Annotated in this window: 61 protein-coding genes, 1 tRNA gene and 3 pseudogenes (2 of these 65 only partly in view); 17 read left to right on the top strand and 48 right to left on the bottom strand. The window is 50.4% G+C overall.

What is annotated here, in order from left to right:
• The 6 genes from tkt to DXA97_RS03855 form a co-directional block, all read right to left on the bottom strand.
• On the bottom strand, positions 1–742 hold the beginning of the coding sequence (tkt, locus tag DXA97_RS03875; RefSeq protein WP_118718635.1) for a transketolase. 1,247 nt of this gene lie to the left of the window's left edge; the window shows 742 of its 1,989 coding nt (coding positions 1–742); its start codon is at positions 740–742; its stop codon lies beyond the left edge, outside the window.
• A 110-nt stretch (positions 743–852) separates the two neighbouring features.
• Positions 853–2,121 carry a DUF5711 family protein gene (locus DXA97_RS03870; protein ID WP_118718634.1) on the bottom strand — a complete coding sequence of 423 codons (1,269 nt, stop codon included), beginning with the start codon at positions 2,119–2,121 and terminating at the stop codon, positions 853–855.
• A 44-nt stretch (positions 2,122–2,165) separates the two neighbouring features.
• Positions 2,166–2,366: a LysM domain-containing protein gene (locus DXA97_RS21875; RefSeq protein WP_347561444.1), complete on the bottom strand. Its 201-nt coding sequence runs from the start codon at positions 2,364–2,366 to the stop codon at positions 2,166–2,168.
• Positions 2,318–3,553, bottom strand: coding sequence for a peptidoglycan-binding protein (locus DXA97_RS03865; protein WP_347561443.1), 1,236 nt, complete (start codon positions 3,551–3,553; stop codon positions 2,318–2,320). Before DXA97_RS03865 ends, DXA97_RS21875 begins: the two co-directional genes overlap by 49 nt.
• Before the next feature lie 86 nt (positions 3,554–3,639).
• Entirely contained in the window at positions 3,640–4,239 is a 600-nt protein-coding gene (gene yyaC, locus DXA97_RS03860) for a spore protease YyaC (RefSeq protein WP_118718633.1), read from the bottom strand.
• 63 nt (positions 4,240–4,302) lie between these two features.
• On the bottom strand, positions 4,303–5,400 hold the full coding sequence (locus DXA97_RS03855) for a hypothetical protein (protein WP_118718632.1): 1,098 nt from the start codon (positions 5,398–5,400) through the stop codon (positions 4,303–4,305).
• 271 nt (positions 5,401–5,671) lie between these two features.
• Here DXA97_RS03855 and DXA97_RS03850 point away from each other — a divergent pair, with 271 nt between their 5' ends.
• Entirely contained in the window at positions 5,672–5,938 is a 267-nt protein-coding gene (locus tag DXA97_RS03850; RefSeq protein ID WP_118718631.1) for a hypothetical protein, read from the top strand.
• Positions 5,939–6,118: 180 nt separating this feature from the next.
• Here the strand turns inward: DXA97_RS03850 and DXA97_RS03845 are convergent, their stop codons facing one another.
• Together DXA97_RS03845 and DXA97_RS03840 are read right to left on the bottom strand one after the other, a co-directional pair.
• Complete coding sequence (locus tag DXA97_RS03845; protein ID WP_118718630.1) at positions 6,119–7,081, bottom strand: hypothetical protein; 963 nt, start codon at positions 7,079–7,081, stop codon at positions 6,119–6,121.
• Positions 7,082–7,296: 215 nt separating this feature from the next.
• A complete protein-coding gene (locus DXA97_RS03840) occupies positions 7,297–7,989 on the bottom strand; it encodes a 5'-methylthioadenosine/adenosylhomocysteine nucleosidase (RefSeq protein WP_118718629.1) in 693 nt (230 codons plus the stop codon).
• A gap of 301 nt (positions 7,990–8,290) precedes the next feature.
• On the opposite strand from DXA97_RS03840, the gene DXA97_RS03835 reads away from it, so the two are divergent.
• Positions 8,291–9,355: an undecaprenyldiphospho-muramoylpentapeptide beta-N-acetylglucosaminyltransferase gene (locus tag DXA97_RS03835; RefSeq protein ID WP_118718628.1), complete on the top strand. Its 1,065-nt coding sequence runs from the start codon at positions 8,291–8,293 to the stop codon at positions 9,353–9,355.
• An 82-nt stretch (positions 9,356–9,437) separates the two neighbouring features.
• Here DXA97_RS03835 and DXA97_RS03830 read toward each other — a convergent pair whose 3' ends face one another.
• Positions 9,438–9,854, bottom strand: a complete 417-nt coding sequence (locus tag DXA97_RS03830) for an HIT family protein (RefSeq protein ID WP_118718627.1) — start codon at positions 9,852–9,854, stop codon at positions 9,438–9,440.
• Positions 9,855–9,939: 85 nt separating this feature from the next.
• Positions 9,940–10,584, bottom strand: coding sequence for a rhomboid family intramembrane serine protease (locus tag DXA97_RS03825; protein WP_118718626.1), 645 nt, complete (start codon positions 10,582–10,584; stop codon positions 9,940–9,942).
• Positions 10,585–10,742: 158 nt separating this feature from the next.
• Between DXA97_RS03825 and DXA97_RS03820 the strand changes: the two genes are divergently transcribed.
• Positions 10,743–11,972 (top strand): mandelate racemase/muconate lactonizing enzyme family protein, encoded by a 1,230-nt coding sequence (locus DXA97_RS03820; RefSeq protein WP_118718625.1) that lies wholly within the window; start codon positions 10,743–10,745, stop codon positions 11,970–11,972.
• A gap of 17 nt (positions 11,973–11,989) precedes the next feature.
• On the opposite strand, the gene DXA97_RS03815 is transcribed toward DXA97_RS03820, so the two are convergent.
• The 14 genes from DXA97_RS03815 to DXA97_RS03750 form a co-directional block, all read right to left on the bottom strand.
• Positions 11,990–12,454 (bottom strand): FHA domain-containing protein, encoded by a 465-nt coding sequence (locus DXA97_RS03815; RefSeq protein ID WP_118718624.1) that lies wholly within the window; start codon positions 12,452–12,454, stop codon positions 11,990–11,992.
• On the bottom strand, positions 12,451–13,380 hold the full coding sequence (locus DXA97_RS03810; protein ID WP_118718623.1) for a DUF6382 domain-containing protein: 930 nt from the start codon (positions 13,378–13,380) through the stop codon (positions 12,451–12,453). Before DXA97_RS03810 ends, DXA97_RS03815 begins: the two co-directional genes overlap by 4 nt.
• Positions 13,377–13,646 (bottom strand): hypothetical protein, encoded by a 270-nt coding sequence (locus DXA97_RS03805; protein WP_118718622.1) that lies wholly within the window; start codon positions 13,644–13,646, stop codon positions 13,377–13,379. The genes DXA97_RS03810 and DXA97_RS03805 overlap by 4 nt, the downstream gene beginning before the upstream one ends.
• 189 nt (positions 13,647–13,835) lie before the next feature.
• Positions 13,836–14,441, bottom strand: a complete 606-nt coding sequence (locus DXA97_RS03800) for a hypothetical protein (RefSeq protein WP_118718621.1) — start codon at positions 14,439–14,441, stop codon at positions 13,836–13,838.
• 5 nt (positions 14,442–14,446) lie between these two features.
• Complete coding sequence (locus DXA97_RS03795; RefSeq protein ID WP_118718620.1) at positions 14,447–15,427, bottom strand: hypothetical protein; 981 nt, start codon at positions 15,425–15,427, stop codon at positions 14,447–14,449.
• Between the two features lie 17 nt (positions 15,428–15,444).
• Entirely contained in the window at positions 15,445–16,062 is a 618-nt protein-coding gene (locus DXA97_RS20705; RefSeq protein WP_279221129.1) for a DUF5702 domain-containing protein, read from the bottom strand.
• A gap of 8 nt (positions 16,063–16,070) precedes the next feature.
• On the bottom strand, positions 16,071–17,075 hold the full coding sequence (locus DXA97_RS21485) for a DUF5702 domain-containing protein (protein WP_147355535.1): 1,005 nt from the start codon (positions 17,073–17,075) through the stop codon (positions 16,071–16,073).
• Positions 17,033–17,503 (bottom strand): hypothetical protein, encoded by a 471-nt coding sequence (locus DXA97_RS03780; RefSeq protein ID WP_118718617.1) that lies wholly within the window; start codon positions 17,501–17,503, stop codon positions 17,033–17,035. The genes DXA97_RS21485 and DXA97_RS03780 overlap by 43 nt, the downstream gene beginning before the upstream one ends.
• A gap of 27 nt (positions 17,504–17,530) precedes the next feature.
• On the bottom strand, positions 17,531–17,734 hold the full coding sequence (locus tag DXA97_RS03775; protein ID WP_118718616.1) for a Flp1 family type IVb pilin: 204 nt from the start codon (positions 17,732–17,734) through the stop codon (positions 17,531–17,533).
• A gap of 58 nt (positions 17,735–17,792) precedes the next feature.
• Entirely contained in the window at positions 17,793–18,998 is a 1,206-nt protein-coding gene (locus DXA97_RS03770; RefSeq protein ID WP_118718615.1) for a hypothetical protein, read from the bottom strand.
• A 181-nt stretch (positions 18,999–19,179) separates the two neighbouring features.
• Positions 19,180–19,875 (bottom strand): type II secretion system F family protein, encoded by a 696-nt coding sequence (locus DXA97_RS03765; protein WP_243031980.1) that lies wholly within the window; start codon positions 19,873–19,875, stop codon positions 19,180–19,182.
• 34 nt (positions 19,876–19,909) lie between these two features.
• On the bottom strand, positions 19,910–21,172 hold the full coding sequence (locus DXA97_RS03760) for a CpaF family protein (protein ID WP_118718720.1): 1,263 nt from the start codon (positions 21,170–21,172) through the stop codon (positions 19,910–19,912).
• Positions 21,173–21,332: 160 nt separating this feature from the next.
• Positions 21,333–22,322: a hypothetical protein gene (locus tag DXA97_RS03755; protein WP_243031982.1), complete on the bottom strand. Its 990-nt coding sequence runs from the start codon at positions 22,320–22,322 to the stop codon at positions 21,333–21,335.
• A gap of 255 nt (positions 22,323–22,577) precedes the next feature.
• Positions 22,578–23,108 carry an A24 family peptidase gene (locus DXA97_RS03750; RefSeq protein ID WP_118718614.1) on the bottom strand — a complete coding sequence of 177 codons (531 nt, stop codon included), beginning with the start codon at positions 23,106–23,108 and terminating at the stop codon, positions 22,578–22,580.
• Positions 23,109–23,585: 477 nt separating this feature from the next.
• Between DXA97_RS03750 and DXA97_RS03745 the strand changes: the two genes are divergently transcribed.
• From DXA97_RS03745 to DXA97_RS03705, 9 genes and pseudogenes are all read left to right on the top strand, one after another.
• Positions 23,586–23,843: a hypothetical protein gene (locus DXA97_RS03745; protein WP_118718613.1), complete on the top strand. Its 258-nt coding sequence runs from the start codon at positions 23,586–23,588 to the stop codon at positions 23,841–23,843.
• Between the two features lie 248 nt (positions 23,844–24,091).
• Positions 24,092–24,424: a metalloregulator ArsR/SmtB family transcription factor gene (locus tag DXA97_RS03740; RefSeq protein ID WP_118543139.1), complete on the top strand. Its 333-nt coding sequence runs from the start codon at positions 24,092–24,094 to the stop codon at positions 24,422–24,424.
• A gap of 69 nt (positions 24,425–24,493) precedes the next feature.
• A complete protein-coding gene (locus DXA97_RS03735; protein ID WP_243107548.1) occupies positions 24,494–24,736 on the top strand; it encodes a DUF2508 family protein in 243 nt (80 codons plus the stop codon).
• 67 nt (positions 24,737–24,803) lie between these two features.
• Entirely contained in the window at positions 24,804–26,138 is a 1,335-nt protein-coding gene (locus DXA97_RS03730) for an alpha-amylase family glycosyl hydrolase (RefSeq protein ID WP_118718612.1), read from the top strand.
• Between the two features lie 4 nt (positions 26,139–26,142).
• A pseudogene (gene glgB, locus DXA97_RS03725) lies at positions 26,143–28,060 on the top strand (1,4-alpha-glucan branching protein GlgB).
• Positions 28,061–28,301: 241 nt separating this feature from the next.
• Entirely contained in the window at positions 28,302–29,054 is a 753-nt protein-coding gene (locus DXA97_RS03720) for an aminoglycoside phosphotransferase family protein (protein ID WP_118718611.1), read from the top strand.
• 178 nt (positions 29,055–29,232) lie between these two features.
• Positions 29,233–29,927 (top strand): annotated as a pseudogene (locus DXA97_RS03715) (response regulator transcription factor).
• 9 nt (positions 29,928–29,936) lie between these two features.
• Complete coding sequence (locus tag DXA97_RS03710; RefSeq protein ID WP_118718610.1) at positions 29,937–31,007, top strand: hypothetical protein; 1,071 nt, start codon at positions 29,937–29,939, stop codon at positions 31,005–31,007.
• A gap of 56 nt (positions 31,008–31,063) precedes the next feature.
• Positions 31,064–32,245: a sensor histidine kinase gene (locus tag DXA97_RS03705; RefSeq protein WP_118718609.1), complete on the top strand. Its 1,182-nt coding sequence runs from the start codon at positions 31,064–31,066 to the stop codon at positions 32,243–32,245.
• A 74-nt stretch (positions 32,246–32,319) separates the two neighbouring features.
• On the opposite strand, the gene DXA97_RS03700 is transcribed toward DXA97_RS03705, so the two are convergent.
• The 14 genes and pseudogenes from DXA97_RS03700 to DXA97_RS03640 form a co-directional block, all read right to left on the bottom strand.
• Positions 32,320–34,029: a carbon starvation CstA family protein gene (locus DXA97_RS03700; RefSeq protein ID WP_118718608.1), complete on the bottom strand. Its 1,710-nt coding sequence runs from the start codon at positions 34,027–34,029 to the stop codon at positions 32,320–32,322.
• Positions 34,030–34,721: 692 nt separating this feature from the next.
• Positions 34,722–35,366, bottom strand: coding sequence for an NlpC/P60 family protein (locus tag DXA97_RS21870; protein ID WP_347561453.1), 645 nt, complete (start codon positions 35,364–35,366; stop codon positions 34,722–34,724).
• Complete coding sequence (locus DXA97_RS21865) at positions 35,360–36,364, bottom strand: peptidoglycan-binding protein (RefSeq protein WP_347561442.1); 1,005 nt, start codon at positions 36,362–36,364, stop codon at positions 35,360–35,362. The genes DXA97_RS21870 and DXA97_RS21865 overlap by 7 nt, the downstream gene beginning before the upstream one ends.
• Before the next feature lie 112 nt (positions 36,365–36,476).
• Positions 36,477–37,094, bottom strand: coding sequence for a V-type ATP synthase subunit D (locus DXA97_RS03690; protein WP_118718607.1), 618 nt, complete (start codon positions 37,092–37,094; stop codon positions 36,477–36,479).
• Positions 37,095–37,106: 12 nt separating this feature from the next.
• Complete coding sequence (locus tag DXA97_RS03685) at positions 37,107–38,582, bottom strand: V-type ATP synthase subunit B (RefSeq protein WP_118718606.1); 1,476 nt, start codon at positions 38,580–38,582, stop codon at positions 37,107–37,109.
• A 12-nt stretch (positions 38,583–38,594) separates the two neighbouring features.
• Positions 38,595–40,359, bottom strand: a pseudogene (locus DXA97_RS03680) (V-type ATP synthase subunit A).
• Positions 40,352–40,957, bottom strand: a complete 606-nt coding sequence (locus DXA97_RS03675) for a V-type ATP synthase subunit E (protein ID WP_118543129.1) — start codon at positions 40,955–40,957, stop codon at positions 40,352–40,354. Before DXA97_RS03675 ends, DXA97_RS03680 begins: the two are co-directional and overlap by 8 nt.
• Before the next feature lie 22 nt (positions 40,958–40,979).
• Positions 40,980–41,288, bottom strand: coding sequence for a V-type ATP synthase subunit F (locus DXA97_RS03670; protein ID WP_118543128.1), 309 nt, complete (start codon positions 41,286–41,288; stop codon positions 40,980–40,982).
• A 1-nt stretch (position 41,289) separates the two neighbouring features.
• Positions 41,290–41,721 carry an ATP synthase subunit C gene (locus DXA97_RS03665; protein WP_118718605.1) on the bottom strand — a complete coding sequence of 144 codons (432 nt, stop codon included), beginning with the start codon at positions 41,719–41,721 and terminating at the stop codon, positions 41,290–41,292.
• A 122-nt stretch (positions 41,722–41,843) separates the two neighbouring features.
• Positions 41,844–43,778 (bottom strand): V-type ATPase 116kDa subunit family protein, encoded by a 1,935-nt coding sequence (locus tag DXA97_RS03660; protein WP_118718717.1) that lies wholly within the window; start codon positions 43,776–43,778, stop codon positions 41,844–41,846.
• A gap of 99 nt (positions 43,779–43,877) precedes the next feature.
• A complete protein-coding gene (locus tag DXA97_RS03655; protein ID WP_118718604.1) occupies positions 43,878–44,921 on the bottom strand; it encodes a V-type ATPase subunit in 1,044 nt (347 codons plus the stop codon).
• 4 nt (positions 44,922–44,925) lie between these two features.
• A complete protein-coding gene (locus DXA97_RS03650; protein WP_118718603.1) occupies positions 44,926–45,237 on the bottom strand; it encodes an ATPase in 312 nt (103 codons plus the stop codon).
• 225 nt (positions 45,238–45,462) lie between these two features.
• Positions 45,463–45,786, bottom strand: a complete 324-nt coding sequence (locus DXA97_RS03645) for an SH3 domain-containing protein (RefSeq protein WP_118718602.1) — start codon at positions 45,784–45,786, stop codon at positions 45,463–45,465.
• Between the two features lie 14 nt (positions 45,787–45,800).
• Positions 45,801–46,424 carry a DUF4145 domain-containing protein gene (locus DXA97_RS03640; RefSeq protein WP_118718601.1) on the bottom strand — a complete coding sequence of 208 codons (624 nt, stop codon included), beginning with the start codon at positions 46,422–46,424 and terminating at the stop codon, positions 45,801–45,803.
• Positions 46,425–46,651: 227 nt separating this feature from the next.
• Here DXA97_RS03640 and DXA97_RS03635 point away from each other — a divergent pair, with 227 nt between their 5' ends.
• A complete protein-coding gene (locus DXA97_RS03635; protein WP_118718600.1) occupies positions 46,652–47,647 on the top strand; it encodes a 3'-5' exonuclease in 996 nt (331 codons plus the stop codon).
• 48 nt (positions 47,648–47,695) lie between these two features.
• On the opposite strand, the gene DXA97_RS03630 is transcribed toward DXA97_RS03635, so the two are convergent.
• The 8 genes from DXA97_RS03630 to DXA97_RS03605 all read right to left on the bottom strand — a co-directional run bounded on the left by DXA97_RS03630 (position 47,696) and on the right by DXA97_RS03605 (position 53,075).
• On the bottom strand, positions 47,696–49,108 hold the full coding sequence (locus DXA97_RS03630) for a D-alanyl-D-alanine carboxypeptidase (RefSeq protein WP_279221128.1): 1,413 nt from the start codon (positions 49,106–49,108) through the stop codon (positions 47,696–47,698).
• 32 nt (positions 49,109–49,140) lie between these two features.
• On the bottom strand, positions 49,141–49,353 hold the full coding sequence (locus DXA97_RS21480; RefSeq protein WP_279221127.1) for a hypothetical protein: 213 nt from the start codon (positions 49,351–49,353) through the stop codon (positions 49,141–49,143).
• Between the two features lie 108 nt (positions 49,354–49,461).
• Positions 49,462–50,166, bottom strand: coding sequence for a TIGR01906 family membrane protein (locus tag DXA97_RS03625; RefSeq protein WP_118718599.1), 705 nt, complete (start codon positions 50,164–50,166; stop codon positions 49,462–49,464).
• A gap of 108 nt (positions 50,167–50,274) precedes the next feature.
• Positions 50,275–50,347, bottom strand: a tRNA-Lys gene (locus DXA97_RS03620).
• Positions 50,348–50,491: 144 nt separating this feature from the next.
• Positions 50,492–50,917 (bottom strand): thioredoxin, encoded by a 426-nt coding sequence (gene trxA, locus DXA97_RS03615; protein ID WP_347561441.1) that lies wholly within the window; start codon positions 50,915–50,917, stop codon positions 50,492–50,494.
• Position 50,918: 1 nt separating this feature from the next.
• Positions 50,919–51,056 carry a hypothetical protein gene (locus tag DXA97_RS20015; protein WP_154106737.1) on the bottom strand — a complete coding sequence of 46 codons (138 nt, stop codon included), beginning with the start codon at positions 51,054–51,056 and terminating at the stop codon, positions 50,919–50,921.
• A 271-nt stretch (positions 51,057–51,327) separates the two neighbouring features.
• Entirely contained in the window at positions 51,328–51,963 is a 636-nt protein-coding gene (trmB, locus tag DXA97_RS03610; RefSeq protein ID WP_118718598.1) for a tRNA (guanosine(46)-N7)-methyltransferase TrmB, read from the bottom strand.
• A gap of 221 nt (positions 51,964–52,184) precedes the next feature.
• Positions 52,185–53,075: a 4Fe-4S binding protein gene (locus DXA97_RS03605; RefSeq protein WP_118718597.1), complete on the bottom strand. Its 891-nt coding sequence runs from the start codon at positions 53,073–53,075 to the stop codon at positions 52,185–52,187.
• Positions 53,076–53,211: 136 nt separating this feature from the next.
• Here DXA97_RS03605 and DXA97_RS03600 point away from each other — a divergent pair, with 136 nt between their 5' ends.
• From DXA97_RS03600 to DXA97_RS03590, 4 genes are all read left to right on the top strand, one after another.
• Entirely contained in the window at positions 53,212–53,901 is a 690-nt protein-coding gene (locus DXA97_RS03600; protein WP_118718596.1) for a Crp/Fnr family transcriptional regulator, read from the top strand.
• 31 nt (positions 53,902–53,932) lie between these two features.
• Complete coding sequence (locus DXA97_RS20700; RefSeq protein ID WP_243107547.1) at positions 53,933–54,346, top strand: alanine--tRNA ligase-related protein; 414 nt, start codon at positions 53,933–53,935, stop codon at positions 54,344–54,346.
• Positions 54,347–54,351: 5 nt separating this feature from the next.
• Positions 54,352–55,125: a DHHA1 domain-containing protein gene (locus DXA97_RS03595; protein ID WP_243107546.1), complete on the top strand. Its 774-nt coding sequence runs from the start codon at positions 54,352–54,354 to the stop codon at positions 55,123–55,125.
• Between the two features lie 77 nt (positions 55,126–55,202).
• Positions 55,203–56,093 (top strand): LysR family transcriptional regulator, encoded by an 891-nt coding sequence (locus tag DXA97_RS03590; RefSeq protein ID WP_118718595.1) that lies wholly within the window; start codon positions 55,203–55,205, stop codon positions 56,091–56,093.
• 21 nt (positions 56,094–56,114) lie between these two features.
• Here DXA97_RS03590 and DXA97_RS03585 read toward each other — a convergent pair whose 3' ends face one another.
• Positions 56,115–56,987, bottom strand: coding sequence for an amidohydrolase family protein (locus tag DXA97_RS03585; protein WP_118718594.1), 873 nt, complete (start codon positions 56,985–56,987; stop codon positions 56,115–56,117).
• Between the two features lie 13 nt (positions 56,988–57,000).
• A protein-coding gene (locus tag DXA97_RS03580) for an SLC13 family permease (protein ID WP_118718593.1) crosses the window boundary here: on the bottom strand, positions 57,001–57,187 show its 3' end. Its footprint extends 1,124 nt past the window's final position; 187 of the gene's 1,311 nt are visible here — the last part of the coding sequence; its start codon lies off the right edge, out of view; it ends in the stop codon at positions 57,001–57,003.

The raw sequence follows: 57,187 nt of genomic DNA, 5'->3' as shown, positions 1-57,187 counted from the left end.
GGGTGTGAATGGTGATGAAGGACGGGCGGGTAGTATCTGCCTTTGCTTCCTCGATCGCCTTGCCGATCTCCTCTAAGTTATTGCCGTCTGCAACGTCCAGGGTCTGGAAGCCGAATGCAGCCATGCGTTCCTGAACATTCTCGGTAAATGCGATATCGGTGCTTCCCTCGATGGAAATACGGTTGGAATCGTATAATACGATCAGCTTGGAAAGGCCAAGGGTTCCTGCCAGGGAGAATGCCTCAGAGGAAATACCTTCCATCATACAGCCGTCGCCGCCCAGTACATAGGTGTAATGGTCAACAACCGGGTAATTTTCTTTGTTGAAGATTGCTGCCAGATGTGCTTCTGCTGCTGCCATGCCGACTGCCATACCCATACCTGCACCCAACGGGCCGGTCGTTGCCTCAACACCAACGGTGTGGCCATACTCCGGATGACCTGCGGTCTTGGAGCCTAACTGACGGAAATTCATCAGATCTTCTTTGGACAGATCACCATATCCGAATAAATGGAGCAGGGAATATAACAGCATGGAGCCATGACCGCCGGATAAGATGAAACGGTCGCGGTTTGCCCACTGCGGATCTGCCGGATTGTGGTTCATGTGGTTCATCCAGAGCTCATAAGCAGCCGGGGCACTGCCCAGCGGAAGACCCGGATGACCGGATTTTGCTTTCTGGATCGCATCTGCGGATAATACGCGGATCGCGTTCACAGACATGGTATCGATAGTGTTCATTGGTGAGACCTCCTGGTATTATATGATTTTGTATTGCATACCTCTTTTGCTGCCGGAGCCTGTACATAACTGAAACGCAGTTACAGCGGCGTAATGATCCAGCGGTCCGGCTAGCGCAGCTTCAGCTCACGCATCTGCTGGGGACCAGTCACCACAAGCGTGCCCGGGAACCGTCCCTTTCTGATCTTTGATACAGGGAAATCGAAGGCCGCATCAAGCTTCTCCGTTCCGCTCATATTATAAATCCTGCATGAATCTTCATTATACAGGATGATCAGATCTCCATCTAAATCTGCATTCGTATATTCAAAATTGAATTCCTTGCTGAGCACATGGGTGCCGTCTTTTTTATAAACCTCGAGCCTGCTTCCATACTCCCCGTTGGTGTTGCGGACAATGGCTGCCGCATACTCATCGGAATAGAAAACACTGTCGATCCGCTCATCGATTGCCCTCTGCTCCACTAACTCCGGAGATGCCAGATTCCGGGATGAGAAGAAGGTCAGGGCCTTTCCGGAGAAGGCGCAGGAATACGGGTCACCCATATACGTTACCCGCGGGACCATATCTCCCTGGAATTCATCGTCGAAGCCGCCTACCAGACGGTTCGGGACATTCTTTCCGATCTCTGAAAAATCATAAAATACAACGCGGTTTTTCAGTTCACTGCCCTGCAGGTACACGAAGGAGCACATAAGCTGGGTGCCATCCTCCGATAGTGCGATATCGAGCGGGTAGCCGTCACCCGACATATTCGTTTTTACCGTAATATCGAGAGATGTTCCATCCTTCTTAAAAAAGGTTATGTAGCTGGATGTGGAATCCTCGAGTACTGCTGCCGTTACGCCGGTACCGGATACTGCAACCTTACTGATCGGAAGCACCGTGACAGCCTGTCCCAGTGTACCATCGGTATTGCAGATATAAATACTGTTTCCCTGCTGGTCTGCAATGGCTGCGTAATCTCCCTTTATGGAAACGATGGGAGATTTCATTTCATAGCTTTCCGTCCACACCGTGCGTCCCCGGTTATCCATATAAGAGGCACCGTCCTTTGTATACTTTAAAACATTTGTTCCAAAGCTTTCATAACCAACAAGGCTTCCCTCGTTTAAATCCACCTGCCACGCTGTTTCATAGCTGGAATAGTGGTAATTGCGCTGGTAAAAGATCCACGCGGTTGCCCCTCCCGCAACGAGAAGCACAAGCAGGAGCACCAGTCCCCATCTGCGGCGCAGCACCCGGTTATGGGCCTTGCGCACCACCGTCTCACTGTCTTCCTGCGGATCAGCGTTCCATGCGGCCTGCTGCGGCCTGACAACCTGTCTGCGCAGCTTATCTTTCTTGCTTTCTCTGCTCATGGAGCTGAAATCACTCATCTCATTTGTCTCCTAATGCGTAACATATCTCATTCCAGTATACCTCATTTTGCAGGAAGATACAACTCCTGCCCAACTGAAATATGATTCTCATCTGCCAGTCCATTCCATGCACAGATCTGCGGGATCTGCGCCATACTGTGGTACTGCTCCATACAGATTCCATACAAGGTTTCGCCCTCTTGCACCACATGCTTTACTGCATCTGCCGGGATCTGTACGGAAGCTGCTGCCTGGGCAGCCACACCGGTCTTAGCCCCCTGAACCGGTGTCTGGCAGCCGCGCCAGCCTCCGCTTCTTTCGCGGCTGGGTCATCCGCATGGTTTCCTGATTCCTTCACCACCGGACCACGCTCCGTTTCCCCGGACAGCGCATCCGCTGAAGCCCCGGCGTTACCGCCGTGAAGTGTCCCTGCTTTTTCCTGGCTTTCTGCCCCCGCTCCGCCTGCCGGCGCACCAGCTTCTGTCTGGGTGTTTCCAGCTTTACCGCCCTCTGTCCCAGCCGGTACGGAACTTTCTGTGCCGCTTCCTTGCTCCGGGCTGATCACAATATCTGCAAGTGTCGGGTATACCTCACCCGGCACAGCTTCCACCTCTACCTCATCACTGCCATCTGCTCCCGCAAAGGACCGGAATGCCCCAGACTTTCCATCCGAAGGCATCACCGAAGCAATGACCGCCTCCATGTCCTTCATCTTCCGGTAGTTTCCGAACATCACAAGACCTCCGGCAAGGACAAGGACTGCCATAACACTGCACGCACCTCCTAAAAGTCCGATCGCAGACCGGGCCCTCGCCGCCCCCTGCCGGTTGTCCTCCATCCGCTCGCGGAAATCCTGGATCACCGTATCCCGCGTCCCGCTTTCTACCCGTCTTGCATCCTTCCGGGAAACCATATAATCCTGCATCATCTGGTTGCGCTCATAATAAATACTATAGCCGCGCAGCTTGTAAAAGCCATCCTCCGATGCCGTGTAGATGGCCTCATCCCCTTCCAGGCCCGAATTTAAATACATGAGCTGGTTTTTTCCGGCAAAATACTGCCCATGCTGCTTCCAGTAATCAAGTGGGCTAAGCGCGCAGCCCGGTGCCCCGCACAAAAACCACCCCTGCACACTGCGGTGCGGGAACATCTGCTCCATAACCTGATACGCCTTCTTCCAGGCTTCCTCGGTAAATTCTACCTTTTCCCCTTCCTTTGTTACCTGCTCCATCTCTATGGCACCGTCAATAAAAAGAAACGGGACACCGTCCTCTGTGCGGATCTCTCCCAGCAAAAGGCCGACCCGCAGATCCTGTCCGCCAGCCGGATACAGCCGTTTTAAATATGTATTGACATAATCCTCGATATAAAGCTTTACCACCTGGTCCCGCTCCCCGACCTGCCGGATATTCTTCGGCAGCTTCGGATACGGATTATAAAGTTCTCCCATGACCTCACCCCGCTACATGATATTTTATACTTTGATGCATCATATCACGGAGTCTGCGTATAATTTGTCAGTTCCGGTCACCACGTTCAAAAAACTCTTCGACAAAAGCTGCGCACATCCGGGCGCAGTGCCTGCCGGACACTGGCACAGATGTAATCGGCCATCCGCATCACCACGGAAAGGCGCACACTCTGCAGCATGAGCGGGTCATAGCTTCCGTATCCGCCCACGATCCCGGTAATAAAAATATCCCCCACCGCCTGCAGCTCCTTGCTCACCCCGAGTCCCGGGCGGAGCGCTCCTCTTCCCAGGGTAATGCAGCCCACGTGCTCTGTCTGTCCCACCGATGCATCCACTGCCACGATCACATACTCCGGGTAGCACCGGTGTACCATGAAAACTGCCTGCTCCAGGTTCATGGCGTGGACCGGGCAATCCAGTGTCCCCACCACCTGGACAAAGCAGTCCTCCAGCCCGGCGGCCTTCAGCTTGTGGCCGGTCAACGGACCAAGACTGTCACCGGTCGAGCGGTCTGTTCCAATACAAAAGAGCAGGACACCCTTCCGGTTCTCCCGCTGCATGATCTCACTGATCATCTGCCGGAGCATGCCGGCACAACGTCCGGTGTCCTCCTGCTCCTTCGAATCGAAATAGTATATGTCCTGCTCTCTGGTTTTCTTTTTCATGTTTTATCCCGCCTGCGCCGTTTTATTACTCCTATTATAGGCACATGGGACAACTTTTATGCGTCAGCGGCTTTTTTCCTCTTCCTGGTAAACGCTGATCGCTTCGCTAATATTAGTGGCCCGTCCCTGCTGGAGGATATTGCTCAGATCCTGCAGCTTGAACGGATCTAAAAATTCTCTTCCAAGATGGCTTCCATACTGGTCTGTCAGGGTCAGGCGGCGTGCCTTCACCTCTGCCGTGGTAAGCTGAAGCTGCTTTTTCACATCCGCATACTGGTGCTCCAGCTCCCCGATCTTTTCCCGGTGGCTATGCTCGATCTCATCCTGGAGAATGTTTTTTGTCACAGTCTCAAACGTATTCAAAGCCTCTTTTTTCTTCGCAGCCACCTCATTCAGTTCCTGGGTCAGCCGTGCGATCTCATCATCATATTTCTCCAGATTATAAAGCGACTCGTTGCGGTCCTTGCGGATCGTCCCGGTGATGACCTTGATCTTTTTATCGTTGGCACGCATCTGGTCGAGAATCTGGCGTCCCTCCCTTAAACACTCCGCATACTGAAGCTTGGTATGATTGCCGATCCACATATAAATGCCGCCCACCACCAAAATATCGGCCACATAAATAAGCGCCAGGTACCAGGTCTTATGCTCCGGCAATACTGCATAAACGCCAAACGGCAGCGCCAGGAAAAATAATGCGATAAAGATCAGAAGACCGAAAAACTCCTTCGCCCATCTTGGCATGTAAAGGCTGTAGTAAAGGCGGCTCCGGCACCAGGACGGCGCATGGTATTCCCGGAATTTTGCCTTCATGCGGCTGACCAGCTCCTTGTTGTACTCATGAAGCTCTGATGTCTCCTCCGCGATCCGCTCCTTAATTCCCTGGTTCTTCGCCTTTTCCCGCTTTGTCCGGGCCTTTTTAAGAAGGTCCTGAGCTTTGTTGATCTCTACGTCATAGCTGGAGCTTAAATCCTCTCTCCGCTTTTTTACTGTACTTCCAACGGCATCTGCCATCTGCTTTTTTTCTGCATCCAGGGATTTTTTCAGACGGGCTTCATCCTGCTTTAACTGCTCCTCCCGATCTGCGGCAAGTGACAGCTCCTCAACAGATTCCCTGGCTGCTGCCAGATAGTCCAGGCATTCCTCAATTGTCTGCGCCATAACAGTTTCCTCCTTCGAAAGCTTGTCTTTTGCAAAAGCTTTTCCCAATATATTATATACAGTTTACTACAATCGGATGGATTGGTCCAACTATTTCTGACCGGAATGTGAGCAGTAACGTGAAAGTGCCTTTACAGAAGGAGAAAAATCTTCTATACTCTTAGGATAGTGAGCGGGAATCTCCCGGTTATTCCATTACCTGTACCGTTTACTAAAAATGAACATAACTGCGAGGAAACGAAGCAGCTACAAACAAAAAGGAGCAAAATTTATGTTTCGTATGTGGGGAAAAATCTGGAAAGACAGCCACCTCATAACCGACACCGTGATCTGCCTGACCGATTACAGCATCTCCCGCACCAGCATGGTATTTCAGGCGCTGGATGATATCTGTTATGAATTTGATCTCGGGAAACCAATCTGGCTCTCTTCCAATATCAATGACTTTAAGCGCCATGCAAAAACACGGTTCACCAAAGACAGCTTCATTGAGCAGATCGATTTCGATTATCTGGAAATTGAAGTGATAGAAGAATAAAATGTTACCATAGGTGCCACGTACCAGTGAAACTGCTGTAATGCACCACAGAAAAAGGACGCATTTTCCTTGTAATATGGAAAATGCGTCCTTCTTTGTTGCAATTCATGCATGTGTGCCTGGCAACAAGATTTTGTCAATGCCACACATTTCAATTATTATACTATTTCATTCCGGGTGCTATGCCAGATACTGCTTTAAAATATCTCCGATCAATTCAATCTCCTCCGGCTTCAGATCCCGGATCCAGTTTTCATCACCGTTTCTGTTTTTCTCCCGGCTTGCAGCCATCTGTTCCAATCCCCGCTTAATAAAATCTGCATCCCGGATACTCTTTTCTCGGTCAGGCACCTCCTGCGCAGGATCTGCCTGCCCCGGTCCTGCCGCTCCGGACGAGACGGCTGCCACTCCCGGTGTTTTTCCGGATACCGTCATGCGGCCACTGTTTCTGCGTTTTTCCCTGCGCCCGGAAGAAGCTGTGGCAGCCGTCTGCACGGACTGTACCGCCTGTTCCTGATCCTCTTCCGGCTCCACCCGGCCCATTCTGCCAGCCCGGTCCACCAGACGGCTTACCTTGCGCAGTGCGCCCCGGTCACCCATGCCTTCTGTGCGTCCATTTTCCATAGAAAGGTTCCGTGCCATCTTCGGACCAATCACATTATCGATCTGGTCCTGCAGGCTGATCAGAAGCTGCTCTTTCAAATCTCCGGCAATGCCGCCATCAAACAGCATTGTAAGCATTGCCATCAATACCGCCCCGCCTCCATACATCACAACATAGTAGGTATCGAGCCGGTACCAGTAAGAAAAGAATGCACAGGCACCGCCAAAAAGCAGGCAGAGCCAGGTCAGCCGGATTCCAAGACTGGTCCAGTTTAAAAGCCGGATCCCCATTGCTTTAAAATCATATAGCTGATGCTCCAGCCAGGCCCCGCTGTCTACCAGTCCCTGGTTCACCCGGTATGTATTCTCCGCTCTCTGCCGGAGTTCCTTTAAGCTTTTGTTTTTTGTCATTGAAAGGTCTTTGCTTTCCTTCAGCAATCTTTTGTAAGCACGTCTGGTGATCATCCGTGTCAGGATTCCCAGTACACAGGCTGCCGTCAGCACATACAGCGCACGGCCACTTTCCAGTAATTGCAGCATAAAAACAGCTCCCCTTTCTTTTCCTTTTGCAGCTGCGGAAATTTCCAGGTGTGGATCCTCTCCACCTAAAAGTGCAGCTGCCCTGGTGTCTCAGACAGCTATCATTATAACTGCCCATGCACCGTTTGAAAAGTTCAGGGAGCTCAGAATCGTTCGTCAAATTCTGCTAAAAAACGCGTCGTAACTGTTCAGTACCTTCACAGTCACAACGTGTCTTAATATGCAAGGATCAGGGCGCGGGTCAGGTTCGTGCTGTGGATGATAGCCTTGCGCTCAAATTCCGGATAGTCCATAGATGCACTGTCATCTGCCTTATCGGAGATGGCGCGCACGATCAGAAACGGGATCTTGTTTAAGTATGCTGCCTGAGCGATGGCTGCGCCCTCCATCTCGGTGCAGGCACCATGAAAGGTCTCGCCAAGCCATTCCTTCTTGCTCTTGTCACAGATAAACTGGTCACCGGTTAATACTCTTCCTTCATAAACACTGATATCCGGGTTTACCTCCTCGCAGCACTTCTTTGCCAGACTGCGCAGGCGCTCATCTGCAACAAAGTTCAGGGTTCCAAGCTGCGGGATCTCGCCCAGCGGATAACCAAAATTAGTGGCATCTACATCGTGCTGGATCGCATCGGTAGAAACCACCAGATCGCCAATGTTGATCTCAGCCTTCAAAGAACCGGCAATACCAGTATTGACTACGCCATCCACGCCAAACCGGTCTGCCAGGATCTGCACACATAAAGCTGCGCTGACTTTACCGATTCCGGACTGGACTACCACCACCTCTTTTTCGCCGATGGTTCCCTTATAAAATTCCATGCCGGCTACGGTCACAACCTCCGGCTGCTTCATTTCCTGCTTTAACTGTTCTACCTCCGCCTTCATGGCACCAATGATTCCTAACATTTATAAATTCCTCTGCTTTCATTTAACTTTTACGGCTGTTTTTTATCTCTGGCAACCGCTCTGCTGTTGCTGTCCATGAACCCGGCAAACCTTGTCATTACAGTTCCCGCATGTGTGGCAGCAATGTTTCTGCTATTAGTCTAGCAAACCTTCTCCCGAAAGGCAATCGTAAAACGATTCAGGGTTGACATTTTTGGCACGGCAGTTACTATAGTAGTACAGCTATGTACCCGCGCGTAACTGTGAGAGTGACAGACTGTTACGATTACACAGACTTTTATCCAACCGGAGGTATTTCTATATGAAGAAGATCGTTCTGACCGGCGGCGGTACTGCCGGACACGTTACACCAAACCTGGCCCTGCTTCCATCTTTACAAGAGCGCGGCTACGAGGTCCACTACATCGGTTCCTACAACGGCATCGAAAAAAAGCTTATTGAGGGAGCTGGTATTCCTTACGATGGCATTTCATCCGGCAAGCTGCGCCGTTACTTTGACTTAAAAAACTTTTCTGACCCGTTCCGCGTCATCAAAGGCTATGCGGAGGCCCGCGCACTCTTAAAGAAATACCGCCCGGATGTGGTCTTCTCCAAAGGCGGCTTTGTAGCTGTTCCAGTCGTTCTGGCTGCCAAGCACTATAAGATCCCGACCATCATCCACGAGTCCGATATGACTCCGGGACTGGCCAACAAGATCTGTATCCCGTCCGCGGCCAAGGTTTGCTGCAATTTCCCGGAAACCCTGCAGTACCTTCCGGCTGACAAAGCAGTCCTCACCGGTTCTCCGATCCGCCGGGAATTACTTCAGGGAGACCGCCTGACCGGCTTAAACTTCACAGGACTTTCAGCAGCCAAACCGATCATTATGGTCATCGGCGGAAGTCTTGGCGCTGTTGCCATCAACAACGCTGTGCGTGAACTGCTTCCAAAGCTTCTGCAGAAATACCAGGTAATACATATCTGCGGAAAAGGCCATCTGGATGAAAGCCTCATCGGCCGCCCGGGTTATGTCCAGTATGAATATGTAGATGCTCCGCTGCGCCATCTGTTTGCCGCCGCGGATATCGTCCTCTCCCGCGCAGGCGCCAACTCGATCTGCGAGATTCTGGCCCTCAGAAAACCGAACGTATTAATTCCGCTTTCTGCCGCAGCCAGCCGCGGAGACCAGATCTTAAATGCCCGCTCCTTTGAAAAACAGGGCTTCTCCACTGTTCTGGAAGAAGAAAATGTCACCGGCGATACCCTGTATGATGCCATTGAGTCCACCTATGAGAATCGCAGAAAATTTGTAGACGCGATGGAAAAGAGCGAGCTGTCCGATGCTGTAAACATTGTCATGGGACTGATTGCTTCTTATGCGGAATAGCAATTTAAGCATATAACAAGGGTCGTCTGAGTTGCCAAAAGGCAACTCAGGCGACCCTGTTGAAGTTTTACATTGCTATTTTTTACAGCCCTGCCTTTAAAGCTCCTGCAGTCTGCGCCAGTTCTTCCTGCTCCGGCTTACCCGGCTTCCAGTTTACCATATCCGGGCCACCCTCGTAGCGCGGAATGACATGAACATGCAGATGGAAGACCGTCTGACCTGCACTGGTTCCATTATTCTGGACAACATTGAATCCACTGGCACCAAGCTGGCTCTTCATTGCTTTTCCGAGCTTTGCAGCAAGCGGCAGGATTTTTGCCATAACTGCCTCATCTGCCTCGCAGATGTCTTTATAATGATTCTTCGGCAGGATCAGGGTATGTCCCTTGGATGCCGGACCTAAATCCAGGATCGCACGGAAGTCATCGTCCTCATATACAGTAGCAGACGGGATTTCGCCGTTTGCGATCTTGCAGAAAATACAATTATCATCTCTCATGTTCATTTCCTCCATATGTTATTAGTAGTGCAAGCACGGCCGTTGCGCTCTGCCTGTTTTCGGCACTGCTCATTGCTATCACACATTATACATCCCAGATGGCGGCTCGGCAAGGGCGTTTGGGTTTACGGTAGAAAAGTGCTGCCAGAATCATGCCGATGACCAGACCGCCTACATGAGCTGCGTTGTCAACTCCGGTACTGGTAAAGCCAAGGTAGAGGGAAAATGCTGCCATGACCAGCAGCTGGCGGCTGTTTAAATCCTCCAGGCGTCCTTTGTTTACGGCTACCACATAGATCAGTCCGCCCACTACCCCAAAGATGGCGCCGGAAGCCCCGGCGCTCACGGCCCAGTCTCCCACGGGAATCTCACAAAGCATGGAAATCACATTCGCCCCGACTCCGCAGATCAGATAAAACAGCAGATACTTCACCTTTCCAAGCGCACGCTCTAAATTATCCCCAAGCACAAATAAAACCAGCATGTTATTCACAATGTGGTCAATTCCAAAGTGCATAAACATGGAGGTCAGCAGGCGGTAGTATTCATGGCCCTCTAAAACAAACGGACCATACATGGCTCCATGCTGCAGCATGAAATACCCATCCTCGCTGGAACCTGCAAGCTCCAGATATAAAAAATAAAGAATATTAAGCACGATCAATGTGCCATTGACCCAGGCACGCGGGCGGCGGGTCGGTACATAATAAGGATTCTGATATTGGTTCATAAAAATTCTGTTCTCGCTTTCAGCAACCGTTTCCCGGTCTTTTCTTATCTTAACGTATCCACTCTCAAAAATCCATATACAAAAAGCGTTGATTGTACATATGACACATACTATAATTTTCTAGGATATTCTATCGTTTACAAGGAGGAAATTTTCCCATGTCTATCATTACCAATGTACGCACCATCCGCCTGGAGCAGTTTCCAAACAGCATCTGGGTTGAGATTGAAACTGATGAAAACCTTATCGGACTGGGCGAAGCCTGGCGAGGTACCGCTGCGATCGAAACCATCATCCATCACGATATCTGCCCGTGGCTGATCGGACAGGATTCCAGAAATATCGAACTTATTTCCAGAACCCTGCTGACCCCTTATGTGGGCTTTCACAGTGCCAGCGCAGAAGTCCGCGCTGCCAGTGCGATCGATATCGCACTCTGGGATCTGGCCGGAAAACGCCACGGCATTCCGGTTTATGAGGCACTGGGAGGCGCTTCCCGCTCTTCTATCCAGGTTTACAACACCTGCTCCGGTTATTCCTTCAATGCCAGCAGCAGTGCCTATAACTCCGGAAGCAGCCGCCGCATGATCACTGACAATGATGAAATGCGTGGACCTTATGATGACCAGGTCGCATTCAACCGTGACGCCGGTGCCCTGGCAAAAAGCCTGTTAAGCGAGGGCTATAAAATCATGAAGATCTGGCCGTTTGATCCATTTGCAGCCAAGACCCAGGGAAACTGGATCTCTGCCACAGATCTGGAAACTGGCCTGAAACCATTCCAGCAGATCCGCGATGCAGTCGGCAACCAGATTGAAGTCATGTGTGAGATGCACAGTCTCTGGAGTGCACCTGCTGCCCTCCGCATCTGTAAAGCACTGGAACCTTACGACATTTTCTGGGCAGAGGACCCGCTCTGCAAAATGGATGATATCCAGCAGATCAAAGAACTCCGCCATAAGACCAGAACACCGATCTGCGGCAGTGAAACGCTCGCCGGAGCCGTCACCTTCCGCCAAATGTTCGCAGCAGGTGCATTTGATTACGCCATGCTGGATCTTGGCTGGTGCGGTGGCCTTACAGAAGGCCGCAAGATTGCTGCCCTTGCAGAAAGCTATAATATTCCGATCGCACCGCACGACTGCACCGGTCCGGTCCTTCTGTGGGCTGGCCTTCACCTGGGCTTAAACTCCCCGGCCGGGCTGTTCCAGGAGGTTGTGCGTGCAAACCTTGCGACCTGGTACCAGGATATTGTGGAAGCACTTCCGGTCATTGAAGATGGTCATACCAAGCTTCCAACCGCACCAGGCATCGGAGCCGTACTCCGTCCTGAAGTAAAGAAACGGGCAGATGCGATCATCCGGGAGACTGGGGCTAGTCATTCATAAGACAAAAATAAATCTCCCTACTCAAACCGGTACCTTACCCCCGCAATGTTTACCTCCACTCCATCCCAGATTTCCATGGTCTCATTATTTTCCAGCATATGACCGCCCACGCTGGTCCCATTTGTGGAATTTAAATCCTGTACATAATAGCGGTCATCTTTCCGGTCAATCCTAAGGTGAAGCCGGCTGACCGTTTCCCGGGCCAGGACATAGTCTACCAGATTTTCCTGTTTTCCAATGATAAACGGGTAATATGCGATGGCAATATCCTCTGTGCCTGCATCCAATGTCACAAGCCTTCGGATGCGGGCACTGCTTTCGGAAGCTTCCCCATTCAAAAGAACGGTGTCACTGCTCTGCATAGGCCGTTCAAATGACTGCACTGCTGTTTCCTGTTTTCCCGCCTGATTTCTTTGCGTGACCGCCCCGTATTCCTGAAAATCTTCCGGCGATTCCGGAGAATCGTTTTCTGCAAACATCATCTCCCAAGCATCTGGAGCGCCCGCTCATACTCCCGCTGTTTCTCCTCCTGCCGTTTTTTTCTGCGCTCTTTCCACCTTCCAAAAAAGCCACCCTGTTCCGGTTCTGAATCTGTCTGGATCTTGCTGGTGCGCACCGTTCCCAGCTGCCATTCTGCCGGCTGGTTTCCGTTTGGCATCGATTTCCAGTCAGCTTCCCCAGTCTGGTACTGATCCTGCTCCTGCCACTTCCACTCAGAGCTTTCATTCGCGACAACAGCTCTGTCTGTGGCAGCAGCTCCGTCTGTTTGTGTTATTTCATCAGTCCCCATTCTTTCATTTCGTCCATATCCTGTTCGAAACTCACTTGAATCGCTCCTGTGTTCCGACCCGCTCACACTGTATTTCTGCTGCGCAAGCCGTAAAATATCTCCCATTCCATAATTTTCTTTTCTGGTTTCCTGGTAGAGTCCATACGCCAGCACCACGGATTCCTTATCACGGTGGTCTACTTTTCCAAGAAGGTACTCCAAAAGCTTACTATAGTCCTCCGGGAAATCGCACTCTCTTCCAGGAACCAGGCACAACCAGACCTTTAGGTTTTCCGGATCTACATACAGATATTCCGGATCCAGCAATACACTTTTCTCACTGAGCAGGTACTGCTCCATATGATCCAGGGCACGTGCGATTCCAAATACCAGGGCGCGGATCTGCGGTGCCTGCACAGACTGCCCCTCCAGCATTCGGATCAATGGCTGTCTGGATGTGATCTCATAAAAGAAACGGATTTTTTCATCCTTCTGTCTTACCTGAAAATGCAGGATTCCGTCAATCTGGTTCTGCTCCAGCATTTTCTGCTCAAATGGAATCATTTCCGGAATCTCCGACAGTTCCGGGTCTACGATCAGGTAATTTCGCTTCATTTCTCTCTGATAACTGGTCTTCATGTTCTATCCTCCACCAGACTCCACATCCTAAGCAAATTTTCCGGCCGGAATACAGGTGCCGAAATCTCTAAGCTCCAATTTCTTCCGCCTGCCTGCCTCTGAATGCGCTCCTCCCGGTCATGCCCGATCTGATGACGTTCCCGCTCCACAGTTTCATGCAGCCTGAAATTTCCTGCTGTCCTGGCACTCCAGCTCATTGCCTGTCCCATCAGGACCATAAATGTGACCAGCACTGCCGCTATAACGCCTGCGGCCTCTACCGTCATACTGGCCCGCAATCCTTTTTTCTGACGTCTTTCTCCCGTGTATATCACTCGCTCTTGCCTATCCCCTTCCTGACAGCCACCTGTCTTTATGCGAGGTGCACTCTGCATTCCCTTCTAATAGCTCCATAACATGCTCAATCACTGCTTTGCATTCCACGAAATATTTCGGATGTCTTAGGAAATAATTTCCTATAAAACCAAAATTCCCATCTGTACCAGCCGGCTTACCACAATCCCAATTCCAGGTACCACTGCAAAAGGCAAAAACGGAAGCTCTGTCTTTCCAATCCCCATTTTTCTCTTCTGATTGTTGTTTCGGTTCTGGCAGCGGTTCACACAGTGAAACACATAATAGCCCAATCCAAATAACCCGCTGCTAAACACTGCCCCGCACAAAAGGAGCAGATTATCTGCCAGCCCCAGGAGCAGACCGCTTACCAGAAAAAAGCAGCCGTCCCCTGTTCCGATTCCCTGGCTCAGCCAGGAAAATACCAGCAGGGCCACACCTGGCAGAAGGCCAGACAGATAAGGCAGACAGACCTCCCACACGCTCCCAGTGCCTGAACCATCTCCATATAAAGCAGCTCCTCCTGCCATGATCATTGGACGCACCACTGACTCCTCCCCGGTATACAATGCCATAAAAACGGTCAGTACCTGAAACACCACTGCTGCCATTCCGGCCAAACATAATACCCATATCCTGATCTGTTTTGCTTTTAAGTCCTGCCAGGCCGCTGTCATCAGAAAAATTATAAAGATGCCCATGCGGGCCAGAACCAGAGTCATCGTCATTTTTGTCATCCTCCACCGCAATAAGAGCAGGCCCCCAGATGCTTTACCTCTTTTAATTTTACGGCCCGCACATAAGCCATGATCGCATTACAGTCCTGCATCGTATGGTAGCGTCCCCCGCTTGGCATAATGTAAACGGTGCTTCCCTTTCCTGCGTTTTTTGCACAGGAGGCGCATGGATAATATTTGCTGCCGTCTGTGTTCCGCTTACCGGATACACTTTCCCAGGCTACCGCAGTCAGCTTGTTTGACAGGTAATGGCAGCTCCGGTCCGGATGATAGCGCGTGCTGTTCTTCCCGACATATACAATCTGCTCATCCTCATCACCGGCATTCGCATCTGCCCCATAACGCCCTTCTCTTCCGATCCAGCACCGTCTCCGGCTTCGCACCGTGCGATGAAGGGAGGAAAGTCCGAGTACCGGAAACGGAAAGGAAATATCATATTCCATAACCAGATCCAGCGTCTCCCCATCCTCACGGATAGAAGATCCCAGCATACTGACGTGGGATACCCGCGCCGTGTCACAGTAATCCATTGTTTTTCCGTAGGCATAAATGGGAGCTGCTACGACCGCTGCATTCTGGCAAAATGCCAGGGCTGCTTCCCCTGCCCCTAGAATGCTGCCTAAGTTTCCCCGCTCGACACTGTCCAGGAGATACGCATACTGGCTCAGTTCCTCTCCCACAGCTTCCAGGCCTGCCTGCATTTTCCGCTCTGTCATCATGATCCTGGCCGGAAGCATCAGACAGACTGAAGCAAAGATCAGGAGTGGCAGCACCAGGGATGCTTCCAGTGTCAGGGACGCGTTTAGGGAGGTGAAAGGGAATGCCCTGCTGGACTCATATTTCCTGCCGCATTTTGGGGCTGAGAACCATTTGTCTTTCTGAAAGGGGCTTCGTACTTGGAGAGGTACATTTGTTTTATTTTTCTGATTCGCCCGTTGTTTTCCACGGCTGACCAGATCTTTCATCCAGCAGAGCATTCCTTTTCACCTCCTTTTTAATAGCGCCGTTCTACTTTCACGGTCAGATTCATTCCCGTTTCCCGGTTTCCTGTCATGTTTTCCACAAATGCCGGAGAAAAGAACAGGTATTTTCCACAAACATTCCCGGACATGTGCACCTGATACACTCCGTTTCGCATGCGGAATCCGCTTTTTCCCTGTCCCAGATTCAGCTGGATCACATCCATGATCCGGTATTCCTGCCGGACTGCCGGTTCCACAAATAGCAGGATCTTCAGCCAGGAAAGATACGAAAGTCCGCGTTCCCCGCCTCCCGCTTCCAGTGTTCCATCCCGTCCTAAAACCAGCAGGTTTTCCACATCTAACGTCCAGTCCTCTGATGTTTTCAACAAAACCACCTTTTTCCCGGCCAGAAGTCCTTTTACGTCCATAAGTGCTTCCCCTAAAGCCCAGACTGACATAACAAAAAAGGTTGTCACCAGAATCAGCGGTGTGATGGAACCGGCACCTGTGATCACGGCTGCCAGCGCCCTGGCCTGTTCCCGCTTCCCGCTGTCAGAAAGAATATGGATCAGATTCAGGCCGGACCGGACTGCTAAAAGCCGGTGCACCGCATCGCTTAAATTTTCCCGGTCACTTGCGTTTCCAAACAGGAGGTATTCTATCTCGTAATCCAGAACCTGCGCCTGTGTTTCCAGCTGTATTTCCGGCTTTGTGCCGTCCCCCGTTGTTTCGCCTGGATCTGTCCCGGTCTTTGACAGACCTTTCCGTTTCTCCCTTTCTCCGAAATATTCTTCTGCTCTGCTCCCGAACAAAACTGTGAGAAAAACATCCCGCAGTATTCATTCACCAGAACATGATCCACCATGCTGCCGCTCCCGGCACCCTCCTCATAGCTTTCTGTATGGGAAGGAAGCTCTGCTGTGCTGGCGAGCTTTTCCGATATCTGGTGTCCATCTGGTACCAGAAGGCCCAGCATTCCCTCCTGGTAAAGCTGTTCCACCTGCTTTAACCAGCCTTCTTTTTCTTTATCCTGAATGCCATGCGCAAACGATAAGACCGGGATTACGATACCCTCCAGTCCATTGCGCACCGGTCTCCACAGGCTCTCATAATCTGGCTCGCCGCCATCTCCGTCTTCATCGTCATCATCCTCCCATTCCTCAATCTCCCGTTCCACTTCATAGGAGAGCTCGATCAATGCTTCCAGACGCTGGATCTGCTCAGCACTGCTTAGGTCCAGATCCCGGATTTCCTGACGCCGTTTTCCATCTTCCGCTATGTATGCCTCGTATTCCTGGATTTCCTCCTCCAGGGCCGCTGCTGTCCCGGCACTTAAACGGTCCGCACGTGCATTCTGCTCCTGCCGGTCTGATGCCAGGACAGTGGCCAGCTTGTCTGCTTCTTTTTCATATTGCCGGACCAGTCCCGGAATCTTTCTTAATTCCCCGATCATCCGCTCTGCCTCCCGGCGAAATCCTGCACCGTCATAAGACGAGAGACTGTTTAAGCCCTGTTCACGGAATGTCCGCTGCCGGTCCAGATTTCCGCTGATATCTTCCAGAACCCGCTCCAGCTTCCACACATCCCGGGTCCTGAGGCGGTAGCTCTGTGCCATCTCAGTCACCGCCTCTGCCTCCCGCTCATAGTCCCAGAGCTCCGGCACGGCATCGCCTCAAAATCCAGCTTCCATACTCCGTATTTCATGTAATCCAGGATTTCTTTCTCCAGATATGCACCATGACCGTCCGTGGCCCGCACAATTTCCTCCGCAGCCGTCTGCTCCAATGCCATAGGATACCAGTTTTTTGTTTCCAGATAAGGCAGCAGAAATCCTGCGAAATCCTGCTCAATCTCTTCCGGGCCTTCATATTCCGCAAACAACAAGCGATACCGGTCCCACAGTTCCCGATGATACTGGCTGAATACAGAATCCATGGCAGAGGATGCTGCCATCTGCAAGTACCATCTTGCCCCGGCCGTCCGCGCCGACTCCATCAGCACACACAAAAATGCAAAAAGGATCATTAGGATCATGCTGATAAACACTGTGATCTGTCCGCTTAATCCCTGTTTTTTTCCATACTGCCTCATCCCGCATCACATCCTGACCATGTATTCCTAATACACTTCCTTTGACTGGCTCTCGATCTCCTTAAAAATGTTTTCCAGCAGCTTGGTGATCTGGGCCTTGAAAATGATGACCAATCCAATGAGCACGACAAGGAGCAAAACAATCTCGATTGTGCCAACGCCTTCTTCCTGTTTCCAGAACGCGTTCCACTCCTGCAGCAGCTTATGTTCCTTCCAATTCTTCTTATTCATATGTTTCCCCCATTTCTTTTGTTATTTCGTAACTATCCAATATGTTTGCGCATTTACTTCACCCCATTGTCATCATGGCAGGCACCATGATAAAGATCATCACTACAAACAGCAGGAGCAGAAGCGGAGCCAGAAGCTTAGTCCCCGCTTCTTCCCCCAGTCTTCTCGCCAGATTTTTCCGCAGTTCAAATGCATCCACCACCTCTCTGTGCAAAAGCTCCCTCAGGTTTTTTGTTCCGGTCTTCCGGTTCTGTTCCAGGATGCTGCTCAGCTTTAAATATGGCTGAAGGCGGCACCGCCTTCCAAAATCCCGGTATGCGGCTCCCTCTGCCGTTCCATTTTCCATCTGGTAATAGGTCTGGCGCATTTCTTCGTAAGCAGGCCGTACCTTTTTCCCAGATACGTTTTCATAATCATGGACCATGCGGCCCCAGGCATTGCGCACTGTCATTCCGGCGCCTACCAGCACCTGCAGCTTTGACACCACCTCCGGATAATCCAGCAAAAGCTGCTGCTCCCGTTTTTTCTCCAGCTTCTGCTGGCCCGATTTTTCCTGCAACAGAAGAAGCATCGCCATCAGCACACCCAATAATGGAATCACAGCATAACTGTTTTTTTCTGCGCTTCGGTAAGACAACGCTTTCCCCTGATATTCCATTGGAAGCTGCAGCGATGATGACTGCTTTTGCTGTTCATCCAGACGGTTTACCTCTTTCGAAAAATGCTTTCTCAGCAGTTCCTCCTCCGTCAGTTTCTTAGGCACCAGCGTTACCGGCAGTTCAAAATCTGCCCGGTACTCGCCTGCTGAAAGCTCTGCCTGAAGCACCACCTCCTGTTTCTTTTCAATCTCAGAAGACAAAAGCTCCGGCTCTGAAGAATGCCAGCGCACCCGCACACCATACTCATCCAGATAAGAGGGAAGCTTCAGATTTTCCGACACTGCCTGAAGACTCTCGTTCTTTCCGCGGATTTCTTCCTCCAGACTGTCCATGATCTCAAAAAACACCGCATCCGCTTCTTCTCTTGTGTAGACCCTTGGACTGACCTTTACCGTCACCGTCTGCTCTTCAGTTCCAAGGCCGCTTACTACCAGCTGTTCTTCTTTTAGTGAGCCACCATATCCTTCCCTTTCCAGCTGCCCCTGTGACAAGCCATTTTCCTGATCCGGTGCCAGATAAGTCAGATACCCCCAAAGGAGCAGGCTGACTGCAACACAGACGCCCGGGCGCAGGAAGCTGCTTTTTGCAATCCTGCTTCGCCACATTCTGATCTGTTCTATCCACCTTCGATTGTTTTTGCCCGCTTCTGTTTTGCTTTGTCCAGTTCTTTGCGGCTCTGTTTTGCCATAACGTATTCCGTTTTGCAGCGGTCTTCTCTGGGCACTCCTGCCCTGCATTGATTTATATTTGTTTCTTTCGTTTTGTCCTCCACCGCCTGCTCTCATACTACACCTCAATGTCGAGAATCCGCTCTGACAGCCAGAAGGCAGTCAGATATAATCCCATACACAATGTCATAAGGCACCGTCCCATTCCGGTCCGGTACATCTGGTCAAAGAAGCCCGGCGAGGTTCCTTCCACATAGAAAACGATGAAAAAAGGAATCAGGTTCATGATCTTCTGCTCAAACTGTCTCGACGCTGTCAGCGTCATGATCTCTTCTTTTACCTGCATCTTATCCCGGATTACTTCCGCCGTGTGGCGCATGATGCTTCCCAGATCACCTCCTGTCCGCTTTCCGATTCCCAGCACCTCTGCCAGATTCTGCACATCCTCCAGCCCGCTCCGGGCGGCAAACTCCAAAAGCACCTGCTCCACATTCCGGTTGGTCCGGATCTGCTGCACCATTCCGGAAAACTCCTGAACGATCAGTCCTTTTTCCCCATACAAAAGCCGCAACTCCTCCAGACTCACTGCCATGGCATTTTCCATGGCGTAGCCTGCACTAAGCGATGCTGCCAGGATCACCATAGCTTCCTTAAACTGCTGTGCTAAAAGGAGCTTGCGTTTTTTTAAACGCTGTCTTCGCTCCCTCCAGAAAAGAAGAAAAACACTGACCGGCAGCAACAGCAGAAATACCTGCATGCTGCGGTAAAACACATAAGCAAATAAGCCGCTCACTGCCGCACTTTTTCCAAGCACCCATGCAAACTCCTTTGCTGACAGGTGATACTGGTTATAATCCAGTCCCTGCTGTTTCCCAGCCTGCTGCCTGCAGTTTTTCCCGGTTTTTAAGGTTCCCGACCCGGACCAGCGTGCCCGAAACCCTTCCTTTTCCGCTCCGTTGCAAAGCTCTGCTCTTACCGCACTTTTCTGGCTCTCCCCGCTCCTTTTCCTCATCTGCATCCCTTCTTTCCATAAAACGGTAAAGCGGGTTTAGCTGGATCTCCCCATCCGAAAAGCCTGTCACCTCCATAATCTCCAGCACCCTCCTGCTCCGGTCCCGGAGTCTCCCAAGGTGAACCAGAATATCTATCGCCGAGGCGATCTGCCCCCTTACCGCAGGTAGCGGCAGGTCTGCAGCCATCAGCGTCATGGTTTCAAGCCGGGAAAGCATATCCCGCGCACTATTCCCATGTCCTGTGGAAAGGCCAAAATGTCCGGTGTTGAGCGCCTGCAGCATGTCCAGGCATTCTTTTCCACGGACCTCCCCAACGATCAGGTAATTGGGGCGCATTCGCAAGGATGCCCGGATCAGATCACTGATCTCGACTGCACCTTCGCCCTCTGCATTCGCTCCCCGGGTCTCCAGGCGCACCAGATTTGGTACCTGGGTGATCTGCAGCTCTGCAGAGTCCTCAATCGTAATGACCCGCTCTGTCTCGGGAATATAAGATGATAACGCATTCAAAAATGTGGTCTTTCCGGATCCGGTTCCGCCACTGATGAAGATGTTATACCCGGACCGCACCAGCATCCCCAAAAATTCTGCCGCCTCTTCCGTTAAAGAGCCATAGTGGATCAGACGCTCAATGGTGATCGGTTCCGGGAATTTCCGGATCGTCACCACCGGTCCCTCCAGGGCAATGGGTGGAAGTACGATGTGTACACGGGAACCATCTTCTACCAGCCTTGCATCCGCGATCGGCCTGCTTACATTCACCACCCGGTTGATCTTGCTGACAATCTGCTGGATCATATCCTCAAGCTGCTCCACGCTCTCAAAGCTGTGCTCCCAACGTTCCAGCCTTCCTCCCCGCTCAACAAAAATATGGTCTTTTCCATTGACCATGATCTCTGTCACTTCCGGGTCATCGACCAGCTCCTGCAAAATATCAAGCCGCCGGAAGCTGTCAAACAGCCGGTTTTTCAGCTCAATGCGCTCTCCCAAAGGCAGGTAGCGGTGTTCTGCCTGACCTGCGATTGCCTGGTCGATGCAATCGTACAATTCCTCATCCCCGATCTGATCCAGACCAGACAGTCCTTCCCGCACCTCCATGCGAAGAAGGTCCAGAAGATTTTTCTCCTGTTCTCGCGGGTCACTTCCCGCTGCCGCATGGTCCGCTCCCACATTTGTCCAAGCCACATCTATCACCTCCCCACAAAATTGTTATCCTTCACATGTATATGCCCGGCAACGGGGTTTTGGTTTTTCCTCCTTATCTTAATTCCCGCACAAAGTCTCCCAGCTCTCCCCACAAAAGCTGCTCCAGGTAATTTTCCCGGACAAGAGCCTGCCCTGGTCCCGGGAGCTTTAAAAACCGCAGCTTTTCCCAAATCACACTGCGCCCGGACCGTTTTAAGTATTCCTTCCACTCCTCCAGCTTTGCAGCTGATACGACATCCTCCTTTACCGGGACATATACCAGGTCACAGACTGACAAAAGTTCCTCTGCCCCGCCGCAAAACATTCCTATATCCAGAAGCAAGGTTTCATAAGCACCGTCTGCTGCGATCCGCCGGATCAGCCCGGTAAATACTTCCTGGCTGATCCCGTTTTTATCCTCCGCATTGGTAAGCGGCGGAATATAATCCAGCCCACCCCAGTTGTAAGTCACGCTGCCCAGACGCACTGGACTGTATTCCCGCTGGATGTAATAATACAGCAGGTCTGAGAGTCCGCTGGTATACACCGTTGCTGTCAGGGCAGACAATGCGGAAAATTCCTCCAGCGTAAGATACAAGACCTTTTCATCCCGCGCCAGCACCTGTCCAAGTGTCAGTGCAAAGCTTGTTTTCCCGCAGCGGCCAATTGGGGAATACACACCAACGATCTGGCTTCTTCTGCCTGTTACCGTCATAAGCGGCAGAATTTCCTGTGGCTGGTACCAGGACATCACTTCCCGCAGAAGGCTGTCCGAAGCCTGGTATTTATACACCACGGCTTCTCCTTCTTTTGCCAGTCCGGTCTCACTAAGGCGCACAATCTGCGCCGCCCGGATCCCGATCAGCTCTTCTTGCGTGACGGAGTCCCCCACCAGGAGGATCGCAATCTCCTCCCGCTCCGAAAATTCCCGCAGCTTCTCCAGACTGGTAAATGCCACCACCCGAAACGGTACCTGTTCCCTCTGGTTTGCAAATTCTGCAAACCGGTCCGCATACCTGGAGTCCACGTCATAAACCGCCATAATCTTTTTTATTTCACTCATCCTCCTTATTCTGTAACCTCTTGGCCTGATCCCTGCCACATGCCCACGCCAATGTGCAGTTTCCACAGCAGCCTTTTTCATTACACAGGCGGCTTTCTTTCAAAACTCCTTTCTTTCACAGGCTTCCATTATCTACAAGAAAGAATGTGCCTTGGCACATTCTCGCGCCGAGGCGCGGTTGCTTTGGCAACCATCCACCTTTGCGCCGAGTGCGCATCCAAGCGGAGCGCTTTTTGTTTCATAGGACGCAATTTCCTATGAAATAAAATAAACAACAGCCTCATATCCCCACACGCCTGCAGCCAGGCAAACTGCGAACGGAATATGGTGCGGCGCATCGGCCTGCCCTAACGTGTCATAGGGACGGATCTCGCCGCTCACCCATGTGCTTACCACATAATTTCGCAGATAGCAAAAACGCTCTGCCGCCAGGCCATGTCTCCTCATTTTCCATAAGCTCCAGACTGCACCGGTGAAAAAGCCCAGTGCCACTGCATAGAAGCCTGCCTTTATTCCCAGATATCCGCCGATCACTGCCATCAGCTTTCCATCCCCCGCTCCCATGAACCGGAACCGGAACAATGCCATGCCAAACACCAGAAACAATGTGGCACCGGAAAAGAAACCAATTCCCCGCTGCAATACACCCGCAAACGCAAGCAGCATGAGCCAGATATTTTGCACCTTCCCATATTTCCAGTCCGTCCATGCACACAGTGTCACTCCTGCGCACAAAACCAGATTGTCTGCCCCGTATGCAATAAAAGACCACCCCCTTCTTTCCATTCACAACTGGTAAATACCTAAGTGAATATTCTGCCGAAATGGCTGATGTCTGAAAATCATGCATCTTCAGAACCTTATGAATCCCAGTAACTGCTTCGCACCTGCATATTTCGTGGCCGCATGCTTCATGGCCGCGTATTTCGTTGGCGCATGCTTCATGGCCGCATGCTTTATAGCCACATGTTTCATGGCTGCACAGTTACAAGTGAATGCTGCATCAGAACGATGCTGCGATCGTGCCCCTATCATACCCGATGTTAAGAGAAACCGTCAACGAAGACCAACTGCATAATTCGACAAAATTTGCGCAACCAAACAACAAATAGACAGTTTCCCTTCCAAATGCTATACTGTCTGTAACTGCTGCTATGTTACTGTTCACGCGTTGTGCAAACAGCAGCCTTACTTCTTCTGTCTGTCCGCACCCGCAGGCAGACCCCAAATCAAAAAAACAGATCAACCAAAAGGAGTATGAACATGAACGAATTATACGAAGCAATCGAAGCAAAGATCAAAGAGTCCGGCTACCCAAGGGAAATTTCCGGTGAAGCTGTTTACAACGATATCTGCGACCAGATCGAGGGCAAGGAAAATGGAGATTATGTACTGCTCTCCAAATTTGAGGAGGATGTCGTATTTGAATACCACATCACCATCTCGGATGAGGAGTTTAATCTTGGCGTTCTCACCATGCGCACCCCGGAAGGTGTATTTGAGACAGATTTCGACAAATAAATCTTCCTCTGTTCGCTGCACTTCCACACGATCACACCGCCGCCGGCCTCAAAGGCCTGGCGGCTTTTTTGTTTTCATAACAATCCCGTACCTTCACAGTCACGGACCGTTTTTCCAGCCCAAGCGCCCCGTATCATGTAACATTTTGACGAAAAACATCCTTTTTCTCCCACCTGCTTTGGTTGACATGAACAATCATTCGTGATAGAATGAGCTTAGTTCAATTTTTTAAACCAAAGGAGGTTTTTATGGCGGACTCCAAAGAACTACAGGAACTGTTTCACAGCTGCATGCCGCTGTTTATCGCCCTCGGAGATGAGGTCCGCTTAAACATCATCGAAGCATTGTGTATCGCCTCCCAGAACGGCCATGCGGAAGGGCTGAACGTAAACGAGATCACCCGGCAGACAAACCTGTCCAGACCGGCTATCTCCCATCATTTAAAGATCATGAAAAGCTGCGGACTGGTGGAAGTCACCCAGTCCGGTACTTCTAATTACTACCGTCTCACCTTTATGGACTGCACAAGGCAGCTTATGAAACTGGGTTATCTGGTTGAAGAGATTTTCAGCCAGGAATAAGTGTTATTTCTTACGCATAATTTTTCCATACATTCCAGATACTACACTCTAAAAGGAGTGTTTAAACCCATGAAAAAGAATGGAATGTCCTTCACGCGCAGGGAGTTTCGACAGGCTGCGGCGCTTGAAAACGTAAGACTGAAAGCCGAAATCCACCAGACGCAGTACAAAATGGAATCCTTATTAAACCAGTTTGACCAGGTGACGGACCCACCGCTGATCGACTGCTGTATCTACGAGCTGAACGCGGTCTGGCTCCGCTATCAGTTTCTGCTCCGGCGCTTCAAGCTGCTGGAGAATTTAGAGTTTTAGTAACTGTGAAGGTACTGGACAGTTACGATTTTTACACGAAAAATTACAACAGGAGGACTTGTTATCTATGGCATCATGGTATGAAAAAGCAGTGTTTTATCATATTTATCCGCTTGGTATGCTGGGGGCACCCTTTGCCAACACCGAAGACGCCGCAGCTGACCGCTTCCCTGAACTGGACCAATGGGTTCCCCATATGGAAGCGCTAGGCTGTACCGCACTTTACATCGGACCACTCTTTGAGTCCTCCTCCCATGGATACGACACCCGTGACTACCGCCTCGTAGACCGCCGTCTCGGCACCAATGAAGGCTTCCGTCATTTCACAGAGCTCTGCCACAAAGCTGGCATTAAGGTTGTGGTAGACGGGGTATTCAACCACACTGGCCGCGAATTTTTTGCCTTTCAGGACATTCAGAAGAACCGGGAACAGTCCCGCTACTGCGGCTGGTACAAGGGGGTTAACTTTGGCTGGAACAGCCCTTACAACGACGGCTTCGGTTACGAGGCATGGCAGGGACATTTTGAGCTTCCCTGCTTAAACCTGCAGAACCCGGAGGTAAAACAGTATCTGTTCGATGTCATCCGCTTCTGGATCTCTGAATTCGACATCGACGGCATCCGCTTAGACTGCGCCAATGTCATGGATTTCGGATTCATGCAGGAAATGCGTTCCCAGACCGCTTCCATGGAACCGGACTTCTGGCTTATGGGCGAGGTCATTCACGGCGAATACGGACGCTGGGTCAATGACGGCATGCTCCATTCCGTCACCAACTACGAATTACATAAGAGCCTGTATTCCGGACTCAACGACCATAACTTCTTTGAGATTGCCCACAATGTGCGGAGACTGGAGGCCATCGGCACAAAGCTTTACACATTTCTGGACAATCACGACGAAAACCGCATTGCCAGCAAATTAAATAAAAAGGCACACCTGCCATTAGCATGGACACTGCTCTTTACCCTTCCGGGCATTCCTTCTATTTATTATGGCGGGGAATGGGAACTCACAGGTACCCGCACCCGGGAAAGCGATGCTGCACTCAGGCCACATATTACACTGGAAGAAGGCGAGGCAAAGCACTGTGACCTCACAGACCTGATCACAAAGCTGGCCCGTATCCACACGGAAAACCCGGAATTCCATGGCGGCCGCTACCAGGAGCTTCTGCTGACAAACCGGCAGTATGCATTTGCAAGACACGCACAAGGAAGCATCTGCATGACTGCCGCTAACAGTGACGACCAGGAAAGCCACCTTTCGGTTCCGGTCCCGCTGCATGCCTCCAAAGCCGAAAATCTGATGGACGGTTCCATCATTCCAGTTGAGAACGGAAAATTAAACCTTACATTACCGGGCAACAGCAGTGTTGTCTTAAAGATCAGGGAGGACTAACCTTATGGCAGTCAGAGATAAGAAAAAGCAGACGGAAACTGGCTTTATCACCGCCGGTGACCGTTATCTCTTCGGAGAAGGCACCCATTATGAGATCTATAACAAGCTCGGTGCGCACCCGAAAACCTATGAGGGGAAGGACGGCTATTATTTTGCGGTCTGGGCTCCTCATGCCGCATCCGTCAGTGTTGTAGGCGACTTCAACAACTGGGATCCGGATGCCTGCCCAATGCAGGTACTGGAACCTCCGGTATTTACGAACGTTTCATTCCTGGCATCAAGCCGGGAGAGCTTTATAAATTTGCCATCACGACCCAGACCGGCAAAGTCATCTTCAAGGCCGATCCTTTTGCCCAGTACGCAGAATACCGGCCTGGTACGGCTTCCATCACCGCCTTTCACGACTTTTTCCGCTGGAGCGATGCTTCCTGGATACAGAAACGGGAAAGCACCAATCCGCGTGAAGCGGCCATGAGCATTTATGAGGTGCATCTGGCTCCTGGAAAAAGAAAAACCGCCCGGAAAAAGATGGTTACTATACCTATAAAGAGGCAGCCGCAGAGCTCGCCGCTTACGTCAAAGATATGGGCTACACCCATGTGGAGCTTATGGGTATTGCCGAACATCCTTACGATGGCTCCTGGGGTTATCAGGTAACCGGCTATTATGCCCCGACCTCCCGTTACGGCACGCCGGAGGAGTTTAAATACTTCGTAAACTACATGCACAAAAAAGGCATCGGCGTCATTCTGGACTGGGTTCCAGCACACTTCCCGCGGGATGCACACGGCCTTGCAGATTTCGACGGGCAGGCCCTCTTTGAGTACCCGGACCCGCGAAAAGGCGAGCATCCGGACTGGGGCACCAAGGTTTTCAACTATGAAAAGCACGAGGTTTCCAACTTCCTGATCGCCAACGCACTCTACTGGATCGAGCAGTTTCATGTAGACGGCCTGCGTGTCGATGCGGTTGCGTCCATGCTCTATCTGGACTACGGCCGCAAGGACGGCGAGTGGGTTGCCAACCAGTACGGCGGCAACCAGAACCTGGAAGCCATTGAATTTTTTCGCCATTTAAACAGCATTGTCGTGCAGCGCGGTCACGGTGCCATGGTCATTGCTGAGGAATCCACCGCATGGCCTCTTGTCACCCACGATCCGAAGGAAGGCGGACTGGGCTTTACCTTCAAGTGGAACATGGGCTGGATGCACGATTTCCTGGAGTATATGAAGCTGGACCCGTACTTCCGCAAATTCAACCACCACAAGATGACCTTCGGTCTTACCTACTTTAACAGCGAAAACTTTATCCTGGTACTCTCCCACGATGAAGTCGTTCACTTAAAATGCTCCATGATCAACAAGATGCCTGGTCTCTTCGGGGATAAATTCGCAAACCTGAAAGCCGGTTACACTTTCATGCTGGGTCATCCGGGCAAAAAGCTTCTGTTCATGGGACAGGATTTCGGCCAGCTCCACGAGTGGGACGAAAAGGTCAGCCTGGACTGGCATCTGACCGAGGAAGACCTGCACAGCAACCTGCAGCATTACGTGCGTGACCTGTTACATATTTATCAGAAATATCCGGCACTTTATGAAGCCGACGATGACTGGGACGGCTTCTCCTGGATCAATGCCAACGATGGTGACCGCAGCATCTACAGCTTCGTTCGCTATGCGAGAAACCATAAAAAGAGCCTGCTGTTCGTATGCAACTTTACTCCGGTAGCCCGTCCGGATTACCGGGTCGGTGTTCCGAAACGCGGCAATTATACACTGATCCTGGATAATGAGCACGGTGCCTACAAAACAGGCGAAAAAGCTCCTGTTTTCAAGGCCGTCAAATCCGAATGCGATGGACAGCCATATTCCGTATCCCTGCCGCTTCCGGCATACGGAACTGCGATTCTCCGCTTCTCCTGAGACGCTGCTTTGGCAAACGGCTTCTTTCAGCACCAGACAGCTCCTGTGCAGAAGAAATAATACGTCTAATATTTCGTTAAATAATTATCAAAAAGTTGGTGACATTCTTCCAGCTTTGTAGTAAAATAGGAACCGACGTAATTGTGAAAATGCAGTAACCGTTACGTACAGCCTACCTGGTGATCCGGTTATCAACCTGTCGGCAAGCATCAGCATCATAAATAAGGAAGGAGAGTTTCGTATGGCAAGAGAGTTAATATCCAAAAACGCGACCAAAAGTGTCTATCGCGATGGCGATAAAGCGGTAAAAGTGTTCTGCAAGGGCTTCCCAAAAGCAGAGGTTTTAAACGAAGCTTTGATCAACGCACGTGTTGAAGCCATTGGCGGCATCAACATCCCGTCCATCCAGGCAGTTTCTGTCGAGGAAGACGGCTGCTGGTCCATTACCAGGGACTACATCGAAGGTAAGACACTCAAAGAGCTTATGGCGGAGAACCCGGATAAGCGCGACGAATATCTGAATCAGATGGTTGAACTGCAGCTGATGATTCATTCCAAGACCTGTCCATTACTGAACAAGTTAAAAGACAAAATGGCGCGGCAGATCTCTGAGATGGAAGAATTAGATCCCGTCAACCGTTACGATCTTCTCACCCGCCTTGACAGCACTCCAAAACACGCCAAACTGTGCCACGGAGACTTCCAGCCGGACAACATCATCGTAAAAGAAGACGGCACCATGTATGTGGTTGACTGGGTTCACGCAGCCCAGGGCAATGCCAGCGCAGATGTAGCCAGAACCTATCTTCTGTTCTGCCTGACCGATCAGGCAGCAGCGGAAAAGTACATGGATCTCTTCTGTGAAAAGACCGGTACCGCCAAACGCTATGTCCAGCAGTGGCTGCCTCTGGTAGCTGCGGCACAGCTCACGAAAAAACGTCCGGAAGAGAAGGAACTGCTTCAAAGCTGGCTGAATGTATGTGATTACCAGTAGGAAAATCTTATTACGTTCTGTGCAATCTTACAGAAATCGTAATAAAAAGAAGAGGGTCTTGCCGATTGCGGTAAGACCCTTTTTGATATATACTAAAAGTAACGCTGCCGCCATTTCCAGAAACCCGGCGGCAAAAAACGGATGCAGCTGACTGCATTCCACATCAAAGGAGGACTCCATGCAGACCATTTTAGTATGTGACGACGATAAAGAGATCGTCGACGCGATAGATATTTACTTAACCGGGGAAGGATTCCGTATCTTAAAAGCCTACGATGCTACGATGCCTTAAAAATTTTAGAGACCGAACACGCTGATCTGATGATCATCGATGTCATGATGCCGGGGCTGGACGGCATCCGCACCACCTTAAAGGTGCGTGAGACCAGCAGCATTCCCATCATCATCCTCTCTGCAAAATCCGAGGATTCCGACAAGATCCTTGGCTTAAATATTGGTGCAGACGATTACCTCTCCAAGCCGTTCAACCCGCTAGAGCTGGTAGCCCGAGTCAAATCCCAGCTGCGCCGCTACACCCAGCTTGGCAACATGAACCAGGGCAGCAATGAAAACGTCTACAAATGCGGCGGTCTCACCATCAACGATGACACCAAGGAAGTATTTGTCGATGATGAACCCATCAAACTGACTCCGATCGAGTACAACATCCTTCTGCTGCTGACCAAAAATGCCGGCAAGGTTTTCTCGATCGACGAAATCTACAAGCAGATCTGGAACGAGGAAGCCATTGGCGCAGACAACACCGTTGCTGTACATATCCGCCATATCCGCGAAAAGATCGAGATCAATCCGCGGGAGCCGCGCTACTTAAAGGTAGTCTGGGGTGTCGGCTACAAGATTGAGAAACAGTAGGAGCCGCCCATGAGACTAAAAGATTATTCCATGCGGATTAAAAAAAATATTGCGGTATTCCTGCACATTTTGTTTTTACTCATGACGGTGCTTTCCATCAGCGTCATGTATTTAAACACCAGTATCGGCTCCGGCGTTTCCTGGATCTTAGACCGCCGCTACGATGACTCCGATGCCTTCCGTGAACAGTTTCAGGAAGACCTGGACCATGTGTTTAAATATGTTGCCTACCGGGATGTCTTCGAAACCGACGGCAATCTGGACCTATCCAAGGAAATGTTTGCCGTCAGCCGCGACAACGGCCCGGAGATCACCTATACCCTAGAGGAGGTCCTGCGTTACGCAAAAAGCCAGGGCTTTTATTTAAACGACCAGTTTGAAGTAGTCAACGACCTTTTTATCTACGATGACGCTTCCACCGCAAAGGACCAGGTGGTATACTGGCGCGCCTACGACCCGGATGCTACATTAAAGGAGCCCGGCGATGCCTTTTCTTCCCTTCTGGATCTTTCCAAGGAGGTATTAAACTGTTTAAGCGAATACTACATCGTAAACTACCGGCTGTTATCCAATCCCTCAAACTTTCTTTTCCGGATCACCTATCAGGATGATGAAACCGTAGTTTCCGAATATTCCAATGCCGGGGATCTGACCGATGCCCAGTTAAGATCCATGGGACGCTACTGCTCCGTCGACAGCAGCTCCATCCTGATCGACAGCAATTTAGATGAGCTGCCCAAAAACGTCGTATCCCAGCTGGAGCAGCTGAATGTAAACGATGCTGACCGCTATCATATGACGGTTGCCGTAAACACCCATTACGATTCCGATGACATCTACGCCAGACAGGCGGCCGATTACCGCCATCTGCGCGGACGTTTTATGGAAGCCATGTTTTGTCTGGCTCTTGGCATCATTGGCTGCCTGGTCACCTTATACTACCTGATCCTGGTATCCGGCTACCGCACAGAAGACCGCACAAACCCGTATCTGCACGGTTTTGATATGATCACCACCGAAAGCGGCATTCTCCTGACTGCAGTCAGCACCATGTTCATGCTGTTTCTTGCAGAAAGATAGGCTACCCGCTGATCCATCTGGTAGCCGCAGACGCAGCCTGGAGCTTTTCCGAGCGCATGCTGCGTGCCGTGATCATTTACGGCTGCTGTATGACTGGCGCATTCAGCATGCTGCGGCGTTACAAAAGCCGCCAGCTCTGGACCAACAGTATGCTTCATCATGTGCAGGAAAACCTCAATCTGTACTTTGCGGATCGGACTTATTCCCGAAGACTTTCCTGCCTGTTTCTGGCCTTTATCGCCGCACAGCTTCTCGGAACCGGCATTCTGTTTGTGTGCATCTATTTCCGCGCCCACACAGCTGCCCAGGTCATCGGCATCCTCAGCTTTCTTCTGCTGGTCATTCTGGATTACCAGACCTTCCACCGGCTGTTTTTACAGTCCCGCCAGGAAGACCAGATCGCAGATGCGATTGAAAAAATCGCCGGTGGCGATACCAGCTACCAGATGAATCTGGCCGGGCTCGACGGAAAAGAGCTAAAGATCGGCAATATGATTAACAGCATCGGAACCGGACTGGAGCGTGCCCTTCAGGAGCAGGTCAAGAGCGAACGCTTAAAAGCTGACCTGATCACGAATGTCTCCCACGACATCAAGACACCGCTTACTTCCATTATCAACTATGTCGACCTGCTAAAGCGGGAACAGATTCCGGGAGAACGTGCCCAGGAATACTTAAAAGTCCTGGATCAGAAGTCCCAGCGTCTTAAAAACCTGACCGAAGACCTGGTCGAAGCCTCCAAGGCAAGCTCTGGCAACGTCAAGCTGGAGATGACAACCCTGGACATCGTAGAGATGATCTGGCAGACCAACGGCGAGTTCGAGGAGAAGTTTGCCACCCGCAATCTGGAACTGGTTTCCACACTTCCGGAAAGCAGCATCCTCATCGAGGCAGACGGCCGCCATCTGTGGCGTGTCCTCGAAAATGTTTACAACAACGCATTCAAATACGCCATGGAGCACACCCGCGTCTACACCGATCTGGAGCAGAAAGACGATAAGGTTTACTTCACCATTAAGAACATTTCTGCAAACCCGTTAAACGTGCAGGGTGAAGAACTCACCGAACGTTTCGTCCGCGGCGATGTCTCCCGCACCACCGAGGGAAGCGGCCTTGGCCTTTCCATCGCCCAGAGCCTGACAAAGCTTCAGGGCGGAACCTTTGAGATCCTGATCGACGGGGATCTGTTCAAAGTGCGCGTGGGATTCCCGGTAAAAAAAGCAGAACAGCCAGCATAATCTGTCTGATTCACGAAAAGACGCAGGCCACATTTTTGTGACCTGCGTCTTTGTTGTCTTTCAAATTCTATTTTCTACGCGTTTTTCACCTGCACATTTTTCACGCCTTTTTTCTGAAACAGCTCTTTCCCGGATGTATACACAATGATCACACCCAGAACCATCAGTAAGATCGCAATGATCAGCTGCAAGCCTTCCACCATAAAGACTGCGGTTCCTGCGCCGAACGCCTGAACCAGTGCAACGGTTCTCTCGACCAGGGCAGTAAAGGTTACGCACAGCATGATGATGAGTGGCGGGAACAATGTCTTGTTTTCTCTTCCGGTTACCTTTAAGAATACACATAAAGTAATCAATACCAGGGCACTTAACAGCTGGTTTGCACTGCCAAACAGCGGCCAGATGTTGGAGTAACCGATCTTGGTTAAGATAAAGCCGCAGGCCAGGGTTACCACAGTTGAGAAGTACTTGTTGCATAACAGCTTTCTCCAGCTCTCTGCATGCTCCATATCGTCAACGGAGAACAGCTCCTGGAAGGACATACGCCCGATACGAGCTACGGAATCCAGACTGGTCAATGCCAGTGCGGAAACGCACATGGTCATAAAGCACTGTGCTACATATACCGGGATGCCAAACATTTCCAGGAATCCTGCAACACCGGCGGAGAAGATCTGGAACGGGGTTCCGGTTGCTGCGGTACCATCTGCTGCAGCTGCCGCACCGGCAACACACAGAGCCAGGACAGCCAGCAGGCTCTCCAATACCATGGCGCCATAGCCAACCTTCAGCATATCTTTCTCATTGGAGATCGTCTTGGAAGAGGTTCCTGAGGAAACCAGGCTGTGGAATCCGGAAACCGCGCCGCATGCAACCGTTACAAACAGGATCGGGAACATATCTCCCATCTTGGCATTCTTAAATCCGGTGTAAGCCGGAAGGTTCATGGTCGGGTGTGCAACCACCAGGCCAACTACGGCACCGACGATCATACCAGCAAACATAAAGGTTGTCATGAAATCACGCGGCTGCATCAGAAGCCACATCGGCATAACGGCTGCCAGGAAGATATAGGCAAAGGTCAGATAAGACCAGGTGTCCTTACCGGCAACCAGCGGGAATGCCATGCCGACTGCAAAAGCAGCAACGGTACATGCCAGTCCGGCCAGCGTTTCTTTCCAGCCTATCAGGTGAAGATGCTTCTGCATCAGACCAAATACCATAGCGAACACGATGAACATCAGGGAAATGGAACCTGCTGCACCATTCGTCTGTGCTGCCGGAGATAAAGAAGTGACTCCATCGGTTACGGTGTAAGCATTGAATGTGCCCGCAACCATATCAGCAAAAGCAGCGGTAACGATCAGGGTAAACAGCCAACAGAACAAAAGGAACAGCTTCCGTCCGGTCTTGCCGATGTATTTCTCGATCAGAAGTCCCATGGACTTACCTTCATTCTTTACGCTTGCATACAGGGCGCCAAAATCGGTTACCGCACCAAAGAAGATGCCTCCAAGGATGACCCACAGAAGAACCGGAACCCAGCCAAATGCTGCTGCCTGAATGGCACCGGTGACAGGGCCTGCACCTGCAATAGAAGAAAACTGATGCGCAAAAACGGTCCAGCCATCAGTCGGCACGTAATCCTGTCCATCCTCTAAAGCAACGGCCGGGGTCTTCGCCTTCGGATCGATACCCCATTTATTTGCAAGCCAGCGGCCATAAAATGTGTATCCACAGAAGAGACACACAGCTGCGATTAAAACGATAACAAGTGTATTCATAATTGTTCTCTCCTCTCAAAACTATGCAACGCGGGAAATCAGCAAACAGACCGCGGATGAATCTCTGATGTGCGACGCAGCCACAGAAGCAGCCACCTGCAGTTTTCCTGTAAATGTATCGCAACAAAAAAGCCTCCGTCTCCCCGCAGAACTTTTTCTGCAGGAAGACGAAGGCATAGTTACCACAATATTACCGGATGCGCTCCGCGTTACCACTTCCCTTGCTGACATACTGCCAGCCACTCTGACCATATCCTTCCGTCTCTCAGTCCGGAGGAATACGCGCCCGGTTAACGGTGGGTTTCCGTCCCGTCTTACTTTCGCTTAACGTCCGGTATCACCGGAGCGTTGCTGCTCATGTGTTGCACAAAGCATAACACACAAACTATGTTTGCATTTCAGACAAGCTGCTTGCAGGGGATAACCTCTTTGCCCCGCTGCTTCCTCACACCGGCCGGAAGCTCTCTGAAAACGGTTCTGGCAAAAAAGCCTTGTCCTGTTCGTCGCATTTGTTTGTTTCAATCCTCAGTCAGTATTTCCGTAGAGACTGATGGAATGTCAACTCTTTGAATAACTGCCATTATAGTCCCATTTTTTGATTTGTCAATTATTTTTTCCAAAAGTTTTTTATTTGGAACAATACAAAAGCCAGAAACCCATTTCCTGATTTCTGGCTTTTCGATCCTGTTATTTTAGAAGATTCTCCATCCACAGATGAAGTTATTTGCCCACCAGGAGCTTAAGGAACGGTGTACCACCTTACCGTTACCGGAGGAAGCATCGATTACGGTTCCGCCGCCTGCCACGATTCCGACATGGCCGCTTACTACGATGATGTCTCCGGCACGCAGACTTGAGAAGCTGCTGATTCTGGTATATCTTCCGGCATTTCTCCAGCCAGAGGAAGTCATGTAGCTCTGGCGCACACCTACCTGGTTTAAGCACCAGTATACGAAACCAGAGCAGTCAAACGAGTTCGGTCCCTTAGAGCCCCATACATACGGGCAGCCAAGCTTGGAGCTTGCCACTGCGATCAGGGCACTTGCACCGCCGCTGGCTCCGCCGGTATTCGGAACCGAAGTACTTCCGGAGCTTCCCTTCTTACTTCCGCCACTGGTCGTATTGTTTTTGCTGTTGTTCTTGCTGGTGCTGGTCTTCGGCTGTGCCGGTGCCTTCTTGGCATCCCCTGCAGTCAGCTTTGCCATAGTCATGATGCCGACCGTACCATCTGCACTCAGTCCGTTGGTGCGCTGGAACAGCTTGACTGCATTCTCCGTCACCTCACCGTAATAGCCAGTTACATTTGCAGATTTTAAGTAGCCTAACTTGCTTAACAGGTTCTGGACACGCTGGATATTATCGCCGCTATCACCCAGCTTAAGCCGTTCGGAACCGCATCCGAGCTGTTCAATGCGACACGGGTTGCCGGTCCAAGGTAACCATCCACAACCTGGTCATTCCGGGACTGAAACTGTTTTACCGCAATGATCGTATCGTTTCCGTAGCTGCCGTCCGGCTCTGTGGTCATATAGCCCAGCTCTTTTAAGCGCTTCTGCGCCGCCAGGACCAGATCACTCTTCTCGCCGTATGCCAGCATGTTTGCCTTCACATCTTCACTGTACAGAAGGTTCATGGTCTTTCTGCCGACTTTACCATCCTGGTCCAGACCATTGACACTCTGCATCTTCATGACCGCTTCTTCGGTCGCGTCACCAAAGCTGCCGGTCACCTGACTGTCGCTTGCCAGATAGCCCAGCTCATACAGACGGCTCTGGATCCGGGTGATATCGGTACCCTCATCGCCCTTCTGCGCCGCATAATACTTGGCATCCGGGGAAAGGATCGCCTCCAGGGTATCCGGGCCGATGATGCCGTCCTGCGCCAGCTGGTTCTGACGCTGGTAGATCTTGACCGCACTCTGGGTTACCTCACCATAATAATCGGTCGGCTCATCGTTATCCATAAAGCCTAAATCCATCAGGCGCTGCTGCAGCTTTAAAACGATCGGATGCTTCTCACCGATACGCAGGTAATCTGGGATCGGCTCGCTATACTCCGCATCCACACCCTCTACAGACGGAAGCAGCGGACCGTCCGGTGAAAGTGCCATGACCGTTTCATCTGCCGCGGTCTGCGGCAAGGTCTCTTCCATAAGAACCAGGTTTTCCTCGGTGGTCTCACTCTCTGCCTGGTTTGCTGTCTGGGCCGCACTACAGCCCGCCAGAAGACCAGCAGTCAGAAGCGCCGCGCCAAAACACTGCACGCTTCTTTTCCAGTTTCTTTTTGTATTTCCAGTTGTCAAAATTCCGACCTCACTTCCTGTGGTAAATGTCAAAGGGGTTCCCCAGTTTGAGACCCCAGTTGACCTATATTTTATCACAGTTCACAATTTCTGTGAAGTGTCTGCCAGAAAAACAGCCTGAAGAATAAGTTTCATAGGATATCATTTACCCTGTCTTTGTTCTTTTGATCACCTTCAGCCTCGTGAACTCCTCACGGTCCTTCTCCTCCAGCGCATTGCCGATGGTCGTAACCAGACTCTGGTACGTCGGTATGGTGATGTTCTTTAAGGCATTCGCCCGTTTCTGGGTCTTGCGGATGCTGGACGCCAGCCGGTAAGCGGAATTTTCCACCATGGAAAGCTTTACCGTCAGCTCCTTCACTTTCTCAAAATGCATCCGCGCCTCGTCGAGCGCCGGACTGGTGCTTGCGAAGGCATAGCCCGGTGTCAGCGGCACCGGCTCATGCTGTACCAGTGGAATCTCCGTTCCCATGATACTCCTTGTCTTGATCCTGATGGTATCGTCCACCGGAATCGTCGCAGCGATATCCTGGATAAAACCAATACCAAGCTCAATATTGGCTTTCTGAAGTGCCTTGTAGGCTTCCGTGAATGTGGTATCGATCTCTGCCTGAATGTCCTTTGCCTGGTCGATCAGGCCCATCAGTTCCCGAAGAAGGATGTTCCTCTTTTTATCCATCAGCTCGTAACCCTGGCTCGCCAGGGCAAGGGAATTCTTCGCTAAAATCAAATTGCCCTTGGTAGGAAAGGTATTCGGATTCATACAGATTCCCCCTTACTGCCGCGCTGCTTCGACCTGGGCTGGTGTCACGACCGTACCAGCCACCGCGCTCTTTTCTGTTTCCACAGCCACCAGATCCCCGTTCTCATCCAGCTTCATCGGCCGGTAATACTGATCCAGGATCTTCGTATCGATCCGGTCGAGCTCCGCTTTTGGCAAAAGTCCGAGAAGCTGCCAGCCAATGTTCAAGGTGGTTATGATATTCCGGTTATCATGGGGATCCTGTCCGACAAAGCGGTGCTCAAACTCCCGGCCAAAGACCAGATATTTTTTATCCAGCGGGGACAGCTCATCTTCGCCGATGACGGATGCCAGCGCCCTCGCATCGCCCACCTTGGCATAGCAGGAAAACAGCTGGTTTGCCACTGCCTGGTGATCCGCACGGGTGTAGCCTTCGCCGATGCCGTCCTTCATCAGACGAGACAGGCTCGGCAGCACGTTGATCGGCGGGTAAACCGACTGACCGTTTAACTCCCGGTCCAGAACGATCTGACCTTCCGTAATGTAACCGGTCAGGTCCGGGATCGGGTGGGTGATGTCATCGTTCGGCATGGTCAGGATCGGGATCTGGGTCACGGATCCGTTCACACCCTTTACAATTCCGGCGCGCTCATAAAGCGCTGCCAGTTCGCTGTACAGATAACCCGGGAAGCCTTTTCGGGACGGGATTTCGCCCTTGGAAGAGGACACCTCACGCATCGCCTCCGCAAACGAAGTCATATCCGTCAAAATAACCAGGATGTGCATGTTCTTCTCAAACGCCAGATATTCCGCTAAAGTCAGCGCACATTTCGGCGTGATCAGACGCTCAACCACCGGGTCGTTTGCCAGGTTCATAAACATTGCAACATGGGAAGAAACGCCGCTCTCCTCAAATGTCCGGCGGAAAAATTCTGCCACATCGTGCTTCACGCCCATGGCCGCAAAGACGATCGCAAACTGCTCGTCGGAATCATCGCCCAGCGATGCCTGCTGCACGATCTGCGCCGCCAGCTGGTCATGCGGAAGTCCATTGCCGGAAAAGATTGGCAGCTTCTGACCGCGGATCAGGGTCATCAGGCCGTCAATCGCAGAAATTCCGGTACGGATGTAGTTTCGCGGATACTCACGGGTCACCGGGTTTAACGGTTTTCCGTTGACGTCCAGCATCTTTTCCGGCAAAATCTCGCCCAGTCCGTCAATCGGGACGCCAATTCCATTCATGATACGGCCCAGCATTTCCTCCGAAACGCCAAGCTCCATCGGGTGACCGGTCAGGCGGGTATGGACATTTTTCAGTCCCATGCCTTCGGTTCCCTCAAAGACCTGGATCACCGCCTTGTCTTCGTATACTTCAATGATACGGCCCAACTTCCGTTTGTTCCCGTCGACCGTCATCTCCACGATCTCGTCGTAAGCCGCACCGGAAACACCCTCCAGCACTACCATGGGGCCGTTGATCGCACTCAAACCTAAATATTCAATTGCCATATCACAGCCCTCCTATGCATTCCGCTCGATGACGCCGTCATAAAAGGCGTCAATCTTCTTTTTATAGTCATCCAGCATTGCCAGATTATCGTTCGGCACATCGTACTTGATGGCAATGACCTGGTCAAAGATCGGATCTTCTTTTAATACTGACATCGGCATGCCCATCGAGATCAGCGAACGGGACTTCCGGTACAGGTACAGAATGATCTCCATCATCTTAAACTGCTTCTCCATCGGGACGCAGGTATCGTCCTTGTGGAAGGCGTTCTGCTGCAGAAAGCCACGCGGATCACCTTGGCGATCTCCAGGATTAGCTTCTGGTCGTCCGGCAGGACATCGCCGCCGATCAGCTTCACGATCTCCATCAGGCTGCTCTCCTGGGACAGCAGATAGACGATCTGGTTGCGGTAGTCCACAAACTTCTTATCGACATGCTCCGTGTACCACGGACCAAGGTCGTTTAAGTACTCGGAATAACTGGTCAGCCAGGAAATGGCGGGGAAATGTCTCGCATACGCCAGGCTCTTATCCAGTCCCCAGAAGCAGCGCACGAAACGCTTGGTATTCTGCGTTACCGGCTCGGAGAAATCACCGCCCTGCGGCGATACCGCACCGATGATGGTCACGCTTCCCTCGGTTCCGTTTAAATTCTGCATCATACCGGCACGCTCATAAAAGGCAGACAGCTTCGATGCCAGATAAGCCGGGAAGCCTTCCTCCGCCGGCATCTCCTCCAGACGTCCGGAAAGCTCACGCAGCGCCTCTGCCCAACGGGAGGTAGAATCCGCCATGATCGCAACATGGTAGCCCATATCCCGGTAATACTCCGCCAGTGTCAGACCCGAATACAGGCTCGCCTCACGGGCTGCCACCGGCATGTTGGACGTGTTCGCGATCAGGGTAGTGCGGTCCATCAGCGGATTTCCGGTCTTTGGGTCGATCAGCTCGGAGAATTCTTCCAGAACCTGCGTCATCTCGTTTCCGCGCTCGCCGCAGCCAATGTAAATGATGATGTTTGCGTCCGACCACTTTGCGATCTGATGCTGGGTCATGGTCTTTCCGGTACCAAATCCGCCCGGAATTGCCGCCGTACCGCCCTTTGCCAGCGGAAACAGCGTATCCAGGATACGCTGGCCGGTCACAAGCGGCTGGGTTGCCGGAAAACGCTTTGCCGTCGGTCTTGCCACACGGATCGGCCATTTCTGGGTCATCGTCAGCTTTTCTTCAGTGCCGTCAAAATGCTGGATCGTTACCAGAGGATCGTTGATCGTGTATTCTCCGTCTTCCACCACATCCAGCACATAGCCTTCCTTATCCGGCGGCACCATGACCTTATGAATGATTGCCGGAGTCTCCGGCACCTCCGCAAGGATCGTGCCCCCGTATACCCGATCACCTTTTTCACGGTGATGTGGGTCTTCCATTTCTTTTCGGTATCCAGTGCGCTGACATTCACGCCGCGACTGATGTACGCGCCGCCACTTTTCGCAATCTCACTTAATGGTCGCTCGATTCCATCAAAAATATTGGTCAGGATGCCCGGTGCCAGGGTAACGGACACCGGCGCACCGGTTCCGGTTACCAGCTCACCCGGCCGGATCCCGGCTGTCTCCTCGTAAACCTGGATAATGGTATCCCCGGCTTTTAAGCCGATGACTTCGCCCACCAGATTTTCATGGCCTACATAGACCATCTCATTCATGGTAAAGCCCGCGTCCCCTTTCACATGGACGATCGGGCCGTTGATCCCGCAGATCACACCCGTCTTAGACATCTCCATTTCCTCCTTCTGTCAGGCTTAAGTCGAAGTGGAACTTCTCCCTGGCTTCCTCCAGCTTCGTCTGGAAGGAATTATCAATGAGGATATGGCGCGACGGGATTACCGCCCGGGTTCCTCCGGTGAAAGAATACTCGCTGATGCGGAATTCCGCGTTTCCATTGTGAAGCGCAAGGCGGTTTACTTTATCCTCATCGACCGGATCCAGATAAATGATCACCGGATCCTGCCCCGCAAACTCTACCGCATGTTTCACCTGGCGCTCCAAAAGCTTCTGGTAGTCCTGCGTCTCCAGGTAATGCGCCAGCATATCCTTTAACTCCACAAACAGCTTGTCTTTTAATTCTTCCTGTTTCTGCCCCAGCATCCGGCGGATATCGATCTGCCCTACCGCCAGCTGTTTGTTGATCTCCCGCTCGATCTTCTCCGTTTCCTGCTGCAGCTGCAGCTTCTCACGTCTGCGGGTATCGGCTTTATGTTCCTCAAATGTCTTTTCCAGTGCGGACATATATTCATCCAGCATCCGTCCGCTGCGAACCCTGGCATCTTCCATGCAGGTGTCCAGAAAATGCTGTAATTTTTCCTCGGTGGTCACATTGGTCACCTTCCTTTTTGCATTATAATTTCAGCCCGATCGCTTCGTTGACGTAGGCCGTGATAAAGTCCGGCTTGCGGCCGGTTCCATGACGGTCCGGAATCTCTACAAACAGTGGCTGGCGATAGTTTAACTTTACCTCATTGACCAGTTCCGGGAAATCCCGCCCGAATTTTTCTGTCAGCAGTACGATTCCGATCGTCTTGTCGGCCAGGACCTTATCCAGTTCTGCCTTCAATTCCTCTTTTTCGTGCACCACCGCACCTTCCACACCGGCGAGCCGCATGCCGGTCCAGGTGTCGATGTTGTCACTGATCAGATACATCTTCATCTTACAGGGTACCAAGGATCATAAAGGAAATGATCAGTCCGTACAGGCAGACACCTTCGGCAAGACCAACGAAGATGAGGGATTTACCAAGAATGGAGCCGTCCTCACTGATCGCTCCCAGTGCGGCAGATGCTGCTGCGGATACGGCAATACCGCCGCCGATGCAGCTCATACCGGTGGAAAGTGCTGCTGCCAGATAGCCCCAGCCTGCTGCACTGTTGACTGCCTTGGCAGTTTCTTCTGCCGCAAATGCATGACCGGTAAACATGAGTCCCGCAGCCACACCAATGGTTGCCATAAACAGAAATACATTTACGCCGATGGCGGTCTTATAACGTCCTCTCGTTTTCTCTCCTGCTGCAAACGCGCCAAACGGAACTGCAATGCTGAGGATTAATGCTGCTGCCAGTGTGATTTTTGCTAATAAAGTCATGATCTGATTCTCCTTTTTTATTGTGAATATCTTTTGTTGTTTTGTCTGTTGTCTGCTGCCCAGGCTGCCCGGGCTTCCAGCCCTTTTCCAGTACTACCAGCCCAGATATGTTAGAGTTTCCGCTAATTCTGTCTTCCGTACGGCTTAAACTCCCGCCCGGTTCCCCGGTAGAAACGGCTGAACAGCTCATAATATTCCAGACGGAGCACCTGGATGCCAACGATCAGTCCTTCCATGCCGCACACGAACAGGTTGCCAAGGACGACCACAAGCCAGTTCGGCGTTCCCGCCTCGGCACCGGCTAACATCAGGACCACTTCCATCATCGCCGCATGGCTGACCGCAAACGCGCCCACACGGACAAACGAAAGAGTGTTGGAAAAATAGCTTAAGCATACTTCAAACAATTCAAACACGCCCTGCACGAAAAACATGCCCTTTTCCTCCGGCATGATCTTCGCGTGCTTCTCGGCCAGCGCCGTAAGTGGCTCCTTAAAGAAGATCACCAGAAGCGGCAGGACAAACATCACGATCAGCACAGCCGTAGCCGGAAGCGTATGTCCGCTCATATACAGAATGATCGTGACAGCCAGTGCACCGTAGAATACGATGCCTGCAATGCCATTGGTATCGAAAAATGCCTTTTCTGTGTCATGGCTTCTCAGGCTGTTGATGACGTTCAAAACCATCGTCATCAGAACAATTCCCATGCCCATGGCAATCGCTACGATAAACACGGTATTTAAATTTCCAACAAACGGAAGGTTCGTCATCGCTGTCTTCGGATGCAGCCACAACGGCTGTATGATATTTTCAAATCCAAAGACACTGCCGAATAAAAATCCAAATATGGTCGAGAAGAAACCGCAGCAGGAAATGATCGCCGCCAGATTCATCTTCTTTGCCCGGTACAACAGGTAACCGCCAAGCATCAGGCACAGGCCCTGTCCCACATCGCCAAACATAAATCCAAATAAGAACGAGTAAGTCAGACCGAGAATGACCGTCGGGTCGATTTCCTCATACGATGGAAGTCCGTACATGCGTATGAACATCTCAAACGGCTTGAACAGTTTCGGATTCTTTAACTTGGTCGGCGGCTTACTCATGATGTTTCCATGATCTTCCTCCACGAAGCAGAAGGTCTTATCATCCTCTTCCAGTTCCTTGCGGAAAGCCTTCGCATCTGTCTCGCTCATCCAGCCGCACAAAATATAAAAGGTGTGGTCCTTATCCTTTGTGCAGGCGGCAAGGCGGCGCACATCGAAATTTCTGGAATAGGTTTCCAGCTTCCGGCAAGCGGCTCTAAGGCTGTCTGCCTGTGCAGCCAGCACCTTCTGAAACTGCTCATCGATCCCGCGGATCTCTTCATAGACTCCGGAAAGCTGATGCTCCAGTTCATGGGTCGCATCCACCGGGGTTCCCTCATACTCGTCCGGCAGGAAAAACCGTTCAAAATGTAGCGATGCGTAAATTGCATCGATCTTATCGCAGAGCGGCTCCGGCACAAAATACACCAGCCACACATACTCTGCATCTTCCTGACATTTGTGCACCACCGTATCGATGGTATCGTACACATAATCCATGAATTTGTTGTAATATTCATGCGTCATGCGTCCAAACCGGAATTTGATATATTGAAAATGTAAAATGTCCTTCAGGTCATAATTCAGATCCGTAAACGGGATCACCCGGTCCATGGACTGCTCCATGTCCGATGCCTGCTTCTCCAGTGCTTCCTTCTTTGTCCGAAGTGACTTTAACTGCTCATCCAGGCTATGAATCGTGTTAACGGCATCTTCTACGGAAAGTTTTTGTGTCACATTTGTCCCGGTTCCGGCCGTTCCATCAATCTCCTTCATCAGCGTTTCTGCTGTCTGCAGCTCCGCTTTGTAAGGATTGATCTCCAGATACGGCCTAAGGCTTGCCACCGTCTTAAGCTCCGACAGGGCGTTTTCCAGCTGGATCTCATATTTTGAGAGATACTGCTCCACCACCCGGTCAATATCATCCTTCGGACCTGTGATACTCAAAAACTTCATTTTTTCTATCACAAGTAATTCCTCCTGTCTGCAGCGTTCTGCTCCGTTTTCGGTCGCAATTTCCAAATACTCCCTCCGAAATTGCACCCCAAAGCTTCCCACTGCGTTCCTTTATTGTTTTGCTATCAGCCCCATGATCTCCGGCGCGGAAATTCCATACCGGATTCCCTCTAACGCCGTGACGATCTTTCGCATCTCCTGTTCCTTAAAATACAGATACGAATCCAGCACCGCCGGAGAATGCGGATAGCGGCGCCCGGTCTTGCCATAAATCTGGTCTAAAATCTGTTTTGATAAAAGCTGGACATCCGGCATCTGGCCGGTCTGCTCTGTCTCCAGTTTTCCATACGGAGTTTCCTTTAATACGGCAAAAAACTTCGCATCATCCTCCGCCTCGACTAACTGCTTTACCGTCTCTGCACGCAGCCGGTAATGGACCGGGATCAGTAAGGCGTAAATCTGCGCCGGGGAAAGCCGGTAAAAGCTCCGCGCCCGGAAGATCCACTGGATATTTAAAATATCCAGGCGGCTTCCATAGCATGCATCCAGGATTTTCCGCTCCGCTTTGCTCAAAATCTTGGTCCGTGCTTTCCAGAGAGACTGAAAATAAAACAGATCCAGCTGCAGCTCACAGTCAAACAGACTGGTCTGTCCCTTATCAAGCAGCTGCCTTAACAGATCCCCGTATGCGCTCTTCCCCAGTGCATCGGTAAACTCTGCAAGATTTTTTGCCTTACAAAGTGCTTCGAGATCCAGATTGGAATGCTTCTCAAAAAAATCCTGGAACACCGACAGATCCGGCTGTCCTTCCCTTCCGCCCAGCATATGCCGCAGAAGCTTCTTGATCACTTCCACCTCATAATGCCGGAAGTAAAGATCCAGGAATTTCCGCTGCTTCACACTGGAAAAGCGGTAAAGCTTAGTAAAATCGCGGTACTCCGACTGGGTCAGGATCTGTTCAATATACCCCCGGTGCAGCTTCGTATCGTCCAGACCGGCAAACACTTCCGCATACGCTGGCTGCTGTTTCAGATAATCTGCCGCGCTGCGGACATCCTCCTGCTCTGCCAGCTGGCGAAACTCTTCTGCCGTCAGCAAACGGCTTTCCATTGCCCGCACCTTTGTCGTTATCCCGCTGTAGGCCAAAAGCCCCATACGATCACTCCCTTATTAGTTCCTGAAACAGCTTCTTCACATACGTTTCATGATGAAGCTCATAATTTTTTTCCATCCGCACAAGCTGCGCCTCAGCCTGTGCCTTCTGCTTAGACAATTCAGACTTCATCCGGCTTTCCATCTCCTGACGAAGATCCTGCACCTTTTTTTCTGTCTCGGCATCTGCTGTCTGGTCGAACTGCCGTGTTTTTTCTTCCATCTCAGCCGCAAACGCTTTCTTACGTGCAGCGGCATCATCCATGACGGTCACAGCAGCTTTTTCAATCTCCGATATCCTCTTGATCACGGTATCCATCTTGCTCCTCCTTGTCTTTTTGATTGCACTCATACTCAATATATAAGTATCCATTCTATAGGTATTTTATTATATCTGTCATAAGCGCTCTGCTAACATCATACTCTTTTGCCCCAAAAACTCCATAGTGAAAATGAAAGAATAACATTTTTTTAACGATGTTTTTTTGTCAAAGTGCCGAAATCGCATTGCAAGGCTGTAGAAATCATGTTGTTAAATATATGGTTACTCTTCCTGCAGATACCGGCTTGCCACATACGCCTCCTGCCCGTTGTAGAGGATCACGGCCCAGTCAGCATCGTGGGCGCGCACATATTCCACGGTCACGCCCGCATTCAGCTGACCGATCCGCTCCGAAGAGGTACTTGGCTCCGGACGGACATTCAAAACATCCGTAGTACGGTAAACCGGTCCTGTGCTTTCCGTCTCTTTTGGCGCAGCTTCCGTTGTTTCCATGGTTTCCACAGCAGTCGGACCTTCGGTTTCCTTTGTCTGGCGTTCCGGCTTCACAACCTTCACGACCAGAAGCAAAAGGACGATACAGAGCACCGGTACCAGAAGCTTCAGCAGATTATAAAGCGAAAAGGAAGCATTCCGGCCTCCCGAACGTCTTCGGCTCCGGGAAGATTCAGCGCTGCTGCTTCGTGTTCCTGCATAAGTTCTGCCTGCGGCAGCTGCGTTTCCTTTGCCGTTTCGTGCTGTTCCAGAAGAATTCCCCGTATTTGCGCGGCCAGTACCCGCCGTACCCTTTCGTGTAGTGCAGTATAAGACTGGCTGGAAGATTTCTGCGTCACTACCGGTCTTGTGAGCGTTTTTCCTCCTTTTCTTGCCTTGCGGTATTCATCTGCGAACGTGTACATTTCCTGAGAAAGCATGTGGTACGCCTGATTCGCGCTGTAGGCATTTGCATCGCCCTCATGAGCTGCTTTGTTGCCGATCATCCGGATCTTATGATAGTTCTCACACGTGGTCTTGGAGATCCAACGGTTTTCATAAAGCGCATCGATCATGTTTTTTAAATCGCTCTCGTCCAGGATGCCTGCCTGATCTGCCAGATTTTTTACCATAAATTCCAGAGTCTGACGTGCTTTCATCATAGAAGCATTGTACTCTCTCTGAACAATCAGCCGTTCTGTATCGTTCACGCCCTGCTGGATCTTCTCCCAGCTGCTGTTTCCACCTGCCATAAAGAATCCCTCCTTTGTACACCGTTATTTTTCGTTCCTGTGCACGCATACGTGCCCGGCACCATAACATAATATTTACTACAATTATACTATATCCGGCAAAATTGCGCACGCAAAAAAGCATTGTTTTTCGTATTGTAAGGAAACTGTAAGTTCCTGCAAGACGCAAACAGCAGCAAATTCCCGCCCTAGGCAAACTGCAACGGGTATGCTATAATAATTCCATTATGAAGAACTACATTGTATTTGACTTAGAATGGAATCAGAGCGCAAATGGAAAAGAAAAATCCATTCCGCATTTCCCCTTTGAAATTATCGAAATCGGGGCTGTAAAACTGAATGAAGCATTTCAGATGACTGACGAATTCCACCGGCTCATCCGCCCGCAGGTCTACACACAGATGCATCACGCAATCTCCGAAGTGACCCATATGAATATGAAGGAATTGCAAAAAGATGGCAATCTGTTTCCGGATGCCGCTGCGGAGTTTCTTTCCTGGTGTGGGGAGGATGCCGTATTCTGTACCTGGGGAAACATGGATCTGTTAGAACTGCAGCGGAATATGGATTTTTACCACATGGAAAATCCTTTTCCGAAACCACTTTTTTATTATGACGTACAAAAGCTTTACGGGCTTTTCTGCCGCGACAATGCAAGAATTTCCCTGGACTCTGCCGTAGAAGAACAACAGCTTATGGAAGCGCGTCCCTTTCACCGGGCCTTAGACGACGCTTACTACACGGGGAAACTGCTCACCATGCTTGGAAACACGCCAGGACCAGAGACAATTCTGCCATTTTTGTCCGTCGATTATTACCGCCTTCCTTCTAATAGGAAAGAAGAAATCCGCATAACCTTTCCCGGCTACTCCAAATATGTTTCCCGGGTCTTTGACACCAAAGAAGATGCCATGGCAAGCAAGAACGTCACCGAGATGATGTGCTACCGCTGCGGCCGTATGCTGCGCAAAAAAGTCCGCTGGTTTACACCAAACCAGAAAACCTATTTTGCCCTGGCGCTCTGTCCGGAACATGGATTCCTCAAAGGCAAGATCCGCATGAAAAAAGTAGAGGACGAATCGGTATTCGTAGTAAAAACCTTAAAGCTGACGGACGAAGAAGGCGCACAGGCGATCCTGCAGCGAAAAGAAGATGTCCGCAAAAAACGTGCAGAACGAAACCGTGCAAAACGAAAACAAAAACGCACAAAAAAACTTCCGTGATCTATTCTCAGATTACGGAAGTTTTTTATTGCAGACCATGAAACCGGTTTAATAATACTTCTTCGGATCGTCCAGAAATGATTTATGTTTTTTCGGTCTGTGTTTTTCTTTCGTCTGCTTTAACGCGGAATCGGAACGTTTCTGCTGAAGCATCATGTCAAATTCCGAGGTCGTCATGCCAATATCCTGCAGACGCTGCTTGCGGCGCTCATAGCGCGCGGAGCGCTCTTCCTCTTCCCGTTTCTCGATCCGGTATTTTGCCGTGAGGAGTCCGGAACCAATGATCGCAGCCACCGCAGCTGCTCCAACAATGATCCAGAATGCCGGAGGAATATTCAGATGGAACCCTGTCTTGCGCTTTCCAAAAGGACTTTGCTTTTCTTCGGCTTCGGAAGATGCCAGCGGATCCGTTTCGGCAAGTGCAAGCGGATCCTGATCAAAAGAAGTCTCTGCCTCCAATCCGCTTTCCGTCTGTGCACTCTGACGGCTTCCTGCTCCCACAGATGCATTGCTTTCCTCTGCCAATCCGGTTTCTGTTTCCGCATTCGTTTCTACCTGAACGCTTGCAACGGCCTGTTCTGTTTCCTCCGCGGTCTCCTTGTGCAGCAGATAACTTGCCCCAATCTGACGGTCATTATACTGATAGGAAATGCGGGCCACCGCTGCAGACGGGGCAGACTCCGGCAGATCATAACTGATCGAAGACTGGGCTTCCGAAATATCTGCCGTTTTCGGCAGTGTCACATAGCATTCTTTCTGCATATGCAGCACAGACAAGTCCGCCGCCGGAAGTCCGGCAATGGTCATGTCATTTGAGACTGAGGAATACGTGCTGTCCGCATCCGCAATGTTCACTGACTGAAAATTAGCAAATCCAAACTCCAACAGGGCTTTGGTATCACTGTAATGCGTCTGATGACCATTTAAGATCACCGTGATCAGCTTCATTCCATTTTTTTCCGCACACGTTACCAATGTATTTCCGGCCAGCGTGGTATAACCGGTTTTGCCGCCGATCACGCCTGCATAATACTGCGGCGCATTTTTCTTTAACATACGATGTCCCGGATACACCCGGAATCCGTCCGGATTGTGTCTGGTCGGCGGCAGATCGTAATAAAGACTGGAATCAATGGTGACAAACGTCTCATTCTGAAAAGCGGCCTGCGCGATCAGCGCCATGTCATAAGCTGAGGTATAGTGCTGCGGGTCGTTCAGTCCGCTCGGATTGTTAAAATGACTCTCCTGACATCCCAGTTCCTTTGCCTTGGCATTCATCAAAACTGCAAAATTTTTGATAGAACCGGCAGTATGCTCTGCCAGTGCGTTGGCAACCTCATTCGCCGATTTCAGCAGCATGGCATACAGACAATCCCGCACCGTCATCTTGTCGCCTACGTCCATTCCCGCACTGCTGCTTCCCTGCTCCACACTGTAGATCGCATCATGGGAAAAGGTCACTACATCATCCAGGTTGCAGTGCTCAATGACGATCAGGCAGTCAGGATCTTGGTGATGCTGGCCGGATAATACACTGCATGTAAGTTTTTTCCATAAAGAACGGCTCCGGAACGGGCATCCATAAGAATGGCGCCTTCCGCTTCCACCGAAACATTCGACGGCCAGTCTGGAGCCGCCAGTGCCGGTGAAGCAGAGATGCCGGTGAGCAAAGTCAGGCATAGTAATAGAGTCAGTATTCGTTTCATTCTGTTTTATCTCCCAAAAAGCCGGGCAAGGATGTGTTTTCCTTGTCCGGCGATATTCTTATAATCTTGGGGCGTGCGATCGAAAACCAATTCACAGGCAAACCTGCATCAGATTTTCGTTTTTTTACCCCTTCTATCATTATAATAAAGGATAATGAGACAAATTGCAAATACTGCAAGAACAGATACTCCATAAGTTACGGCAATGCGCGCGGCCGTGTCCATAAAGAATGGCTCCGGAACAATATTGATCAGAAGATCCGTATCCGGATTCAGCAGCCATAAGTCATTATTGAAAAAGATATGATGGAAGATGATAAAATATTTATTGAAATCTGTGGATATGATTGCAGCAAGGATCGCCAGCACTGCAAAAAACAAGGCTGATCCTGCGCAGATCATTTTCGGCAGCACCCAGCGCACATCTGCTTTCCGTGCAAACAGCAGGACCACACAGAATACGATCAACCCAATACTGATCCGGCGAAGAGCAAGTCCACCCAAAAACAATCCTCTCACATCCTCCATATGGGCAATTTCCCGGTCGTTGAAAAATTCACGGGGCTGCCCGTCCACCACAGTCGGGACATGAAGATCTTCCCGGTTTCCACGCAGATATGCCATCATCTGGTCCGTAACATCCAAAAGATCATTCATTTCCATATGAACATCCTGCAAAACACCATATTTCGCATATTCTTTTTCGTAATAACCCGGAGTCCAGTAAGTAACCGCTTCAATCGAAGTGATCAGTAAGATGATCATCAGCGCAAAGCCACATAAAATACCAAGCAGATTGTGCAGGATTTTCATTGGAATGTATCCCCTTTCTGAATTTCAGTTCTAATGCTGCCGCAAAATCTATATAGCAAAAAACACCGACCCCGCAGCTCTCTGTCTGCAAAATCAGTGCCTTTATAATGCGCCTTCAGGGACTCGAACCCTGGACAAATAGATTAAGAGTCTACTGCTCTACCAACTGAGCTAAAGGCGCTTATTTAATTTTTTCTGTCCCGCTTGTTTGTTGCTGTCTCAGCGGCACGTTCATTATTCTATCCTAAGTCCCACCAAAAGTCAACACTTTTTTTAAATTTTTTTCAAATTTTTTTCCGGTCGACTTTTGATGGGGCAAAAAGCCTTATTTTATCAGCATTTCCAGCTCTGCCTTACTCTGGACGCCAACGCGTTTTTCCACGGCTTCTCCATTTTTAAACAGAATTAGGGTAGGAATCGAGAATACTTTGTAGGTACGGGCAAGCTCCGGAGCGAAGTCCACATTCAGCTTTCCGACGATCACATCGTCCTGCTCGTTTGCCAGTTCCTCAACTGCCGGTGCCATCATCTTACACGGACCACACCAGTCTGCATAAAAATCTACCAGAACCGGCTTTTCTGATTTTAATACCTCAGCTTCAAAATTCTCAGATGTAAATTTTCTTTCCATATAGTATAGTTCCTCCTTTTCTTCCGCTATATGTTTCCCTGTGTATCTGTCTCGGATGCTATCTGACTCCTGCCATCTGTGTACTGCTGCAATATCCAGGTTTTCGTCTGCATATCGCATGTCAGCATTTCTTGCAGCGGTTCAGCTCCTTTTCCACCTCTTTGAAACACTTGCGCCATTTTAAAATGCGGCGGTTTAAGGCTTCCTTATCGCAGGTAGCACTGCGCAGACAGCGGACCAGTTTTTTCTTGATTGACATATGCATCACCGGTTTCTATGCTGCCGTTCGCGGCAGGCGCACTTAGCAGCGGGATTTTCCACTCAGGAAATTCCTGCCCATGAACAGCAGCATTTCTTTACCGATAGTATATGCAGATCTGACTTATTCACTCACATATCCGGTCCTGACAGCATCTCATTTTTATCGCAGATGCCTGCATCCTGCAGATTCTGCTTTGGTCCGCCCGCTTTTGATTCCGCCGCACACGGCATTTCCTGACCTCCAATATGCCAGCAACGGTCAGCATCGCCTAGCGGCTTGCAATCAGCTTGCAGATGGGATTCCCCATTGCAGAAAACTTAGTCTCATACTCGGTCATGACATTGCCCTCAGCCATATCGCTGTGATGAAGGTCTCGGGTAAATGCCTCGATTTTCCATCCTGCCTCCGGAATTGCCTCCAGAGAATAGGTGAACAGATCCTGGTTATCCGTCTTGAATTCCACACAGCCGTCCTTTGCAAGAACCTGGTCATACACCTTCATGAAATCCGGTGAAGTCAGGCGGCGCTTTGCGTGACGGTCCTTTGGCCACGGATCCGAGAAGTTTAAGTAAATCTTTTCGACTTCCCCGGGCGCAAAAATCTCGCCCAGCTCTTTTGCGTCCACACACATGAAATATATATTGGGAATCTCCAGCTCTTCCCGCTTCTGAAGCGCCCGCAACAACACGCTGGAATAACGCTCGATGCCGATGAAATTCGTCTCCGGGTGTTTCTGCGCCAGTTCCATGATGAACTTGCCTTTTCCCATTCCAACCTCGATCTCGATCGGATTTGCATTGCCAAACAACTCATTAAAATGGCCACGATGCTCTTTCGGCTCCTGAATGACGAAAGGACTGCTCGTAATGGCTTCCTCTGCGCCCCGGATGTGGCGTAATCTCATAATTTTTTCCTCCGTTTATCTGTTACTGGTGATACGTTTCTGAAAACAGTCATAACGTTTTCTCTCGCCTATAACTTATAACTGCTCCGTATCTGCTCTCATTCTATCATTGCACCAGACAGTTTGCAAGGAAAAGCCGCCACAGTTAACTCCGGGAAACGAGCCAAAAAATTTCATTAAAATGAGACGTTTCTCACAGTGTCAGCCATAAAGCGACCTGCTTAGAATGCCTGGTCCAAAATCTTTCCGTCGATAGAAATCGTAACAACCTGCCACGGAATGAACTTTCCGCTGTTCTGCAGCGCCGTCATAGCTGCATGCTGCAGACCGCCGCAGCAAGGAACCTCCATGCGGACAATGGTGACACTCTGGATATCGTTGTTGCGGATGATCTCGGTCAGTTTTTCACTGTAATCCACATCATCCAGCTTCGGACAGCCGATCAGAGCCACCTTGCCTTTTAAGAATTCCTGGTGAAAATTTGCATACGCATAAGCGGTACAGTCAGCTGCAATGAGCAGGCGTGCATGATTAAAGTAAGGTGCACGCACCGGCGCCAGCTTGATCTGTACCGGCCAGTTTGTCAGCTGGGACTGCATGGAAAATGGTGCTGCTGCCTCATTCTGCGCTGCCTCTGCTGCTTCCTCCGCGTGGTCGATCTGCTGCGAACGGCTTCCCGGACATCCGGTGAATGCCGGGGTTTCCTCATGCACGATCTGACGCGCGCGGCTTCCCGGACATCCGGTAGATGCCGGAGTCTCATCATGAACGATCTGACGCGCGCGGCTTCCCGGACATCCGGTAGATGCAGATGCTTCCTGAACAGCGCTGCTGTGTGTGTCTGATGCCTGAGTGGCAGCCTGCTCCTGCTTGCGGCGTTCCATATGCGCTTTCACGGCAGCTTCATCGTAGGCAGCCGCCTCCCGCTCTACAAAAGTGATTGCTCCGGTCGGGCAGGTCGGCAGACAGTCGCCAAGTCCATCGCAGTAATCATCGCGCAAAAGCTGTGCCTTTCCATCTACAATCCCGATTGCTCCCTCGTGGCAGGCATTGGCACAGATACCGCAGCCGTTGCATTTCTCCTGGTCAATATGAATCACTCTTCGAACCATGTTCTCTTCCTCCTAATAAAAAATCGATATGTGAATATTCTTTTTGTTGTTTTCTTGCTTGTACAGGCAGATTATACTATAATGAGTCTCATAAAGATGTTGTTAGAACAACATTTTCGAGAAGAAAGGAAATGCCATGGATAATCAGTTCCTCGCTCAGACCGTCCTGTTTCGTGGCAGCACCCCAGAACAGGTAAACGAAATGATGAAATGTTTTTACGCAAGGGAAAAACATTTCCAGAAGGGCGAAATCATTTTATATATGGGAGATCTGGTGAAGGACCTCGGAATCGTCCTCTCCGGCAGCGTGACCATCGAACGGGATGACCTTTTGGGGAACCGGAGTATCTTCGGTCATGCCGGACCGGGACAGATCTTTGCGGAAACCTACGCCTGTGTTCCCGGCGAACCGCTCATGGTCAATGTCGTCGCGGACCAGGACTCCGACATTCTGTTTCTGGACATCGGGCGGGTACTGACCACCTGTCAGACCACCTGCAGCCACCACAGCCAGCTGATCCGGAATCTGCTCATGGCATCCGCAAGAAAAAATCTCGGATTGTCCGAACGCATCATGCATACATCTCCAAAATCGATCCGAGGACGCCTGATCTCCTATTTTTCCGCCCAGGCAGCCAGGGAAGGAAGCCGGAATTTTTCCATTCCCTTCAACCGCCAGCAGCTTGCAGATTACCTGGAGGTCGACCGCAGCGCCCTGTCGGCAGAGCTTAGTAAAATGAAAAAAGAAGGACTGCTGGATTTCTGGAAAAACCAGTTTGCATTAAAAACAGATACAGACGAACCATCCCCAAACCAAAAGAAATGACAAAAACATTTTCTAAGATGAGAAAGATACCATGACAGCAAAGAAAGGACCGGTAACACCGACTATGGAAACAACCAAATTATATTATAAAGACAGCCACCAGGACAGCTGCCATGCAACCGTAATGTCCTGCGAATGGAACGAAAAAAAGAACTGCTACGAGGTCATTCTTGACCAGACCGTATTTTTCCCGGAAGGCGGCGGCCAGTATGCCGACACCGGAATCCTTGGAAATGCAAAGGTATTGGATGTCCAGGAAAAGAATGAGCAGATTATCCACTATACCGACAAACCGCTGGAGCCAGAAACCGAAGTTGACGGACATATCAATTACCCGGAGCGCTTTTCCAAAATGCAACAGCACACCGGAGAGCACATCGTCTCCGGTATCGTGCACCGCACATTCGGATATGACAACGTAGGTTCCATCTCGGACAGGAACTAGTCACCATGGACTTTAACGGGACATTCACCGAAGAAGAATTACAGAACGTCGAGCTAGAGGCAAACGAAGCCGTTGTAAAAAATCTTCCGATTCTGGTCACCTACCCGTCCAGAGAAGAGCTGGAGCAGCTGGAGTACCGCAGCAAAAAAGAGCTGACCGGTCAGGTACGTATTGTTGAAATTCCTGGCTACGATGTCTGCGCCTGCTGCGCACCACATGTAAAGCTGACCGGTGAAGTCGGAATCATCCGCCTGATCGACGCAATCAAATACAAAGGCGGCACCCGTGTGACCATGGTATGCGGCTTCCGCGCCTTGAAAGATTACCGCATGAAAGAAAGTAACATCCGCGAAATCTCCCGCATGCTGTCCGCAAAGCCCGAAGAAAGCGCCCAGGCCGTAAAACGGCTTCAGGACGAAGCAAAATCCTGGAGAGAAAAACTGATCCAGACGCAGAGCCGTGCCATGGAGCAGATTCTGGAAAACCTCCCAGAGCATGTGGAAAACTATCTCGTTTTTAAAAAAGATGTGGACAAAAACGTGGCTCGCCGGTTTGTAGACGAGGGAAAAAGCAAATGCCAGGGCATCTGCGGCATCTTTTTGGGAAATGACGAAGACGGTTACCGCTATATTCTCGGAAGCGAATCCGTAGACTTGAAGGCCTTCTCTAAGACCTTCCATGAAACACTTGGAGGAAAAGGCGGCGGCAAGGGAGAGATGATGCAGGGAACCGTCAACGCATCAGAAGAGACTATACGGAATTATATAGAAAAGAAGTAACAAATCTGCAGCAGCACCAACATCCGCACCAGCGCAAGCACGAAAACGGCTAATCTGCCATCTGCAAAGGAGAATCCATGAACAGTCTGGAAATACAATACTTCCTCACCATCGTAAAACACGGCAGCTTCACGGAAGCCGCCCAGGTTCTTTCGGTGAGTCAGCCCGCGATCAGCAAACAGATCCGGCAGCTAGAAGAAGAACTTGGCTGCAGCCTTTTTACCCGCTCCGGCCGCACACTTTCCCTGACCCCGGCTGGTCAGGCTTATCACGACTACTTTCAACAGTGTCATTTTCAGCTTGCGTTATTAAAAAACAAGCTGAACGCGCAGAAAAAAGACGGAACCATCATTCGGATTGCTTATCCGGATGATGTCGATCCGTCTCATTTTCGTACCCGCTTTCTCGACGCCGCTGCCTCTATGCCCAAGCCAGTACATCTGGAGTTTGCCTGTTATCCAGAAGCGGAACTGCCAGAAATACTGGAGCAGGGACGCTGCGATCTGATCCTGACTGCAGCACCACTGGTCCCGAGCCGTTTTTCTGCTTCCGGGAAACTTTATGGCTCCGAAAATCCGCTATCCATACAGCCGTTTGCCGAGATTCCCCAAGTGCTCCTTTATGCCGCGTCCTGCTCCAATACAACAGATATTTCCTGTTTTCATGACTCGTTCTTTCTATTACCAGAACAGGTTGCATCTGCCTGGAAAAGCCAGAATCTCTACCGGCTTTTTAAGGAACTTGGTTTTGCACCAAAAATCCGGTCAGCAGCAAACTTATCCACAATTTTAGACCTCGTTGCACAAAACGAGGGGGTATATCTCACCCATGCATGGTGTCGTGCCTGCAAAAGTTTGGATTACCAGGTGCTGCCGCTGCCAAGTTTCCAGAAATTTTATTTAGTTTTTATCAGAACTTTGAAATCTGAAGCGTTAGAACTATTACAAGCACTCTTAACTAACATGTAGCATCACCATTTATAGTTATCGCTATTTCCCAAAGCTATATAATACTTCTGGATTTTTTACAAATATCTGGGTTTTGTTTTTTTCCGAATCATACCCCTGAACTAATCCATCAAGCATGTACGCATCATCTGGCATGGCTTCATGACGATACCAACAATGATGATGCGGCCAATCCGTGCCCCATAACAGCCCCTCTGGTGCATCGTTCAAAAACGAACGACCAATCGCCAGCATATCATTCAAATCAGTTTGTTTAGAATTGATATAAAAACCTGATAATTTCACATATGCTTTTTTTGTACGAATTAATGACAGCATAATATTATATGCCTCATGCTGAATCCCTATATCTGCCGGTAAATGTCCCATATGATCAAATACAATGGTTGTCGGAAACGACTGCAGTTCTTTCTCCATCTTAACTGTAATATCTGGTGACATAAAAAATTGTGTATGCCACCCCAATCTTGCTACTTTTTCACTCAAAAACATTGCCTGCTCCATTTGATCCAAGGAACCGCTTACCAGATTAAATCGGATTCCCCTTACTCCATATTCATTCCACTGTTTTAATAAATCCATAGGTGTATCTCTATTAATTACCACAACAGCTCTGGCGCATTCACCCAATTGTCGGAGCGCAGAAATCGTACAACTATTATCCGTACCATAGCAGGACGGGTTTACAATAACACATCTTTCAATTCCCATATGGCGCATAAGCATCCTATAACAATCTACCGTTGCTGGCGGCTGATTACGTACATCCTCTGGTTTATATGGAAAATTCACTGGATCAAAAATATGGAAATGCGTATCACAAGCATTTCTAGGTAAATCAAACACCGGGACCTCACGACCTGAACAATACGGTACTTCTATTCTTTCTTTCATACTATACCTCCCTTTAAAGCAGAACACTCAAGATTGCCGCAACTATTAAAGCAAAAATTAGACTAATTGGTACTGCTTTGCTAATTAATCCCTCAAATAATTCATTTTGTTCTTTTTGAGTCGGACACGAGCCAACAATCATACTTCCCGATGCTGATAACGGTGAACATGCGGTACTTTGAGAACCTACCAGTGTACAC

The sequence above is a fragment of the Clostridium sp. OF09-36 genome (assembly GCF_003481985.1).
Lineage (GTDB): Bacteria > Bacillota > Clostridia > Lachnospirales > Lachnospiraceae > Brotaphodocola.
Note: the sequence above shows the minus strand (reverse complement) of the source record. Positions and strands in the feature narration are given on the sequence as shown.

Coding starts and splice junctions, on each gene's coding strand:
- DXA97_RS03870 (WP_118718634.1), bottom strand. CDS start 2,121: ATGAGTGATTTCAGCTCCATGAGCAGAGAAAGCAAGAAAGATAAGCTG.
- DXA97_RS03865 (WP_347561443.1), bottom strand. CDS start 3,553: ATGGGAGAACTTTATAATCCGTATCCGAAGCTGCCGAAGAATATCCGG.
- yyaC (WP_118718633.1), bottom strand. CDS start 4,239: ATGAAAAAGAAAACCAGAGAGCAGGACATATACTATTTCGATTCGAAG.
- DXA97_RS03855 (WP_118718632.1), bottom strand. CDS start 5,400: ATGGCGCAGACAATTGAGGAATGCCTGGACTATCTGGCAGCAGCCAGG.
- DXA97_RS03850 (WP_118718631.1), top strand. CDS start 5,672: ATGTTTCGTATGTGGGGAAAAATCTGGAAAGACAGCCACCTCATAACC.
- DXA97_RS03845 (WP_118718630.1), bottom strand. CDS start 7,081: ATGCTGCAATTACTGGAAAGTGGCCGTGCGCTGTATGTGCTGACGGCA.
- DXA97_RS03840 (WP_118718629.1), bottom strand. CDS start 7,989: ATGTTAGGAATCATTGGTGCCATGAAGGCGGAGGTAGAACAGTTAAAG.
- DXA97_RS03835 (WP_118718628.1), top strand. CDS start 8,291: ATGAAGAAGATCGTTCTGACCGGCGGCGGTACTGCCGGACACGTTACA.
- DXA97_RS03830 (WP_118718627.1), bottom strand. CDS start 9,854: ATGAGAGATGATAATTGTATTTTCTGCAAGATCGCAAACGGCGAAATC.
- DXA97_RS03825 (WP_118718626.1), bottom strand. CDS start 10,584: ATGAACCAATATCAGAATCCTTATTATGTACCGACCCGCCGCCCGCGT.
- DXA97_RS03820 (WP_118718625.1), top strand. CDS start 10,743: ATGTCTATCATTACCAATGTACGCACCATCCGCCTGGAGCAGTTTCCA.
- DXA97_RS03815 (WP_118718624.1), bottom strand. CDS start 12,454: ATGATGTTTGCAGAAAACGATTCTCCGGAATCGCCGGAAGATTTTCAG.
- DXA97_RS03810 (WP_118718623.1), bottom strand. CDS start 13,380: ATGAAGACCAGTTATCAGAGAGAAATGAAGCGAAATTACCTGATCGTA.
- DXA97_RS03805 (WP_118718622.1), bottom strand. CDS start 13,646: ATGACGGTAGAGGCCGCAGGCGTTATAGCGGCAGTGCTGGTCACATTT.
- DXA97_RS03800 (WP_118718621.1), bottom strand. CDS start 14,441: ATGACGATGACTCTGGTTCTGGCCCGCATGGGCATCTTTATAATTTTT.
- DXA97_RS03795 (WP_118718620.1), bottom strand. CDS start 15,427: ATGCTCTGCTGGATGAAAGATCTGGTCAGCCGTGGAAAACAACGGGCG.
- DXA97_RS03780 (WP_118718617.1), bottom strand. CDS start 17,503: ATGAGGCAGTATGGAAAAAAACAGGGATTAAGCGGACAGATCACAGTG.
- DXA97_RS03775 (WP_118718616.1), bottom strand. CDS start 17,734: ATGAATAAGAAGAATTGGAAGGAACATAAGCTGCTGCAGGAGTGGAAC.
- DXA97_RS03770 (WP_118718615.1), bottom strand. CDS start 18,998: ATGTGGCGAAGCAGGATTGCAAAAAGCAGCTTCCTGCGCCCGGGCGTC.
- DXA97_RS03760 (WP_118718720.1), bottom strand. CDS start 21,172: ATGGAGGTGCGGGAAGGACTGTCTGGTCTGGATCAGATCGGGGATGAG.
- DXA97_RS03755 (WP_243031982.1), bottom strand. CDS start 22,322: ATGAGTGAAATAAAAAAGATTATGGCGGTTTATGACGTGGACTCCAGG.
- DXA97_RS03750 (WP_118718614.1), bottom strand. CDS start 23,108: ATGGAAAGAAGGGGGTGGTCTTTTATTGCATACGGGGCAGACAATCTG.
- DXA97_RS03745 (WP_118718613.1), top strand. CDS start 23,586: ATGAACGAATTATACGAAGCAATCGAAGCAAAGATCAAAGAGTCCGGC.
- DXA97_RS03740 (WP_118543139.1), top strand. CDS start 24,092: ATGGCGGACTCCAAAGAACTACAGGAACTGTTTCACAGCTGCATGCCG.
- DXA97_RS03735 (WP_243107548.1), top strand. CDS start 24,494: ATGAAAAAGAATGGAATGTCCTTCACGCGCAGGGAGTTTCGACAGGCT.
- DXA97_RS03730 (WP_118718612.1), top strand. CDS start 24,804: ATGGCATCATGGTATGAAAAAGCAGTGTTTTATCATATTTATCCGCTT.
- DXA97_RS03720 (WP_118718611.1), top strand. CDS start 28,302: ATGGCAAGAGAGTTAATATCCAAAAACGCGACCAAAAGTGTCTATCGC.
- DXA97_RS03710 (WP_118718610.1), top strand. CDS start 29,937: ATGAGACTAAAAGATTATTCCATGCGGATTAAAAAAAATATTGCGGTA.
- DXA97_RS03705 (WP_118718609.1), top strand. CDS start 31,064: ATGCTGCGTGCCGTGATCATTTACGGCTGCTGTATGACTGGCGCATTC.
- DXA97_RS03700 (WP_118718608.1), bottom strand. CDS start 34,029: ATGAATACACTTGTTATCGTTTTAATCGCAGCTGTGTGTCTCTTCTGT.
- DXA97_RS03690 (WP_118718607.1), bottom strand. CDS start 37,094: ATGAATCCGAATACCTTTCCTACCAAGGGCAATTTGATTTTAGCGAAG.
- DXA97_RS03685 (WP_118718606.1), bottom strand. CDS start 38,582: ATGGCAATTGAATATTTAGGTTTGAGTGCGATCAACGGCCCCATGGTA.
- DXA97_RS03670 (WP_118543128.1), bottom strand. CDS start 41,288: ATGAAGATGTATCTGATCAGTGACAACATCGACACCTGGACCGGCATG.
- DXA97_RS03665 (WP_118718605.1), bottom strand. CDS start 41,721: ATGACTTTATTAGCAAAAATCACACTGGCAGCAGCATTAATCCTCAGC.
- DXA97_RS03655 (WP_118718604.1), bottom strand. CDS start 44,921: ATGGGGCTTTTGGCCTACAGCGGGATAACGACAAAGGTGCGGGCAATG.
- DXA97_RS03650 (WP_118718603.1), bottom strand. CDS start 45,237: ATGGATACCGTGATCAAGAGGATATCGGAGATTGAAAAAGCTGCTGTG.
- DXA97_RS03640 (WP_118718601.1), bottom strand. CDS start 46,424: ATGGCAGGTGGAAACAGCAGCTGGGAGAAGATCCAGCAGGGCGTGAAC.
- DXA97_RS03635 (WP_118718600.1), top strand. CDS start 46,652: ATGAAGAACTACATTGTATTTGACTTAGAATGGAATCAGAGCGCAAAT.
- DXA97_RS21480 (WP_279221127.1), bottom strand. CDS start 49,353: ATGAAACGAATACTGACTCTATTACTATGCCTGACTTTGCTCACCGGC.
- DXA97_RS03625 (WP_118718599.1), bottom strand. CDS start 50,166: ATGAAAATCCTGCACAATCTGCTTGGTATTTTATGTGGCTTTGCGCTG.
- trxA (WP_347561441.1), bottom strand. CDS start 50,917: ATGCGATATGCAGACGAAAACCTGGATATTGCAGCAGTACACAGATGG.
- DXA97_RS20015 (WP_154106737.1), bottom strand. CDS start 51,056: ATGTCAATCAAGAAAAAACTGGTCCGCTGTCTGCGCAGTGCTACCTGC.
- trmB (WP_118718598.1), bottom strand. CDS start 51,963: ATGAGATTACGCCACATCCGGGGCGCAGAGGAAGCCATTACGAGCAGT.
- DXA97_RS03605 (WP_118718597.1), bottom strand. CDS start 53,075: ATGGTTCGAAGAGTGATTCATATTGACCAGGAGAAATGCAACGGCTGC.
- DXA97_RS03600 (WP_118718596.1), top strand. CDS start 53,212: ATGGATAATCAGTTCCTCGCTCAGACCGTCCTGTTTCGTGGCAGCACC.
- DXA97_RS20700 (WP_243107547.1), top strand. CDS start 53,933: ATGACAGCAAAGAAAGGACCGGTAACACCGACTATGGAAACAACCAAA.
- DXA97_RS03595 (WP_243107546.1), top strand. CDS start 54,352: ATGGACTTTAACGGGACATTCACCGAAGAAGAATTACAGAACGTCGAG.
- DXA97_RS03590 (WP_118718595.1), top strand. CDS start 55,203: ATGAACAGTCTGGAAATACAATACTTCCTCACCATCGTAAAACACGGC.
- DXA97_RS03585 (WP_118718594.1), bottom strand. CDS start 56,987: ATGAAAGAAAGAATAGAAGTACCGTATTGTTCAGGTCGTGAGGTCCCG.